The organism is Cupriavidus sp. DL-D2 (genome assembly GCF_039710735.1).
In the GTDB taxonomy this organism is placed as follows: domain Bacteria; phylum Pseudomonadota; class Gammaproteobacteria; order Burkholderiales; family Burkholderiaceae; genus Cupriavidus.
Genome location: NZ_JBDKXK010000008.1, coordinates 1 through 57,083, shown reverse-complemented (window position 1 = coordinate 57,083; position 57,083 = coordinate 1). Strand labels below are relative to the sequence as shown.

Genomic DNA, 57,083 nt, shown 5'->3' with positions numbered 1-57,083 from the left:
TGGCGTGGCACCGCCTGCGCTGGCAGACCGGCAGCCTGTTTTTTCCCGACGCCACGTCGCGCGCGCTCGAGAGACTGTGGTTTTCGCCTCCACGCGAACGCATCCCTGCGGAAGGTTTGCGATTGCTCGATGCTGCACGCACAGAGTGGGCACTTGTAACGGGGCAAGGCGGCAGCCGCCGCGTGCGGGTATATCGCTGGGGAAGCAAAGGACCGGTCGTGGTACTCGCCCATGGATGGGGCGGCAATGCGGGACAGTGGCACGCCATGGTTGGAAAGCTGCTGTCGGCGGGCATGCGTGTCGTGGCTTTCGATGCGTTATCACATGGCGCGTCGGACGCAGGCGCCCGTGGCCAGCGGCAAACCTCGATACTTGAAATGACGCGCTCGCTGTTGGCGGTCGCGTGGCATGTTGGACCGGTGCACGCGGTCATTGCGCATTCGCTGGGCGGTGCCGCCGCAGCGCAGGCAATCCGCGAAGGTCTTCCAGCCCGTGGCGTGGTCATGATCGGCTCGCCTGCCGACATGCACGATGCCTGCTCGGCGTTGGCCTGGCAGCTCGGCATTGCGCCCAGGGTTCTGGCGCGGATGCAGCGAAACAGCGAACAATGGCTCGGCACGAGTTGGTCGACGTTCAATGTGCCAGATATCGGACGCGCGCGGCCGGTGCCTCCCGCCCTTGTCATTCACGACCGCCATGACAAAACCGTGCGTTGGCAGGATGGCGCAGCCATTGCCGGCGCTTGGCCGGGCGCCCGACTCCTGACAACCGAAGGGCTGGGCCATCGTCGCATCCTGGCCGACGATGCTGTGCTCGGGCATGTCGTCGATTTCGTCGGCAATCTCACTACCAGATCTGCCTTGCCCCTGGGCCGTTAGCGCCACAGCGACCCCTGCTCGTTGGAGACTATGAATCCGGGGAGAGGGACTTGCCGAAAGGCAGGCCCTCTCCCCGGATTGTTTAGGTCCTTCGTTGGCGGTTAATTGCACGAAGTCTACGAAGCCAGTCGGGTGCGTGCCTCGGAACAAGCGCAAAAAAGCCCGCACGCGGCGGGCCTGGGACAAACGCCTCTCGCGAGGCGACTACTATTTGTTCACGTCAGATTCTCACGCATCGCGCGGCATGCCAATCGGCGCGCTGTCTTGCACGGTTTTTCGTGCATGCGCTTCGCGCATCGGCTTGAGGACAAACACCGCCAGGAGCGCCGAGAGCGCGGCCATGCCCGAAGCCAGCATGAACACGGCGTGCCAGTCGCCCGTGGCGGCCGTGATGACGCTGGAGAAAGGCACCAGCAAGGCTGCCGTTCCCTTGGCGGTGTAGAGCATGCCAGCATTGGTGGCAGCAAACTTCGGGCCGAAGGTATCGCCGCAGGTGGCAGGAAAAAGGCTGTAGATCTCGCCCCAGGCAAAGAACACGATGCCAGTCAGCACCACGAACGCCACCGGATCATGACCGTACTTCGACAGTAGCAGGATACCGACAGCTTCCACGGCGAACGCGATGAACATCGTGTTCTCACGTCCGATGTGGTCGGAGATCCAGCCGAAGAAGGGGCGCGTGACCCCATTGAGCACACGGTCGATGGTCAGGGCGAAGGTCAGCGCCGGCAGAGTCAGGCCGAGGATCGACACCGGCGAATCGTGCAGGCCAAAGTCCTTGGCGATCGGACCGAGTTGCGCCGTCGCCATCAGACCGCCTGCGGCCATCATGACGAACATCGCATACATGACCCAGAAGATGGGCGAGGACAGAACCTGCCGGGGCGACGCGTTATACGTCGCAGCCGACTTCAGCGTCGCCTTGACGTCCGCCATCATCTTCGCGGGCGGCGGCAGCAGCGCCAGGCCAAGCAGCACCACGATGATGCCCTGCCCCAGACCGAAGTACAGGAACGTTGCCTCATAGCCGCTGGTCTTGATCATGTTGGCGATCGGCACCACGGTAGCCGCAGAACCCGCTCCAAACCCGGCCGCTGTAATACCCGCCGCCAAGCCACGACGATTGGGGAACCACTTCAGCGCATTGCCCACGCAGGTGCCATATACGGCGCCGGCACCCACGCCACCAATTGCAGCGGCAACGTAGAGCATCGGCAGAGATCCAGCTACCGAATTGAGGACCCATGCGATCGCACATAGCACCCCCCCGCCCACCACAACCGGGCGCGGACCGTACTTGTCGACCAGATAGCCTTCGATAGGGACCAGCCAGGTTTCGGTCACCACAAAGATGGTGAATGCCACCTGAATGGCAGTGCGGCCCCATTGGTGTTTCTCGTCAATGGGGTTGACGAACAACGTCCAGCCATACTGCATGTTGGCGATCATCGCCATACAGATCACGCCGAATACAAGCTGCATCCACGGCGAACCATACCAGGACGCTTGCGCGCCTGCGCGTTGCTGACTTTCCATGGTGGTGTCTCCTTCTGGCGGTGTGTCCCGCCGTTGCGGAATGGCATCTACGTTGGATACCGGTGGTGTTTTGATAGGTCTTCTGGTGTTTCTTTTAATCCTGCTTTTACTGCTTTGCTTTTGTTTTTGGACTGCCCTTCTGTCCTGCTGCCTCGAACAGCTGAGCCGTTCTAGTGCTATACAGTATGTGGTATATCACCGAAGTTCAAGGGCCTTGGAGCGTGTGCCTGACTGGTACAGCGGACATTCGAAAGCACGCATGATCATCGCAACGCAGACTGGTGCGTCGGGTGCATCAAATTCCTTGGGCGGCTTGTATCGCTCCCCTTTCAGATCAATTACTTAGGGATCTTTTTCGCATGAATGCATCATGCCGAAGCTGGAGTGGAAATTGGTGCGGCGCATGTTACGGAATACCCGCGATAGGGTAAGTCCCGAGCAATGCGAGAACAAAAAAAGCAGGGAAACGAACGAGTGGAGCGATATACCGCGCTGCGTCGGGACCTGAGATCCGCAGGCGCAGGGGCATAAGAAGCTGAAGAAACGGCCGCGAGGAAAACTGACAAACCACTACAGTTCAGGTGTTGCCGGCCGCTACAGTGGACCCGAACTTGATACTTGGTACAGCGATGAAACCGAGCGATCAGGCGTGCAGGAAACGCGGTTGCAGGACGGTGTCCGAAACCGAGCTGCCGATACCGGTATCGCTCTCTTCGGAACCCAGGCCAGCGAAGCGACCGTGCTCCTGAGCAGTGGTCAGCAGGCCCATCGGCACGAGCGTGGCGAGGACATACGTGACGGTAACGCCAAGGGAAACCACACCAAGGGCCAAGATAGTAAGCAGCGTAGCGTTCATGAAAACTCCTAAGTGATGAAGATCAAGGTGGATTCATTATATGCTGCACTGCGAGGTCTGTAAATATTTGGTATGTGGTATATCAGTAGAGGTCTGCGCCTAAAAAAGACAACGCACCCCGAGAGGTGCGTTGGTCATCACAACAATATGAATAAAATCCGCTTTATCAGTCGCTTTCGTGATGAATTCAGCCTATTAAGGCACTAAAAATAATGCGGCGGCGCATCACATGAATCCGTTTCACGATCTCACCCTACTTTCTTCAACAGCCCGGTGTCGTATTCCTGTGCACGAAGGTTGTCCCAGATGGCGGCAGCGTTAGGTTTTAGCGATCGGGACTTGCGCCGCACGAGCATGACGTTGGACGTCACCTGCGGACGCAAAGGGCGAAGCACGGCGGCGGGCGCCATACCGCTGGCCTGGGCACGCGACGGCACGACGCCAATGCCGAGTCCCATCGCAACCATCCCGAAAATAGCGGCGAAGTGTCCGAGCAATTGCAGCGAGCCTGGCCTGACGTGATAGGTGGACAACGCGCGGTCCACCGCCGGCTGTACGCCCGAATTCTGATCGAGGGTCAGCACCGAGGCGTCGGCCAGTTCGCCCCAGCCCACGGACTCCCCCGCTGCCAGCGGATGATCCGCGGGCAATACCGCCTGCAGTGAATCGATGCACAGCGGTTCGCAGTACAGGTCATCGCACGGCGCCGGGTTGCTGGCGATACCGAAATCCACCTCGCCGCTACGCACGCTCTGCAGGACCGAGTCATGCGATTTGTCGCGCAGCGTAATGCCGATGCCGGGCCAGGCCTGCCGGCAACCCGCCACCCACATTGGCACCGACATCGAGGACGTCACCGGATCGGTCGCAATCTGCACGGTGCCCTGGCTCGGCTTTCCCGTTCCATGACTCTCCCGCAGGGTTTGCTCCACCTCTTCTATCAGGTGGCAAATCCGCTGGGAGAGCGTCTCGCCGGCATCGGTCAGCTCCACCTGGCGAGTCGTACGATCGAACAAGCGCTGGTCGATTTCTTCTTCGAGTTCGCGCACGCTACGGCTGATGGCCGATTGCGTCAGCCCCAACTCCGCCGCGGCGCGCGTGAAACTCTTCTGGCGCGCCACAGCGGCAAATGCCTTCAACTGCGGAAGCGAAACATTCATGGTGCCGCTCCTTGCTGGCTGTCGCCGTGATAGTGCGGTGGTACGGCTACAAAGTTGTAGGTGGGTAATACCTGCTTAGTCGCCCTTGCCTGCCGACCAGCCCGTTGCGTACCCGCCCGCATCGCTGACAGGTTTCGCAGCGGCATGTCCCGTGATGAAGCGCTGGCGCATGGGCTGCAATACGAATTTCGCCGATAGCCCCGCAGCCACAGTCATCGCGGCTGCTACGGCGAAGACGAGGTTCCATCCGCCCGTATGCGACAGCACCGATGCCAGCGGCACCAGTATCGCGGCTGTCCCCTTGGCCGTGTAAAGCGTGCCGGCATTGGACGCGGCGAAGCGGCTGCCGAACGTATCTGCACACAACGCCGGGAAGATCGAGAAGATCTCGCCCCAGAACAGGAACACCAGCGCGGCGAAGAACATGAACCAGTACGGGTTATGTCCCATCTCCAGCAGGCCGATCAGCGACAGGCCCTCGCCAATGAAAATCACGAACATCGTATTCTCACGACCGATGCGATCCGAGATGAGGCCGCACAACGGCCGCGTCAATCCATTGCAAAGGTTGTCGATGGACAGTGTCATCGTCAGCAGCGGCAACGTCATGCCCAGCATCGTGATGGGCATCGTCGCGAAGCCAAAATCCCGGGCAATCGGTCCAAGTTGCGCGGTGGCCATGATGCCACCGGCTGCCACGGCCACGAACGATGCATAGATCACCCAGAACACCGGTGTACGCACCATCTGGCCCGGCGTGAACTCCACGGGGTTGGTCAGGATGGCCTTGTTGGCCTTCAGCCCCTTGGGCGGGCGTGGCTTGACCAGTAACAACGCCATCGCAAAGATCAGCACGCCCTGGATGATGCCGAACGTGCGGAACGCATGCTCGTATCCGGACTTCTCGATCATATTTGCAATGGGAATCACCGTGAGGGCTGCGCCGGCGCCAAACCCTGCAGCGGTGAGCCCGGCTGCCAGCCCGCGCTTGTCCGGGAACCACTTCAGCGCGTTGCCCACGCACGTGCCATAGACACCGCCTGCGCCGATCCCGGCGAGCACGGCGCCGGCATACAGCATCGGCAGCGACGTGGCATAGGAATTGAGCACCCAGGCAAGACCTGCGCAGATGGCGCCGCCGGCCACTACCGGCCGGGGTCCGAACTGGTCTACGAGCCAGCCTTCCAGCGGCACGAGCCAGGTTTCGGTCACGATAAAAATGGAAAAGGCGACCTGGATCGCAGAGTCGCCCCAATGGTGCTTGGCGTTCATGGGATTGACGAACAGTGTCCAGCCGTACTGGAGGTTCGCCACAAGCCCCATGCAGAGGATGCCGATGAAAAGCTGGAACCAGCGATTGCCCAGCAGGCCGCCTGAGCGGCCGCCGTCTTGATTAGCCGTGACGGCGTCTGCCGCATCGAAGTGCGCCATGTCGTGTCTCCTTGCATTAGTGTCTTCGCGCTCTGCGGCGCGAGTGCTGGGCTGGCCTGTTTGGGGAACCGCCCGTTTTTTTCACTACTGAATGAGCGCGCCTGACATTGCGGCACGAATTCGTGCATTGATGCTACTTCAAACTTAGATCAGCACGTCATAAAGTTTTTTATTATGATCATTGACGATCCTTTATAGATTGCAGGAATCCAGTGCAATGAAAAATGCAACGCTGCGGCAATTGAAAGTGTTCGAGACGGTAGCCCGTCACCTGAGCTTTTCGCGGGCCGCAGAGGAGCTGCATCTCACGCAGCCTGCCGTGTCCACGCAGGTTCGGCAGCTGGAGCACCATGTGGGCCTGCCCTTGTTCGAGCAGCTCGGCAAGCGGATTTACCTCACTCCGGCAGGCACGGAGATGCTCCACTACAGCCGCAGCATCATCCAGCAATTCCGGGAGGCGGAGGATGCCATGGCGCAACTCAAGGGTATTTCCGGAGGCCGTCTGAACGTCGCCGTGATCAGCGCCGGCGATTATTTCTTTCCTCGCCTGCTTGCCGAATTCATGAATCGGCATGATGGCGTGACACTGAATCTCGCAGTGCACAATCGCGAGGAATTGCTGCATCAACTGGGCGGAAACCTGACGGACCTGGCTGTCATGGTGCGCCCACCAGAAGGTATTGACACCATTGCGGAATCATTCGCTCCTCATCCCTACGTGATTGTGGCCGCGCCGAATCATCCACTTGTTGGGCAACGCAACATACCTCTGGCCGGCTTGGCGGAGGAGGCGTTTGTTTCACGCGAAAAAGGATCTGACACCTGGAACTCGATGCAGGAAGGTTTTGCGGGAAGGCTGTCCAACCTGCGCATCGCCATGGAGATCAAGAGCACCGAGACCATCAAACAGGCGGTGATCGCCAACATGGGGATCGCTTTTCTCTCGGCGCATACCGTCGGACTGGAACTGCAGACCGGCAAACTGGCCGTGCTCGATATCCAGGGCTTCCCGGTGATGCTGAACTGGTATGTCGTGCACCGGAAAAACAAGCGTCTCCCGCCGGTAGCGCTGGCATTCAAGCATTTTCTGATGGAGGAAGGTCATACGCTGATCCAGCAGATCACCGGTGTCGAGGGGTTGATCCGGCCCGCGCAACGACATCGCGTCAATGTATAAGCATTTACTTATGGTTTTTCGATGTAACTTTAATTATCGTAAATCGTTCGTCCTGCCTAAGCTGCACACATACCAAGATTCACCGCAGTGCACTTTCAGGAGACGAACATGCAACAACTTCATACCGGCGAATCCGCCTCCTCCCTTTCCACGTCAGCCGGTAACGACACGCGCCATCATGACCGCGACGTCCAGCTGGCCGCCTACAACGCCGCATTCGACGAACTGGAGCTGACGTTCCGCTGGGACGCACCCATGTTCGAATGGCTGTGCGGCATCGAGTGCGAAAAAGCCCGCGTGGCGCGCTACATCGAGCAGTACCATGCGCACCTGCTCACCGCGTACGATGCACCGTTCCTCAGCCAACTCATCTTCGACAAGAAGAACGAGTACCTGCGCGCCGTGGCGGGAGCAGGGACGAATTGAATCGCTGAGTTCTTCAGTCTTGAAGTCAAAGGCGCGCCAATGGCGCGCTTTTTATTTTCCTGGCCGGCGACGACAAGTTCAGATCGCTTCCCTTATAGATCCCGGCCAAGGTCCCGACCGCTATCGAGGCAGGAGAAGGGCTTCCTACCTACTCGTTTTCGCGGATTTCCTTACGCTCCTCTCCTTGATATATTACATACCGTATTTTTGTAAGGAAATCGACGCTTCCAAGACCGGCATCCGGCATATAACAGCGAGAGGAGACACGTGGACATCCACGAACATCAGGCCAAGGAATTGCTCAGGCGCTATGACGTGCCCGTGCCACCCGGCTGCGTGGCCTTTACGCCGGACGACGCCGCCCATGCCGCCCGCAAGCTTGGGGGCTCTGCCTGGGTGGTGAAGTCGCAGATACACGGGGGCGGCCACGGCGCCGGCAGTTTCGCGGGCAATCATTCGGAAAAGGGTGGCGTGCGTGTCGCGATGTCCATTGACGAGGTGCACGCCAACGCTGCGCAGATGCTGGGCAGGACCTTGATCACCAGGCACACCGGCCCGGCCGGCCGGGTCGTGCGGCGTCTTTATATCGAGAAAGACTGCGTTATCTCGCGCGAGCTTTACCTTGCCATCCTGATCGACCCCGCCACGGCGCGCGTCACGATCATGGTGTCGACCGAAGGCGGCACCGACATCGACGAGGTTGCCGCACACACACCAGAGAAGATCCTGAAGGTGGCGATCGACCCGGCTTGCGGTATCCAACCGTTCCATGCACGCCGGCTGGCGTTCGGCCTCGGGCTGTCAGGCAAGCTGGCGGATGCCGCCACGCCACTCATTCTCTCGGCCTATCGCGCCTTCACCGAGCTCGACGCGTCGCTCCTGGAAATTCATCCGCTTGCAGTCACGGACAACGGCGAGGTCATGGCGCTCGACGCCAGGTTCCGCTTCGACGACAACGCCCTCTTCCGCCATCCCGAGATCGAGGCAATGCGCGACGAGGGCGAGGAGGACCCGGCCGAGACCGAGGCTGCCAGGCACGCGCTGAACTATGTCCAATTGGACGGCACTATCGGCTGCATGGCCAATGGCGCGGGACTCGGGATGGCCACCATGGACATCGTCAGGCTCCATGGCGCCGAGCCAGCCAACTTGCTGGATATAGGCGCCAGTACCACCACGGAGCGCATCACGACGGCCTTTCGCCTGATCCTGGCCGATCCGAAAGTCAAAGGCGTTCTGGTGAATATCTTCGGCGGGGTCGTGCGCTGCAACGACATTGCCGAAGGCGTCATCGCGGCCGCGCGCGAAGTGGACCTGACCGTGCCGCTGGTAGTGCGGCTGGCTGGCACCAACGTCGATCAGGGCAGGCATATCCTGCGCAATTCAGGTCTGCCGATCGTGTCTGCCGGGGATCTTGCCGATGCGGCCGAAAAGATTGTGACCGCCGTGCGCGCCACGCAGACAAAAGGAGGCAGGTGAAATGGGTGTCCTGATCAACCAGAACACGCGCGTGATCTGCCAGGGCTTTACCAGCGCGCAAGGCACGTTCCATGCGGAACAGGCCCTGGCCTACGGCACGAAGATGGTCGGCGGCGTTGCGCCCGGCAGAGGCGGAGCGACGCACCTCGGCCTGCCGGTTTTCGACTCCGTGGCGGCAGCGGCCGACGCCACCGGCGCGGATGCATCGGTCATCCACGTACCACCACCGTTCGCCGCCGATGCCATCCTGGAAGCGGTCGATGCGGGCATTGCCCTGATCGTCTGCATGACCGAAGGCGTCCCCGTGATGGACATGGTGCGCGTCAAGCGTGCGCTGTCAGGTTCCGGCAGCCGCCTGATCGGCCCGGGCTGCACGGGCGTGATCACGCCCGGCCAATGCAAGATCGGCGTCATGCCCGGGCACATCCACGCGTCGGGCAAGATCGGCGTAGTGTCACGTTCGGGTACGTTGATGTACGAGGCCGTAGCGCAAACCACGGCTGCCGGGCTGGGTCAGTCGACCTGCATCGACATTGGCAGCGATCCGGTCAACGGCACCAGCTTTATCGACTGCCTGGAGATGTTCCTGGCCGACGACCAGACCGAAGGCATCCTCATGCTGGGCGAGATCGATGGGTCTGCGGAAGAAGACGCCGCACGCTTCCTGCGCGAAGCCCGGTGTCGCAAACCCGTGGTGGGCTACATCGCCGGCAACACTGCGCCAGCGGGACGCAGCATGGGTCATGCAGGGGCCGTTGTCTTGAGGGGGACAGGGACGGCGGAAGCCAAGATCGACGCCATGCGGCAAGCCGGACTCCATGTGCCCGCTTCGCCAGCGGTTCTGGGAGCAACCATGGCAGCCGCGATGAAATAGGCATCGGGGGCGCGCAGGCATCCGCGCGCCCCCGAAAAAGAGAGAAGAAGTTCAGGCTGCGGCGCCCGCCTTGGCTTCCAGTTCCGTGATGCGCTTGCGCAGCGCCCGTTCTTCCTGAAAGCGCGCGGTCTCGTCGCGGATCACCGCCACGATGCCCGTAACCTCCCCACCCTCTCCGTGCAGCAACGCCACGGTAAAGGCGATCGACATCGCCTCGCCTTTCTTGTTGATCGCCGGGACTTTCAGCAAGTCATGGCCGTAGCGGGTCTGGCCCGTTGCCATGGTCTTGTCGTACCCCTCCCAGTGGCGCGCACGCAGGCGCTCGGGAATGATCAGGTCCAGCGACTTGCCCAGGGCTTCCTCCTGGGTGAAACCGAACATGTATTCTGCCGCGGGGTTCCACAACGTGATGGCGCCATCGGCGCCGGAGATGATGATGGCGTCGCCGATGGCGGACACCAATTGTTCGTAGTCGATTGCAGTCTGCATGGTCATTCCTGAGGAATGGGAAGGGGCGTGGATCGTCGCCCCGGGTTCCAGGCTGTCATTCTGGCACTTGCCCGAGCCGCCGGGGAATGCGCGGAAGGTTTCGTCCGCGCGTTCCCCGGCACACCGCGCTCAGATTACCTGCGACTCGCGCAGGCTGACGATTTCCTCGGCGCTGTAGCCAAGGCCGGCCAGCACTTCGTCGCTGTGCTCGCCCAGCAGCGGCGAACCCGTGATTTCCGGCTTCAGGTCCGAGAACTTGATCGGGCTGCCCACGGTCAGGTACGTGCCACGAACCTTGTGCGGAACTTCCACGATCGAGCCGCTCTTGCGCAGCGATTCATCTGCGGCAATTTCCTTCATCGACAGCACCGGCGAGCAAGGAATATCGTACTTGCGCAGGATATCCACCGCTTCGTACTTGGTCTTGTCGGCCAGCCAGGCTTCGATGGTATTGAAGATGTCGAAGATGTGCGGCTGACGCGCCTTCGCCGTGCTGTAGTTCGGGTCGGTAATCCACTCTTCCTTGCCCAGCGCCTTGCAGATCGGCTCCCAGGCATGGCCCTGGATGGTGAAGTAGATGTAAGCGTTGGGATCGGTCTCCCAGCCCTTGCACTTCAGCACCCAACCCGGCTGGCCGCCACCGCCGGCGTTGCCGCCGCGGGGCACCACGTCGCTGAACGTACCGTGCGGGTACTGCGGATACTCTTCCAGGTAGCCCAGGGCATCCAGGCGCTGCTGGTCGCGCAGCTTCACGCGGCACAGGTTCAGCACGGCATCCTGCATCGACACGGCCACCTTCTGGCCCTTGCCGGTCTGCTGGCGGCCGATGATTGCGGTCAGGATACCGATGGCCAGGTGCATGCCGGTGTTCGAATCACCCAGGGCAGCTGCCGACACCGTGGGCGGACCGTCCCAGAAACCGGTGGTCGATGCAGCGCCGCCCGCGCATTGCGCCACGTTTTCGTAGACCTTCAGGTCTTCATAGTGGTGGCCGTCGCTGAAGCCCTTGACCGATGCCACGATCATCAGCGGATTCAGTTCCTTGATGCGGTCCCACGAGAAGCCCATGCGATCCAGTGCGCCCGGACCGAAGTTTTCCACCAGCACGTCAGATTCGCGAATCAGTTGTTCGAGAATCTTCTTGCCTTCGGGCTTCTTGGTGTCCAGCGTCAACGAGCGCTTGTTGCTGTTGAGCATCGTGAAGTACAGCGCGTCCGCGTCAGGAACGTCGCGGAGCTGCGTACGGGTGACGTCACCGGAGCCGGGGCGCTCCACCTTGATCACGTCTGCGCCAAACCACGCGAGAAGCTGGGTGCAGGCGGGGCCGGCCTGGACGTGCGTGAAGTCGATGATCTTGATGCCGTGCAGTGGAAGGTTCACGTTCGCTCTCCTATTGGATTGAGGAATGGGGGTGAAATTCGAGTGGATTCAAGTGAATTACTTGCTGGCCGAGCTTTGCGGATTCAGGTTGGTCAGGCGACCGCTTTCCGTGCCGGCAGCCGGATCGATGACGGCGTTGACCAGCGTGGGCTTACCCGAGCGCAATGCTTCATTGACTGCCGCTTCCAGTTCCTGCGGCGTGGTGACGTTGTGACCGACACCACCGAACGCTTCCATCATCTTGTCGTAGCGGGCGCCCGGCACGAACATCGTGACGGCCGGGTCCGAACCGCCCGTCGGGTTCTTGTCGATACCTTTGTAGACGCCGTTGTTGTTGAACACCACGACGCAGATCGGCAGGTTGTAGCGGCAGATCGTCTCCACTTCCATGCCCGAGAAGCCGAATGCACTGTCACCGCACACCGCCAGCACCGGCTTGCCGGTTTCCACCGCCGCAGCCACCGCATAGCCCATGCCTACACCCATCACGCCCCACGTACCTACGTCCAGGCGCTTGCGCGGCTCGTACATGTCGATGACGGCGCGGGCATAGTCCAGCGTGTTGGCGCCTTCGTTGACAAACGGGATGCTCGGGTTGGCCTTGACGACATCCTTCAGCACGCGCAGCGCGCTGTGGAAGTTCATCGGCGACGTGTCCTTGGCCAGCGTCTCGGCCATCTTCGCCAGGTTCTTGTCCTTGCGCTCGTCCACGGCGTTGATCCACTCCGCGCCCGGCTTGGCAAAGTTGTTGCCGATCTTGTCGAGCAGTGCCGATACGCACGATCCGATATCACCCACTACCGGCGCGGCGATGGCCACGTTGCTGTCCATCTCGGTCGGCGAGATATCTACCTGGATGAATTGCTTGGGCTTGCCCCAGGTCTTGCCCTTGCCGTGCGACAGCAGCCAGTTCAGGCGGGCGCCCACCAGCAGCACCACGTCCGCTTCGGCCAATACGTAAGAGCGCGCGGCCGATGCCGATTGCGGATGCGTATCGGGCAGCAGGCCCTTGGCCATGGACATCGGCAGATACGGAATGCCGGTCTTCTCCACCAGCGCGCGGATATCCTCATCGGCACGGGCGTAGGCGGCACCCTTGCCCAGCAGGATCAGCGGACGCTTGGCGCCCTTCAGCAGTTCCACGGCGCGATCGATCGAATCCGGTGCCGGGAGTTGGCGCGGAGCGGGGTCCACCACCTTGATCAGGGACTTGCGACCCTTCTCTGCTTCCATCGACTGGCCCAGCAGCTTGGCCGGCAGGTCCAGGTACACACCGCCCGGACGGCCGGACACGGCAGCACGAATGGCACGCGCGATCCCCACACCGATGTCTTCGGCGTGCAGCACGCGGAAGGCAGCCTTGGCGTGCGGACGGGCGATGGCCAGTTGATCCATCTCTTCGTAGTCACCCTGCTGCAGATCGACGATCTCGCGCTCGCTGGAGCCGCTGATCAGAATCATCGGGAAGCAGTTGGTGGTGGCATTCGCCAGCGCAGTCAGACCGTTAAGGAACCCGGGTGCGGACACCGTCAGGCAAACCCCCGGTTTTTGCGTGAGATAACCAGCGATGGCTGCGGCGTTGCCTGCGTTCTGCTCGTGACGGAAGCTGATGACGCGCATGCCGTTGGCCTGTGCCAGACGGGCCAGATCGGTGACCGGAATGCCGGGCAGGCCGTAGATATTCTCGATGCCGTTCAGCTTGAGCGCGTCGATGACCAGGTGAAAACCATCGGTTTGTGCCTGATGTTCTTCCGCAGCGTGACGCTGCAGCTCGTTTCCGACTTCTGCCATGGTTGCTTCCTTCTATGCAAATTTGACGGGATTGGACTGTCTTTTTTGGTGTCAGCGGTCGGATGGAACGGTGTCTCCTCCCTTTCGATTCGCTGTACTTCTCTAACGCTGAAATACCGTATGTGATATATCAAAGATCAGCAAGTTATTTCCCCCTATTCCGACGAACTTTCGTCGATGCACCGCAGCATTTCGTGACAAATAGACGCAAATTAAGGGGAATTACCGATTCCCCTGAGTTCTGCCTGGTTAGCCGCGCACGTGGTTGACCAGCGAGCCAATTCCGCGAATCGATACCTCCACCACCGAACCGTCCTTCATCGACCCGACTCCGATCGACGTGCCAACTGCGATCACGTCGCCCGGCATCAACGTCATGTCCTGTGACAGACGGCTGACTTGCTCTTCCGGAGAAAACACAATGTCGGACAACGGGTAGTTCTGGCGCTCGACCCCATCCAGGCGCGTCACCACGCTGGCACTGCGCCAGTCGAATCCGGTGACGATGGCCGGACCGATGCAACCGAAGGTGTCGGAACCCTTGGCGCGCGTCCACTGCGGGAAATTCGGGTCGGCATTGAGCAGCTCGCCCGCCGTCACGTCATTGACGATGGTGTAGCCGAAGATATGCGCGGCCGCTTCGTTCAATGGCACGTTGCGGCATTCACGGCCGATGACGATGCCGAGTTCGCCTTCATAGGCGATCTTGCCGGCGTAGCCGCTCGGACGAACGATCGCGTCGCCGGGACCAGCCAGTGAACTGGCCGGCTTCAGCAGGAACAACGGATGCACGGGCACCGACTTCTCCAGCCGCGCAGCAAGGGCGTGAAAGTTGTTCCATAGCGCCACGATCTTGCCGGGCAGGCACGGCGCGAGCAGTTCCAGCGAGGCGTAGCTATAGACGCTACCGGTGGGACGGGAATCGGCATAGCCAGGGCCATCGTATTCGATGACGCGGTCGGCATCGCCATCGTCGAGCCGGCCATAAGCAGTGTCGCCGTCGGGGCGGCGGAAGCGAATCCAGGTTTGCACGGCAGAGCTCCTCAGGCAGACGCGTGCGTGTCGCGCCTGCGCTCTCAGCAGGGATTGGGACCCCCAGTCGGGGGCCAGTGACGGGTGACGGGTGACGGGTGACGGGCGACGGCCAGTGAGCCGCGCGCCTCGCGTCAGACGGCTCCCGCTACGCGTAGCGCCGCAATCTGTGCCGGCGAGCGTCCCAGCCATTCCAGAATCTCCTCGGTGTGCTCACCCAGCAGCGGCGAGCGCTCGACGCTCACCGGCGAGTCGGACAACGTGATCGGCGAACCCAACTGCACGTATTTACCGCGCGTCGGATGATCCAGTTCCACCAGGTAGCCCCGCTCGTACATCGACTTGTCTTCGATGAGATCCTTCATGGACAGGATCGGGCCGCACGGCACATCTGCGTCGTTGAGCGCGGTCATGACTTCGAACTTGGTGCGGCCCAGGGTCCATTGCTCGATGATGCCGAAACAGGCCGCGAGCTTTTTCAGGCGCACTTCCGGCGTGGCGAAATCCGGATCGGTGATCAGGTCCTCGCGACGGCACAGGCGCATCAGCGGCTCCCAGCCCTGCGGCTGGATGATGACGTAGACATAGTCGTTCGGGCCGCCGGGTGCACAGCGCAGCGCAGCGCCCGGCTGACCACCGCCCGACGAATTGCCGGCGCGCGGCACGTGGTCATCGAACTCGGTATTGGGGTACTCACGCAGCGGGCCGGCCTCGAGGCGCTGCTGGTCACGCAGCTTCACGCGGCACAGGTTCAGCACGGCGTCCTGCATGGCCACTTCCACGCGCTGACCGCGACCCGAATGTTCGCGCTGCAGCAGTGCGGCCAGGATGCCAACCACGCAGTGCACGCCCGTGCCCGAATCGCCGATCTGTGCACCCGTCACCGTCGGCACACCATGCGATTCGCCAGTCGTGGACGCGGAACCGCCCATGCACTGCGCCACATTTTCATAGGCCTTGCAGTCCTGGTACGGCCCGGGACCAAAACCCTTGATCGACGCGTAGATCATGCGCGGATTCAGGGTCTGGATGTTCTCCCAGTCGAATCCGGCGCGGGCCAGCACACCTGGGCCAAAATTCTCGATCAGCACATCGCTTTGCTGGATCAGGTCCTCAAGCAGCGCCTTGCCTTCCGGCGTCTTCATATTGAGCGTCAGGCTACGCTTGTTGCTGTTCAGCATGGTGAAGTACAGGCTGTCGGCATTCGGCACGTCGCGGAGTTGGCTACGCGTGATGTCGCCGCGCCCAGGCATTTCAACCTTGATCACGTCGGCGCCCATCCAGGCCATCAACTGCGTGGCCGAAGGCCCGGCCTGCACGTGCGTCATGTCCAGGATGCGAATACCGTCCAGCGCTTTCCGTTCGGTGTGAGTGTCACCCATGCTGCGTCTCCTGATGATGTGTGTTTGTGCTTTTGACATACAGTATGTGGTATATCACCAAGATGCAAGGGGGTTTAAACCCGAATTCATCAGCTTTCGATACTGCGCCGCAGCAAGCTGCGTGGACACGCTCTGCGCCCAGACCGCGCAACGAAAAAACCCCAACGAGCCGCAAGGCTGTCGGGGTTCAAATGATGCGGTGAAATCGGTTGTGGCTAGCTATCCCTGACACCTGCCAGGCAGCGTGCAAGACGTCACTCCGACATCAGTCCAGGAAGTCGCAGTTCTTCTCCACGTACTCTGCCAGGTCCAGCGAATGCTGGCGAACCAGCCGCTCGGCCAGCTCCGTGTCGCGTCTTTCCAGCGCCTCGATGATCCGCAGGTGATCAACGATAGAACGCGCGGCGCGGTCGCTCTGCGAGATCGTCATTTTTCGAATGGCTCGCACATGAACGAAGATGTTCTTGATCTGGTCCATGATGACCTGCGACTTCGACAACTGCACAATCGCCTGGTGAAAGACGATATTCGCGTCCGAGTATTCCTCGATATGCTCGGCGGGCGTGGAGTCGCGGAAGCTGTCGAACATATGGCGCAGCTTGCCGATTTCCGCGTCGGTGGCATTCTGCGTGGCCAGACGCGCGGCCATGCTTTCGAGCGCCGCCCAGACCTGAATCATCTCGACGATCTCGCGCTTGGTCTTGCGCGTAATGTAGATACCGCGTCGTGGCACCGTACGCAGGAAACCTTCCTGCTCGAGTAGCGTCATGGCCTCGCGAATCGGCGTGCGGCTCACGCCTAGCCTTTCGGACAACACGCGCTCGTCAAGGCGTACTTCGTCACGCGACTGATAGATATCGGCGTCGGCAATCGCCTGGCGCAGCATCGCATACGCCTGGTCGCGCAGGCTTGCCCCCGCATTGATAGGTTGCAAGGACAGCGCCAGCCCGGCGGGCGGTTGACCATGCGATTGGACTTCGGATTCGCTTTGGGCAGACATGAATACACTCGTCAATGGCCGGCGCCCTGCCCGCCAGTCTGGCGAGCAGCGGCGACCCGCCTCTTCCTGAACGTCAACGCGCTCAGTTTGGCATGACCCCATGCGTTCTGCTCATGAATCTGGCAGGCAACCGAATGGAATCACAGGCGAAGAGGCGGGACCGGCCCTTTTGTATATGGTATATCACAAAGACGGCACTTCCGAAGGACGTTTAACGCCGCGCGTGTTACGCCGCCCTCGCCACTTTCTCGATTTGAGGCGCGGCCACAGCGACAGGCGCAGACGCGGTAGCCTGCGCCATGCGATCCCGCTGCTTGATCAAGCCGAGCACCGCGTCGATCATCGGGGTCGGCTGACCGATCATGCGGCCCATCTCCTGCACCACCGTCAGCAACGGATCGATCTCCATCGCCCTGCCCGCCTCCAGGTCCTGCAGCATCGAGGTCTTGTGCGCGCCCACCGCACCGGCCCCATCGATTCGCCGCTCCACATCGACACGAAAATGCACGCCGAACCGTTCCGCGATGTCCTTGGCCTCGAGCATCATCTGCTTCGACAGCCCGCGGGTGGCAGGGTCCGAGGTGATGATATCCAGCGTCCCATGCGTCAGGGCGCTGATCGGGTTGAAGCAGAGGTTGCCCCACAGCTTGAGCCAGATTTCGTCTCGGATGTTGTCGCGAACCGGCGCATCGAGATCCGCCTTGGCCATCATCTCCGCAAGGCGCGTCACGCGGTCCGAGCGGGTACCATCGGGCTCACCAATTGGAAATTTCTTGCCGTACACATGCTTGATCACGCCCGGTGCCACGATTTCGGCGGCGGGATACAGCACACAGCCAATCGCGCGTTCGGGTCCGAGACCATTCCACTGCTTGGCACCCGGGTCAACGCTCTCCAGCGTGCGTCCGGCGAACTCGCCCCCGTGGCCGTGGAAGTACCAGTACGGAATGCCGTTCACACCAGTGACCACCGCCGTCTCCGGCCCGAGCAACGGCTGCATTAGATCGACCACGCCCGGCACCTGGTGCGCCTTCAGCGTAATGAACACGTAGTCCTGAGGGCCGAGTTCGCGCGGATCGCTGGTACAACGGACTTTCGCGACGCGCTCTTCGCCTTCGATCTGGAGCCGAACGCCGTTGGCCTGCATGGCGGCCAGGTGCGGCCCGCGCGCGATGAAGCTCACGTCTGCGCCGGCCAGCGCAAGCTGCGCGCCCATATAGCCGCCGATGGCGCCCGCGCCGTAGATACAAATCTTCATGGGGTTGTCTCCTCGATGGTGGTTTATTTAGATATGTGATGCCGAAAGCTGCACGCGGAGCCACTCAAATCCGCATTGGTATATCACATACTATATTTCACAATCGCCATTCGACAACCTCGTTCTTCATCTGATCCCTTCTAATTGCGCTGTGCCCGCTTCGCGGGCGTCTGGCTGTGCGCTACCATGTATCCCGTTGTCCGCTTGCGGGCCAGCCGCCCCCGGCCTGTGTTACCTCTGAACTGGAGTTCGCATGGAAACGCTGCTTGCCCTTACCCGCGACCCTTCCGCATGGGCTGCTCTCGCCACTTTGGTGGCCATGGAGATCGTCCTCGGCATCGACAACCTGATCTTTATCTCGATTCTCACCAACAAGCTGCCGGAAGAAACCCGCGAGAAAGCGCGCCGTATCGGTATCAGCCTGGCGCTGATCCTGCGCCTGGGATTGCTGGCGACGATCGCCATCATCGTCGCGCTGACGGAGCCGGTCTTCACCATCTTCGGCAAGGGCATTTCCTGGCGGGACATGATCCTGATTGCCGGGGGGGCCTTCCTGGTCTGGAAGGCCACGCGTGAAATCCACCAGCACGTGTCACCGGATGCGGAGCACGAAGAATCCTCCACCCTCGCCCGCGCCGTACCAAGCTTCGCCGCGGCCATCGGCCAGATCCTGGTGCTAGACCTCGTGTTTTCGATCGACAGCATCATCACCGCCGTGGGCATGACCGATCATGTGCCGATCATGTTCGTTGCTGTCATCGCTGCCGTCACGGTCATGCTTGTCGCCGCCACGCCGCTGGCCAACTTCATCAACCACAACCCGACCATCGTCATGCTGGCACTGGCCTTCCTGATCATGATCGGCATGACACTGATCGCCGATGGCCTGGGACATCATGTGCCGAAGGGCTATATCTATACGGCGATGGCCTTCTCGACCGCCGTGGAAGCGTTGAACATGGTGGCGCGGCGGCGCCGCGAGAAAGCGAGGGGGCAGACCCCGGCACACTAGTGAGGACAAGGCCTGACCGGGTATGATGGCTGCCTTGCTGTCATCCCCACATCAGTCCTTACATGCTTCCTACGGATCTCGCCGGCACCGACGGCGATCAGAGCGCTTCGCTGCCCCGCTCCGAGCGCGCTTACCAGCAACTGCGCTCCGCCATCCAGGCCGGTCAGCTCCCGCCGGGCACGCGCCTGCGCGAGGTGGAGCTGGCCGAATCGCTCGGCCTGTCCCGCACCCCCGTGCGCGAAGCACTCTCGCGGCTGGAGTCCGAAGGGCTGGTAGTCAATGAGCCTAATCGCGGCATGATGGTTACGCGCCTTGACGCGAGCATGGTCAGCGAACTGTATGTGATGCGCGAGGTCCTGGAATCCACCGCTGCGGCGCTCGCCGCGCGACACGCCACCGACGTGGAAATCTCGTTGCTGCGCGATATCGTCGAACGCGACCTGTCATTCGCTACAGACCCGGACAAGCTGGCGATGAACAATCGTCTCTTCCACGAAACCCTGCATCGCTGCGCCCACAATCGCTATCTGCTCAAGACGCTGCGGTCGCTGCACGAGTCGATGGCCTTGCTGGGCCGCTCCACACTGGCCGTCCCCGGACGTGCGCGCGGCTCGTACGAAGAACATATGGCGCTGGTGGAAGCCCTGGAAGCACGCAACCCCGAACAAGCCGAACAGATCACGCGCCGCCATATCCAGCAGGCGTACAAGGCCCGCTTGACGCTCTGGATAGAGGAGCAATCGGGCAGCTAGCTCCGCAGCCCGCCTCAATACAAACAAAAGCCGGTCCTGGCCCGCCTCTTTCGAAGCGGGCCAGGACCGGCTTTTTAGTGCTGGCGGCGCCTTGAGCACCGCCCATTCATTCAGCTGTGTCGATCAGCCGTTCGCGTAGACCACCTTGGCCTTGCGCGCTTCCGCCTGCAGGCGGGCGAAAACGTTTTGCACCGTAGCAATCACGCGCTTTGCGTCGTTCACAAAGCCCAGACGCTGGGTACCGAGCTCGCGCTCGATGAGGTCTCGTTCCAGTTGATCGGTCAGCTTGATATCGGATTGGGTGTTCATGGCGTCCTTCCTTACAGGGATTACCCTTATGGGGTTTTCCCGGATTGTAGCAGAAGGTTTGTCGCATTGCAGCATTAGGTAATAGTGCGTAGCGATTGGCGCAACAGTCAGCGCGACTCAACCAGCACATTGCGGTGCGGCCCCTCACAGGATGCCGGCCTGCCACCAGCCCGTATGGCCGCGAGGCTCCAGTGCTCGCGTCGGAACATGGGTACGCGCGCCGGCCCCCTCGAATTCGACAATGACTGCGGTGGGGCTCGCAATGCGGGTGATGATTACGGGCGCGCCTCGAAAGATCCACTTCGTTTCGATCTGATAGGGGCTTTGTCGGTATGCTTTGCGGCGTTGCTTGCTGTTCATATCAATCGTGCTTCATCTGCAGACTGCCTGCGGTGTGGACGCAAAAATAAAAGTTACGGGACGAGCGCCTCCGTTCGCGCCTCCGAGATGGCTTGCGCCAGTTCCTCGGTCACACGGATCTCTGCCCCGATCGGGGTCATCTGCGCGGTTGCCGCAAATGGCGCGGCCGATGTCGGGGATGGATGGCTATTGCGTCGCCACAGGAAGAAGGACGCCAGGCCAGCGTGCAGGACGAGAAATGCCCAGAAAAGCCCGCTGGGCCCCAACCGATTCATGAGCGGAGAAATGATCAAGGGACTGATCGCCGAACCGACCGAGTTGATCAGGAGCATGCCTTGAATGACGCGTACCAGCTCGCTGGCCTCTGCACGATCCGCCGAGTGGCTCACCGCCACCGGGTAGATAGCGAAAATGCTGCCCCCGATCAGGAACATCAGCACCATTAACAAGGGCGGATAACTCGGAAGGATCAGGACAGCCAACGAGACCGCTGCGCAGCCCACGCTCAATGCAAGCAGGACGCTCTGCCTGTCTTTCCTGTCGGACCATCGTCCTACCGGGTATTGCAACGCCATCGCGCCGCAGATGGCACTGGCCATCAACTGGCCAACCTGGGCAACGCTCATGCCCTCTCGTTGCAGGTAGATCGGCAGTAGCGTATAGACCGCCGCAATGCCCACACCGGAACCAAAGCTGCCGATTGCGCCTGCGGGCGTCATGCGAACGAGATCCTGTGGCATCAGGGGTTCGGCATGACTTACGTCCGGTGCAGTCTTCGGCAAAACGGCCATGGGCAACACCGCCATGGACGCGAGTACGCCGGCTACCATGAATGGCGCGCTCTCAGCCGCAGATCCAATGGCGCCCAGACTCATCTGCGCGAGCATGATGGAACCGTAGAGCGCGATCATATAGATCGCCAGCAATCGCCCCCGGGACTTCGTATCTCCGACGAGCAGCAACCAGCTTTCCACGACGAGGTAGATCCCTACCATCGCCCAGCCATTCACAAGGCGCAGCAGCAGCCAGATCCAGGGATCGAAAACCAGACCCTGGAGCAGATAGGTGATGGCGACAAGGGAGGCAAAGCTGCTGTATGAGCGGATATGACCGATTCGGGAAATCAGCCGGTCGCTGGTTACCGCACCGAGAGTCAGCCCGACAAAATACGCAGACGAAATGGCGCCGATCATCGTTGCCGAAACGCTTGCGGCGTCAAGCCGCAGAGACGTGAGGGAAGACATGAAGCCGCTTCCCAAGCTGACAATGAACAACCCTAAAAGTGGCCCAACCGCCACGACCCAACTGCTGCGCGACACAACTTCCTCTCAAAGCAATACGAAATGCACCGCGGAGGATACCCGATGTCGGACGCCCCCTACGCAAGCGCACTCCAAGTCCAGTGCCGATAGGAAAGTCGATGCGCCCGGGTGTTCAATGCCGGCCAGCGATTTGACCGGAACATCGAACACCCGTCGCAAGCGCATGCAGTATCGTGGTGCGTTATCCCAGCCAGGCTTTGATGGTTCCTCCCATCACCGAACTGGAAATGCCGTAGCGATCGTGCAGGGTGGGCAGTGCGCCGGCATCGAGAAACGCATCGGGCAATCCGATCTGTCGGAACGGCACGTTCACGCCGGCGCGCAGCAATGTTCCCGCCACCGCCTCGCCCAGTCCGCCGATCACCGTGTGGTTCTCCGCCACGACCACAAGGCGTCCGGGCTTGCGCGCTTCGCGCAGGATGGTCTCCGTGTCCAGCGGCTTGATCGTCGGTACGTGCAGCACCGCAACGCCCACACGATCCGCTTCCAGCGTCGTGGCCACTTCCAGCGCGCGCATTGTCATGATTCCCGACGAGATGATGAGCACCTCCGCGCCATCTCGGAGGAGCTTGGCCTTGCCGAGTTCGAACTGGTAGTCGTACTCATCGAGCACGACGGGCACGTTCCCGCGCAGCAGACGCGCATAGACAGGCCCATCGTGCGCGGCAATGGCAGGCACCATCTGTTCGATATCGATGGCATCGCACGGATCGATGACAGTCATGTTCGGCATCGCGCGCATCAGGGCCAGATCCTCGGCAGCCTGGTGGCTGGGTCCGTATCCGGTGGTCAGGCCAGGCAATGCGCAGACAATCTTGACGTTGAGGTTGTCCTCGGCAATTGTCTGGTGCATGAAGTCGTATGCACGTCGCGTGGCGAATACCGCGTACGTGGTCACGAACGGCACCGCGCCTTCGTGCGCAAGACCCGCTGCCGCGCCCATCAGCAACTGCTCGGCCATCCCCATCTGGTAGTACCGTTCGGGATATGCCTTTGCAAAGAGATGCAGGTCCGTGTATTTGCCCAGGTCTGCCGTCATGCCGACGATGTCGGGACGTTGCGCGGCCAGCGCGGTCAATGCATGGCCGAAGGGTGCAGCGCGCGTGGCCTGTCCTTCTGCGGCGATCGACGCAATCATTGCGGACGTCTTGAGGCGGGTCTTGCCCGTATCGGCGGTGCGGCTCATGCTTGTCTCCCGGCTTCCAGCGCCTGCAGCGCGAGTTGCCATTCGTGGGCTTCCACCCGGATGAAGTGATTCTTCTCGCGTTCTTCGAGGAACGGTACCCCGCAGCCCATGCGGGTATCGCATACGATAATGCGCGGCTGCTCGCCCTTGTGATGGCGGGCGTTGTCGAAAGCGGCGGCTACCGCGTCGATATCGTTGCCATCCACTCGCTGCACATACCAGCCGAACGCTTCGAGCTTGGGCACGAGCGGTTCGAACGCCATGATCTGTGTCGAGGGGCCGTCAGCCTGTTGATTGTTGACGTCGACCATCGCGATCAGGTTGTCGAGCTTCCAGTGGCTTGCGGACATCAGGCCCTCCCAGATGGCACCTTCGTCAAGCTCGCCATCGGAGAAGAGCGTGTAGACGAACGCGTCCGACTGCTTGCGCTTCAGGCCCAGGCAACGACCCACGGCGATGGTCAGGCCCTGGCCCAGCGAGCCGCCCGACATCTCCATGCCAGGGGTATAGCTCGCCATACCCGACATCGGCAGGCGGCTGTCGTCGCTTCCGTACGTTTCAAGCTCTTCTGCGGGCAGGATGCCGGCTTCGAGCAGCGCTGCATACAACGCAATCGCATAGTGGCCGTTCGACAGCAGGAAGCGGTCGCGCCCTTCCCACTCGGGGTCTTCGGGGCGATAGCGCATGGCGCCGAAGTAGGACACCGCCAGCACGTCGGCGATATCGAGCGCCTGGCCGACATAGCCCTGCCCTTGCACTTCTCCCATCAGAATGGCGTTGCGGCGGATACGGTAGGCGCGCTCGGCCAACGAGACGGGCACCTCCACATCGAGATTGGTAAGACTCATGATGACTCCAGACAGAAAATGGGATCAGCGGTTGACGGCCTTGGCCGGCACCAAGAACACCAGCAGCGCGCCGAATACGACCGTTGCCGAGATGAAGAGCAGCCCCGCGGTGGATTTGCCGGTCAGATCGTTGAGATAGCCGACGATGGCCGGGGAGAAGAAGCCCGCGAGGTTTGCCACACAGTTCACAGCGGCAATGCCAGCCGCCGCCGACATGCCACCCAGCATGGCGGTGGGCAGCGCCCAGAACTGGGACGACGAAGCCATGATTCCGGCTGCAGCGATACACAGGCAGACGATGGCTGCGGTCACGCTGCCGAGCAACGGGAGCGCCGCGAATCCCACGGCAGCTACCAGCATGGGAATGGCGAGGTGAAACCTGCGTTCGCGGCGGCGGTCTGCGGACAGGCCGATCAGCGGCAACGCAACGATGGCGCACAGATACGGCACCGCCGTCAGCATGCCCACCCAGACCGGATCGGCCACACCGGTCTTGCGGATGATGGTAGGCAGCCAGAACGTCAGGCCATACTGTCCCAACACCACGCAGAAGTAGATCGCGGACATCAGCCAGAGACGACGGTCGGCCATGAAGGCGCGGATCGACACGTGCTGCACCTTCTGCGCGTTGTCGCCTTCAACGTTGCGTTGCAGCAGCGCCTTCTCCTGGTCGGTCAGCCACTTTGCGCCCTGGATACCGTTGTCGAGGTAGAACAGGATCGCCACGCCCAGCATCAGCGACGGCAATGCCTCGATCAGGAACAGCCATTTCCAGCCGGCCAGGTCGTGCGCGCCATGGAAGGCATGCATGATCCAGCCCGACAGCGGCCCGCCGACGATCCCTGCGAGCGGGATGGCCATGAAGAAGAGCGACAGCGCCTTGGCACGGCGCTCCGACGGAAACCAGTACGTGAGGTAAAGGATCACGCCTGGCGCGAAGCCAGCTTCGGCCACGCCGAGCAGGAAGCGCAACACGTAAAACTGCGTAGGGGTACTGACGAACGCAAAGCCCGCCGAAATAACCGCCCAAGTCAGCATGATGCGCGCCAGCCAGTTACGTGCACCGACCTTGTGGAGGATCACGTTGCTCGGGACTTCGAAGATGAAGTAGCCAAGGAAGAAGATGCCCGCGCCCAGGCCGTAGATGGTTTCGCTGAACTGGAGGTCATTGAGCATCTGCAGCTTGGCAAAACCCACATTCACGCGATCCAGGTATGCGCCGAGATAGCACAGCATCAGGAATGGAATCAGGCGCCGCATCACCTTGCCATAGGTGCGCGATTCGAACGACGCCTGAGCGGCGTGCGGCATCACTGCGTCCGCCCCAACGGGCGACGCTGCGTATTTGGTCTTCATGGAATGTCTCCTGCCGGTGCCCCGGGTGGTCCCGGGTGCCTTGACATGTTAGGCGCGGCCCGCGGCCGCGTGGCTTCAATGGATCAGCATGCCGCCATTGACATCGAGCGTGATGCCCGTCAGGTAGGAAGAGAGATCGCTGACCAGGAACAGGCAAGCGTTGGCGACATCACCTGCGTCACCAAGACGGCCGAGAGGAATGCCCTTGATGATGTCCGCGCGCATCTCCGGCGTCAGCTTGTCGCCGGTGATGTCTGTCTGAATCAGGCCAGGCGTGATGGCATTCACGCGGATGTGATCGCCGCCAAACTCGCGGGCCATCGCCTTGGCCAACCCCAGCACGCCGGCCTTGGCCGCACTGTAGTGCGGACCGCCGAAGATGCCCCCGCCTCGCTGGGCGGACACCGACGACATGCACACGATGCTGCCGCGCTTCTGTTCCTTCATCTGCGGCAGCACTGCCTGCGACATGTAGAGCGTGCCACGCAGGTTGACATCGACCACGGCGTCGAAATTGACGGCGCCGATGTCGAGCGTGCGGATCGGCTGAGTAATACCGGCATTGTTGATCAGGCCGTCGATCTGCCCGTATCGGGCAATCGTGGCGTGGACAGCAGCGTCGCATGACGCCTTGTCCGTCACATCACAGCGCAGGCCAAGGTGGCCTTCGCCCAGATCCGCCGCGGCATCTTGTGCGGCGCCAAGCTGCAGGTCGACGATCGCAACCTTGGCACCCTGTTCGGCCAACGCGCGGGCCGTGGCCTTGCCAATACCGCGCGGCGAAGCCGCACCCGTGACGATCACCACCTTGTTCTGGACCAGCATCTCGTGTCTCCTTTGTTTCGACTTGACGATGGATCCAGTGTTGTCTGGCGCAGGGCGCCGATCAACGCATTCGGGCTCAACTATCGTTGAGAAATTTTCAGATATCGAGGGTTGCGGAGCAGAGCGAAAACCCTAAGTACTCCGCTAGATCGCCACGCCTTCCTGTGGCCGGCCGACTTCGCGGTCCAGCCACGACAGGAAGCGCGCTACCCGAGGCAGGTCGGCGTTCTGAGCGGGGTACACCACGTGATGGCTGGCGACTTCCACCGCGTATTGGGCTTCGAACACTGGCACCAATGCTCCCTTGCGCAACAGCACGGACGCCAGCAAGGAGCTTTCGAGTGCGACGCCAAGACCGAGCGCGGCGGTTTCCAACGACATGTAGGAACGGTCGAACGAGAAATCGAAAGTCTTCTGCGCACCCGCCACACCATGGCGCGCGAACCACTGGTGCCAGCGCACCAGCGGCGTCTCCGAATGGATGAGCCGATGTCCGATCAGCGCCGATGGATCTTTCACCGGATGCTTGCGCAGATAGTCCGGTGAGGCCAGCGGCAGTATGCGTTCGTTGCGCAACGTCCTGACTTCCGTATCACGCCAGTGCGCGTGGCCGTGCCGCACATCCACATCGTAAAAGCCGGCCGTGAACGAGACATCCTCGTACGAGCACGACAGGTTCAACTGGATGTCACCGTTGTCCGCCTGGAACGATGCAAGCCTGGGCAGCAGCCACATCAGCCCGAAACTCGGGCTGGTATGCACGCGCAGGATTTCAATGGCAGACGGCGTGGCGGCACGTTCCGTGGCGCGGTTCAGTTCCGCGATGACGCCCGTCACATCCCGTAGATACTGTTCACCGACTGGCGTGAGAACCAGACCACGCCCCTGCCGGAAGAACAGCGGCTGACCGATGACATCCTCCAGGTTTCCAAGCTGGTGGCTCACCGCGGAGGCAGTCAGCCCCAGTTCCTCCGCGGCCTTGCCCACGCTCTTGTTGCGGGCAACGCTTTCGAAGGCCATGATCGACTTCATGGGTGGGATGCGCATGGGAGGCCGGGACAAAGTTGCGATCGCTCATTATGCCGCCCGCTGCGTGGCGCCGTGGTGCCGCATCCCGTCAGTGTGTCAGTTCGATGTCCGGCAACGCCGCTGCACCGGTTTCACGGATCAATGCCACGAACTCCGCGATATAGGGACGGGTGTCGCTGGCCGGCAGGGTAGCCGCCCAGATCTCTGACATCAATCCGTCGCGAGTCAGTGGTTTGGCTGTGACGTACTGCCTCTGCAGGTAGTTCTGCACGGCCCATCGTGGCAACACCGCGATGCCACGCCGGGTAGCCACCAGCATCAGGACGTTCCTCGTCGGGGCTTACCAGGCGTTCGCCCAGTTCTACCGGTTTGCAGCCAGCGAAGTGGCGACCGAGGCGTTCCGTCCACGGGCCATCGCACTGGTGATGGCGGGCGGGGTAGTCGCCGCCCTGCTCGGCCCTGCGCTGGCGAGGTTCGGCGGCACGATGCTGCCCGTCATGTACGCTGGATCGTTCGTGCTGCTCTCAGCGGTTTCCGCCGTGGCAATCGGCGTGCTGGGTTTCCTGCATATGCCGCCGGACATCGCAACGCGTGAGGTGGGCGCCACCGCCGCGCGTACGTGGCGCCAGATCGTTTGCCAACCGACCTATCTGGTGGCGCTGTTCGGCGCCGCAACGGGCTACGGGATCATGATCCTGGCCATGACGGCGACGCCGCTCGCCATGATCCGCCATCATCACGCGATCAGCGATGCGGCACCTGTCATTCAGTTCCATGTGCTGGGCATGTTCCTGCCCTCTTTCATCACCGGCACGTTGATCGCGCGGTTTGGCGCCATCCGCGTGATGCTGGCCGGCGTCTGTTTGCTTTCGACTCATGTGTTTGCCACCTGGACCGGCACGGGATTCGCATCGTTCGCAGGTGCGCTCGTACTACTCGGCGTAGGCTGGAACTTCCTGTTCATCGGCGGCACCAGCCTGTTGACCGAGACCTACTCGGCCGCCGAAAAGAGCAGAGCCCAATCAACTAACGACATGACGATTTTTGCCATCGGACTGTCGTGCTCGTTCGGCGCGGGAGGCTTGCTGAGGGAACTCGGCTGGCAGACAATGAATCTTCTGCTGTTGCCGTGGCTTGGCGCAGCGGCACTTGCACTGCTCTGGTTGGCCGCGCAGCGGCGCAAGGGCTGGCACGGGCGCCCGTCGGGTGACCGGCTCAGGATTGAACAGGCTGACGAGGGCGTTGCGCTCCGCCAGGACCCACTCAAAACGCCATGACCGAACGATCGCACTGGGAAGATGTCTACGAGCACAAGGCGGCCGACCAAGTGAGCTGGTATGCGCCGCACCTGTACACCTCGCTGGATTACATTCGCGCCGCAAGCCCGTCGACTGCTGCCCGCGTGCTGGACATTGGCGGTGGCGAATCGACACTCGTGGATGACCTGCTCGACAACGGCTACAGCGATGTTTCGGTCAACGACATTTCCGGAAAAGCGCTCGATGTCTGCCGCATGCGTCTGGGCCCCCGCGCCGGCCAGGTTCATTGGCTGGCAGGCGACGTGCTCAAGCTCAACCTTCCTGCCAACCACTTCGATGTCTGGCATGATCGCGCCGTATTCCATTTCCTGACGGACCCTGCACAGCGCATCGAGTATGTGGAACAAGTGATGCGCGCACTTCGACAAGACGGGTGGGCCATCGTCGGATCGTTTGGCGAAAACGGCCCTGCGCAATGCAGCGGCCTGCCAGTCCAACGGTACTCCGCCGAAGCGCTGCACAGCCAGTTTGGCGATTCGTTCGAACTCGTGGAACACAAAACCGAGTACCACCGTACCCCATGGGGTAGTTCCCAGGAGTTCGTCTATTGCCTGTGTCGCAAGTCGGCTTCCTAGCGAATCCCACCTGCTCGCCAAGCCGTATCAACACCATTACTTGGCAGCAACCTTGTACGTTGACGCGGATTCGACGGCTTGCGTGACGAATGGCAGGGTCATGGGATTGCCGATTTCCTTGTGGAATGCCACCCATAACTCCAGCGCAGGCACATCCCGATCCGCCAGCCGGCGATAGATCACGCCCTTGATCGGCTGCGCTGCTGCCGATGCCGGCACCAGCGACACAGCAATGCCGGCTGCCACCATGGACATCATGGCGTGGTGGCGGGCGGCGTCGTGCATGCGCGCTGGCACCACGTTGTGTTCGGCGAGCCAGGTCATCATGAGATCGTGGGCGTACTGGCCGAAGCGCCGCTCCAGCGTGGCCAGGCTCTGACCATCCAGATCGCGCGCGTAAACCTTGCGCTGCGTCGCCAGCGGATGATCGACGGGAACGGCCAGCACGTACGGTTCCGACATCAGGCGCCGTGCCTGCAAGCGAGGGTCCGTGACGGGTGGCCGCAGGATGGCGACATCGAGTTCGTTGCGCAGCAGTGCCTCGATCATCGCTTCGGAACTGATTTCGCGTAGCGAGTAGAGGACGCCGGGGACACGCGCCGAGAACCGTCGCAGGATGTCCGGTACGAGTTCGATGGCCGAGATCGCCGTCAGACCAATGCCGAGGTGGCCTACGTCCTCGCCGCGGTTGGCCTGCATCACCATCTGACGTGCGCGATGCTCGATGTCGAACAGCTTCTCCGCCTCGGCGCGCAATACCTGCCCGGCTGGCGTCAGCCGCACGCTGCGCTTGGTCCGCTCGAACAGCTGCGCTCCGAGCTGCGCCTCGAGCTGCTTGATCTGCAGGCTCAACGGAGGCTGCGTCATGTTGAGCCTGCGCGCGGCCCGCGTGAAATTGAGTTCGTCGGCCAGCACCAGGAACGAGGTCAGGACGCGGAGTTCGATGGGGTTGTACATATACAGGAACTGTATAAATCAGATACAGAAGTAATATTGGAAATATAACTCGCCTCGTCGCAGAATGCCTTCACCCGGCCACCCACGAGCCGCGGCAATCCGACAAGGCGCGAGACATGACCATCCAGCATCCCATTGACGACCGCTTTCCGGCGCTCCTCCGCAGTGGTCAGCCTCTGCGCGGCATCTTCACCGCATTGCCCAGTCCCGCCATCGTTGAAATGTGCGCCTATGCCGGCTTCACATTCGTCATCATCGACAACGAACACGGCGCAGCCGACTTCGAGACCACCGAGCACATGCTCCGCGCAGCGCGGGGCAGTGGCATCATTCCCGTCGTGCGCTGCTTCCTGGAAGACATCCCGCGTGTGCTGGACATGGGCGCCAGTGGCGTGCAAATACCCATGATCGAGACAGCCGACGATGCGCGCGAACTGGTGCAACGCGTGCGCTATCCCTCCATCGGCCGGCGCGGCAGTGCGTTCAGTGGACGGGCGGCAGGCTACGGCGCCTTTCCCGGCGCGGCACACACGACGCGCAGCAACGCGGGCGTGGCCATCATCGCCATGATCGAAACCCCAACAGGCATCGAGAATGCCGAAGCCATCGCAGCCGTGGATGGTATCGACGCCGTGTTCGTCGGCCCCAACGATCTCGCGCATGCAATGGGCTACGGCAACGATTGGAAAGCCCCTGCGGTGGCGGCCGCCATCGAACAAGCACTGCGTGCCATCCAGGCGCAGAACAAATGCGCGGGAATCATTGCGCTCACCCCCGAGGACGAACGGCACTACGGCGCATTCGGCGCCCGCTACTTCGCCACGGTCGCCACCAGCCTGATCACGCAGGCGTTCCGCCAGGCCGCGCAAGGCGGGGACGCCGGACGGCCACAGTATTGACGGGCAAACCCCTTCAACACCTTCCTATAACAAGATGGAGACTGATCATGAAAACCCTGGGCCGTCGTGCCGTATGCATTGTCCTGGCAATGGCCGGAATGTCGCTGGCGACAGTTGCAACAGGCGTCCGGGCCGATACGTGGCCTAGCAAGCCCATCAAGCTCGTCGTGCCGTTCTCGCCGGGCGGCGTGACGGATGCCACGGCGCGTATCGTGGCCGAAGGTTTGTCGAAGCGGCTGGGGCAGCCGGTGGTTATCGACAACAAGCCGGGGGTGTCCGGCATCCTGGGCACGCAGTTGGCTGCACGGGCCGAGCCGGACGGGTACACGATCATCGAAGGCACGATCACCACGCATGCGGTGAATCCATTCTTCTACAAGAAGCTCAACTATGACCCGTTGAAAGACTTCATCGCGGTGAACCTGGTCGGCACGGTCAGCAACGTGCTGGTCGTAGCCAACGAGAGTCCCTACAAGTCAGTCGAGCAAATTGTTGCTGCACTCAAGGCCAAGCCCGGTTCGCTGACATTTGGCACGGCAGGACCGGGAAGCTCGCAGCAGTTGTCGGGGCAGCTATTCCAGAGCATCACCGGCACGCAGCTGCAGCAGATCTCCTACAAAGGTGGCGCCGCAGCGATGACCGACTTGATCGGCGGCCAGATCGATCTGGTATTCGAGACAGTGGCCGCAGCCAAGCCGATGCTCGACGGCAAACGCGTGCGAGCCATTGGCGTGTCATCCAAACATCCGCTGCCGGGCTTGCCGGGCATCCAGCCGCTGGCCGACCAGGGTCTCAAGGGTTTCGAGATGCAGTCGTGGCAGGGAATCTTCGTGCCGGCTGGCACGCCGAAGCCAATCGTCGAGCGGTTGTCCGCCGAGATTTCCGCGGTCGTCAACACGCCTGCTGTGCTGCAGCGGCTGCGCGCGCTCGGCGTGGAACCTGACGCGATGACCCCTTCCACCTTTTCCGCTTTTCAGAAGGCGGAGATAGCAAAGTGGGGCAAGGTCACGCGAGAAGCAGGTGTGCACCCGGAGTGACGCGTGAAAGGCCGGCCGGATAGCGCTACCATCCTCGAATATTTCAGGAGAGGAAATGACCGCTTCAAAGGTTGCCTTGATTACCGCCGGTGGTTCCGGCCAGGGTGCAGCAGCCGCGCGCCGGCTCGCACAGGACGGATACCACGTTGCCGTGCTGTCCTCATCCGGCAAGGGCGAAGCCCTTGGCAAAGAGCTGGGCGGTATCGGTGTCACCGGATCAAACCAGTCCAATGACGATGTTCGGCGCCTGGTCGATCTCGCCATGGAAAGGTGGGGACGGATCGACGCGCTGGTGAATTCTGCCGGACACGGCCCGCGTGGCCCGGTACTCGACATCACCGACGAGGATTGGCACATCGGCATGGATGTGTACTTTCTCAGCGCGGTCCGTGCCATCCGTCTGGTCACGCCTTTCATGGAGGCGCAAGGCAGCGGCGCAATCGTCAATATCACCAGCGCGTGGACCTTCGAGCCGGCATCCATGTTTCCGACATCCGCCGTGTTCCGCGCCGGTCTGGCCAGCTTTACGAAGCTGTTCGCCGACACCTATGCGCCGAAGAACATCCGCATCAACAACGTGCTGCCCGGATGGATCGACAGCCTTCCCGAGGTCGATGCGCGCAGGGAGTCCGTACCGATGGGACGATATGGCACCGCCGAGGAAGTGGCCGCGACCATATCGTTCCTGTTGTCCGAGGGCGCGGGGTACATCACGGGCCAGAACATCCGCATCGACGGTGGACTCATGCGTTCGGTCTGAGCCGGCCACTCGGTCAGGCTCTCAGTCGGCCTCTCAGTCGGCCCGGATGTTCGACTCCCGGATGACCTTGGCCCACCGCCCCACCTCCTCGTCAATCTGCGTGCGGGCCTGGTCCGGTGTCGTGTAGACCGGCACGACACCCTGGCCAATCAGCGCGGCCTTGACCTCCGGCAGGGCCATGATGTCTTTCAGCGAGGCGCTCAGCTTGCCGATGACCGGCGGCGGCGTGCCTGCAGGCGCCAGCAGGCCGAACATCGAACTGACTTCGAACCCTGATAGCCCCGCCTCACCTGCCGTGGGGACATCGGGCAGCACGCGCTGGGGCGTGGCCGAAGCCAGCGCACGCAACCGGCCACCCTTGATGAACGACTGGGTGGCGGGCAGCGTATCGAAGACCACGTCCACCTGCCCACCCATCAAGTCGTTCAGCGCGGGACTGCTGCCCTTGTATGGCACGTGGGTGAGGTCGACACCGGCCTGGCGCTTGAACAGTTCCGCCGCAAGATGCTGCGGTGAACCATTGCCCGACGACCCATAGTTCAAACCGCCAGGCTTCGCCTTTGCCGTACCGATGAAGTCGGCCAGCGTCTTGCCCTTGAACGAAGGCCCGACCGCCACGACCAACGGCACACGCCCCACCACCGCAACGGGCGCAAAGCTCTTGTCCATCGTGAAACCTGCGGACGCCGGCAACAACACGCTGTTGATGGCGTGACTGGTCAGCGCGCCCAACATCAGCGTGTAGCCATCGGGCTTCTCTCGCGCCACATAGGCAGCACCCAGGTTGCCTGCGGCGCCAGCCTTGTTCTCCACCACGACCGGCTGCCCGAGCGAAACCGTCAGTCTTTGCGCCACCACGCGAGCGATGACATCCGTCGCACCTCCTGGGGTGTAGGGCACCACCAGTTTGATGGGCTTCTCCGGATAGTCGGCCCTTGCCAGCGCAGGAAACGCGATGGTGCTGGCCAGGGCAACGGCCGCTGCCAGCAGTTGTCGACGGTGAATACCGCCTGATTTAGATGGTCGATGCATAGGATCTCCTTCCATGTCGTTATGTATAGAAGCGCACTCGGCCAGGCGCCGAGGCTAGGCCGAATCCTAGTCATCCATATTATTAATAATATAGGTGATATCACTGACGACAATCTGAGGGGACATGGGCTATGCTTCAGTCCAACGAAACATCAGGTGCGAGCCTGTCCCCAGTACCAGCAGGAAACCCCATGCCCAACGAAGACCAAGACCCCAAAGGCGCCGCCTCGCGCCATGACATCGCTCCCGAAGCCGCAGCCACCGGCATATCGAAGGGCCTCACCAACTACGGCGACCGCGGTTTTTCGCTGTTTCTGCGCAAGGCGTTCATCAAAGGCGCGGGCTACACCGATGCCGCGCTGGATCGTCCTGTCATCGGCATCGTCAACACCGGCAGCGCTTACAACCCCTGCCATGGCAACGCGCCGCAACTGATCGAGGCCGTGAAGCGCGGCGTGATGCTGGCGGGCGGCCTGCCGATGGACTTCCCGACGATTTCCATTCACGAGAGTTTCTCGGCGCCCACGAGCATGTATCTGCGCAACCTGATGTCGATGGACACCGAGGAGATGATTCGCGCGCAGCCGATGGATGCCGTGGTGCTGATCGGCGGTTGCGACAAGACCGTGCCTGCCCAGTTGATGGGCGCGGCCTCCGCCGGTATCCCCGCCATTCAACTGATCACAGGATCGATGCTGACCGGCTCGCACCGCAGCGAACGTGTAGGCGCCTGCACGGATTGCCGACGCTACTGGGGCAAGTTCCGCGCGGAGGAAATCGATGCGGAAGAGATCTCGGACGTGAACAATCAGTTGGTGGCCAGCGTTGGGACCTGCTCGGTCATGGGCACGGCCAGCACGATGGCTTGCATTGCCGAGGCGCTTGGGATGACCGTGCCGGGTGGTGCGTCCCCGCCAGCCGTGACAGCCGACCGCATCCGCGTGGCAGAGCAGACGGGAACCGAAGCGGTCCGCATTGCGAAGGAGCGGCTGACCATCGACAAGATCCTCACCCCCGCTGCCTTCGAAAACGCGATGCGGGTGCTTCTGGCGATTGGCGGCTCGACGAATGGCATCGTGCACCTGGCGGCTATCGCAGGGCGCATGGGTTATGACATCGATCTGGCCGCCCTGGACCGGATGGGGCGCGATACGCCGGTGCTGCTGGACCTGAAGCCTTCCGGCGATCACTACATGGAGGACTTCCACCATGCCGGGGGCATGGCAACGCTGCTGCGCGAGTTGAAGCCGCTGCTCAAGCTCGATGCGTTAACGGTGACGGGCCGTACGCTGGGCGAAGAAATCGAACGAGCCGGCCCGGGGTTCCAGCAGGACGTTGTGCGTTCGCGCGACAACCCCATCTATCCGCAAGGTGGCATCGCCGTGCTGCAAGGAAATCTTGCGCCCGGTGGCGCGATCATCAAGCAGTCGGCCGCGCATCCGAAGCTCATGGAGCATGAGGGTCGTGCGGTGGTTTTCGAGAACGCCGAGGATCTGGCAAACCGCATCGACAGCGATGATCTCGATGTCACCGCCGACGACATCCTCGTATTGAAGAACATCGGCCCGAAGGGTGCGCCCGGAATGCCCGAGGCAGGCTACATCCCCATTCCGCGCAAACTGGCGCGGGCCGGCGTCAAGGATATCGTGCGGATTTCGGATGGCCGCATGAGCGGCACGGCCTTCGGCACCATCGTGCTGCACGTCACACCGGAAGCCGCGATTGGCGGTCCGCTGGCTCAGGTCCGCAACGGCGACCGCATTCGCCTGTCCGTGGCGCGACGGGAGTTGACGCTGGATGTCAGCGACGAAGAACTGGCCCGGCGGCAGCAGGAAAACCCGGTGACCGTACCCACTGCGGATCGTGGTTATCGCAAGCTGTTCCTCACCAGCGTGAACCAGGCGGATCAGGGCGTGGACTTTGATTTCCTGCGAGCGGTGGAAGCACGAGGGAAAGTACCGGGCAAGGCAGAGTAACCTCGCGACGCTTGGGGCATCGAAAAATAGGTCAAAATGACGGCTTACTTTCCGCCACGTCATCCTGCGCCGCGCCCCTTGGCCGGCGCAACCCACCCGATGTCCATCTCCGACACGCTGAACACCGCCATGGAAACTGGCGATGAGTCCTCTTCTACAACGCCCGACGCGCTGAGCGCCATGGTTGCCGCGCTTGAGGAAGACATCGTCTTCGGCCGGCTTCATCCGCGCGAGCGGCTGGTCGAAGACGACTTGATGGTGAGGTTCAACGTGAAACGTCACGTCGTCCGCGATGCGTTGGCCGCCATGGACCGGATGGGGCTGATCGAACGGCGCAAGAACGTGGGGGCGCTCGTTCGATCGTTTTCGGCTCAGGAGGTCAAGGAACTGTACGAAGTGCGGACCATGCTCGAGACCGAGGCGGCAAGGCGCATCGACATGGAGCGCGTGCCTTCACGCATCGAGCATCTGATCGCCATCCAAAAGCAACACGATGCCGCCGTTGCGGCAGGCGATGCGCGCACCGTGTTCCGCGTCAACCTGGCCTTCCATCGCGAACTCTTCAGCCTTTGCAGCAACCAGACGCTGCAAAAGGCGATTGCCGAGTTTGCGCGACAGACCCACCCGATCCGCTTTGCCTCGCTCGTGTCTGCCGAGTATCGCGAGCGCGCGCAGAAGGAACACTGGCAAATGATCGCGGCGCTGCAGAAGGGAGATATCGATGCCTTGGTGTCCCTCTGCGCCTCGCATCTCTTGCCGTCGCGCGACGCCTATCTGCACGCGCAGCAATATCGGCTGTAACGCGCCGCAGGCAGTCAATCGAGGCTGATGTTGGCCTCTTTCGCCACACCCTTCCACCGCGGCGCCAGACCCGATGTCCATCCGGCCACATTGATGACGTCGCCCATCATCGCGTTCATGCCAGGCTGCGCGCTCTGGGGCTCCTCTGACCATCGTCAATCATCATGCGGACGGCGCATACGCCAGCCGCTTGAACGCCCCTATGCTTCGCTCCAGGAAGCGCGCACCCAAGTGCGCTTCGTCACTGGAGAAAGCAAATGGCAAAGCTCATCGCGCTATACAAGACGCCTGCCGACACGGCCGAGTTCGATTCCCACTACTTCACCCGACACATCCCCATCGCCAAGACGATGCCCGGCCTGCGCAGCTACGAGGTCAACGACGGGCCCATCGGAGGGGATGGTCCGTTCCATTTGGCAGCGATACTGAGCTTCGATTCGATGGCAGACCTTCAGGCATCGCTTGCTTCGCCAGAAGGTGCTGCCGCAGTGGCTGACCTGGCAAACTTCGCACAGGCCGGGATGGAGTTGCTGATTTTCGAGACGAAGGAGGTGTAGATACTCCTTCGCCAAGAATCTCAGCCCCCTCCCCGCGCCATGCGCGCCAGATCCACCAGCGCGTCGTACTCGTCGCCACTCAGGATTTCGAGTGCGATGGCCGCCTCGCGCGCGGCCATGCCATGCGCCTTGGCGTAGGCTACGATGCGCGCCGCCTTGTCATAGCCGATGTGTGGATTCAGCGCTGTAGCGGCCAGTAGCGGGCTGTCGAGTTGGCGTGCGAGCCGCTCGCGGTTCGGTTCCAGTCCTGGAATCACGCGTTCCGCCACGGTACGCGCGCTGTCGGCCAGTACACGGATCGACTGCAGCACGTTGTGGATCAGCACTGGTTTCGCCACATTCAGTTCGAAGCTGCCCGATGCCCCCGCCATCGTGACCGTGACGTGATTGCCAGCGACTTGCATGCCGGCCTGCACCATCACCTCCAGGATGGTGGGATTCCGCTTTCCCGGCATGATCGATGAGGTCAGGCCGTCATCGGGCATCAGCAGTTCGCCGATTCCGCAGTGTGGCCCGGAACTCATCCATCGCAGGTCGTTCGCAATCTTGATGAACGAGACGGCGATGACGTTCAGCACGCCGGACAGCTCCAGCAACGCATCGTGCGCGGCCATGCCCTCCACCTTGCACGGGCTCGGGCGGAATGGCAGTCCAGTCAGGCGGCTCGCCTCCGCGCAGAAGGCTTCCGCGAATCCTGCCGGCGCGTTGAGTCCTGTGCCTGCCGCCGTACCGCCTTGCGGCAGCGACAGCAGGCGCGGCATCGTGGCTTCCACGCGCTCGATGCCATATCCAACCTGCGCCGCAAACCCCTCGAAGCTGCGTCCCAGGGTGGTGGGCACCGCATCCATCAGATGCGTTCGCGCCAGTTTGAGGATGTCCGCGAAGGCCACCGAGCGTGCCTGCAAGCTATCGCGCAGTGCGGCCAATGCAGGGAGCAACCGGTCTTCGACTTCCAGCACGGCGCTCAAATGCATCACCGTCGGAAAGCTGTCATTGGACGACTGCGAACGATTGACGTGATCGTTGGGATGGATCGGACGCTTGGTGCCGAGCGGTTCGCCCAGACGCTCGTTAGCGCGATTGGCGATGACCTCGTTGGCATTCATGTTGGTCTGTGTGCCGGACCCGGTCTGCCAGATCGTCAGCGGAAAGTGCGCGTCGAATGCACCGCTGCGCACCTCGGCCGCTGCCGCAACAATCGCCTGCGCCATATCGGCGTCGAGTTGGCCGCACTGCAAATTGGCAACTGCCGCCGACATCTTGTGCAGGCCGAATGCATGGATCAGGCACTCGGGAAGCCGCTCGGTGCCGATATCGAACACGGCGAGCGCGCGCTGGGTCTGGGCACCCCAGTACCGGACAGCAGGAATATCCACTGGCCCAAAGGCGTCGTGCTCTGTGCGCGTCATCGTCATCGTTCAATCCAGCGAGATGTTCGCCTTGGCTGCCAGCACCTTCCAGCGCGCCACTTCGGTTTCCGTGTGCTTTCCCAGCGCACTGGCCGTGTACTTGTCAGCCGGCAGCATCTGGATAGCCTGGGCGGATAGTCGATCCGTGAACGCCTTGTCGTTCATGACTTTCAGGTAGGCCGCCTGCACCTTGTCGATCACCGGCTGCGGCGTGCCCTTCGGTGCATAGATGCCGTACCACGTAGCGGCCTCGAAGCCAGGGACCACGGTTTCAGCCAGGGTCGGCACATCCTTGAGTTGGGCCACGCGCGTGGCGGATGTCACCGCCAGCGGGCGCACCTTCGCTTCCGTGATCTGCGGCAACGCGGTGTTAGTCTGGTCGAACATGCCATCGACCTGACCGCCAATCACATCGATCAGCGCCGGTCCTGCGCCCTTGTACGGCACCAGCGATACCTTGATGCCCGCCGCCGACGCGAACATCGCCGCGATGAGATGGGACGTCGAGCCCATGCCCGCATTGCTGATGAACAGCTTGCCGGGATTCTGCTTGCCGTACTCGACCAGCGCCTTCACGTCCTTGGCAGGATGGTCCTTGCGCACCATCAGCACCATCGGCGTGTCCGGGAAGCGAAACACCGGCGCGAAATCCTTCACCGGGTCGTAGGGCAGCTTCTTGTACAGCGCGGGTGCAGCGCCCATGTAACCCATATGGCCCACCAGCATCGTGTAGCCATCTGCCTGTGCGCGCGCAGCCTTGGTCGCGCCAACGGTGCCGCCCGCTCCAGGCGAGTTGTCGATGATGATCGACTGCCCCACCTCGCGTGACACGCGCTCGGCGATATTGCGCGCCAGTGCATCGGTGGGACCACCCGCCGCGAACGGCACGATCCATGTGATCGGCTTGTTGGGCCACGCCTGTGCGTGGGCCGACGTAGCGGCAGCAAGCGTAACGACGGCAAGTGTGGCGCGCACAAAGGGAGTGAAGGGTTGCATGGGTTGTCTCCTGCCTGAATTTTTTATGAAATGGGATTAGCGGGCCGTGGCGCGCGCCAGCGGTATGCCGCTGGAATGCGGGCCGACCTGATCGGCGTCCTCGCCCAGCAGGTTGCCGTCGTCGAGTGCGGCATCGGCCTGCGCGGTATTCGGATACAGCTCCGGGTATAGATGACGTTTCGCAGTGTCGGCATCGAACGTGCCGGACCACTTGGCTACCACCACCGTCGCCACGCTGTTGCCGATGGTGTTGCAGGTGGAGATCGCCATCGACAGGAAACGGTAGACGCCAAAGATCACCGCAAGCCCTTCCACCGGCAACACGCCCGTCGATGTCACCGTGGCGGCGAATACGACGAAGGAACCACCGGAGACCGTTGCAGCCCCCTTCGACGTCAGCAGCATCAGCACCAGAATGCCAAGCTGATGATCGAGCGACAACGGCACACCGTAGGCGTGGGAGATGAACATCACCCCCATCGCCATGAAGATGGAAGTGCCATCGAGGTTGAAGGCATAACCCGTGGGCAGCACCAGTCCAACCGTTTGCTTGGCGCAGCCCAGGCGTTGCAGCTTGATCAGCAGGCGAGGCAGCGCACTCTCCGACGATGCCGTGCCCAGCACGATCAGGATTTCATCCTTGATGTATCGCAGGAATCGCCACAGGCTGAACCCTGCCAGTCGCGCCACAAGGCCGAGCACCACGGCAATGAACACGATCACCACGGCATAGAAGCTCAGCACGAACTCGGCCAGCGCCAGCAGCACGGCGGAGCCGTTGCTGCCCACGGAGTAGGCCACTGCGCCAAACGTGCCGATCGGCGCGAGCTTCATCACGAGATTGATGAACGAGAACAGCACCTCGGAGATGTTGTCGAGCCCTTCATTGATCTTGACGCGACGGGTCTCCGGAATGGCCAGGATGCCGATGCCAACCATCACGGCCAGCACCACCACCTGCAGCAGTTCGCCCTTGGCGAAGGCGCCCACGAAGTTGTCCGGCACGATATGCGCCATGAACTCCAGGAAGCCCTGCGGTGCAGCCGCCTTGACCACTGGCGCCGCACTGGCCGCGCCAACGCTGCTCATGCCCTTGCCGATCTCCAGCAGGTTGCCAGCCACCATGCCGATGATCAGCGCGATGGTGGAGATCACCTCGAAGTAGAGAATGGATCGCCAGCCCACGCGCCCCGCACTCTTGACGTCGCCCGCCGAAGCAATGCCATGGACGATGGTCAGGAATACCAGCGGCGCGACGCCGGCCTTGATGAGCGACAGGAACATGTCGCCCAGCAGCTTGAGCTTTGCCGCGAATGCCGGAAACGCGAAGCCCACCGCGATGCCGAGTATCAGCGACACCAGCACCTGCATGCCAAGGCGGCGATACCAGGGCAGGCGCCTGGGTGTTGGAACGTCTGGAATCTGTGTGGATGCGGTATTCATGTCTGTCTCCTCTGGACGGGTAGCCGAATGCCGGCGCTCAGGCCACTTCGCCAGACAGCGCGATGGCGCGATCCACCATTTGCGGTGCCAGGCCCAGATAGTTCACCGGGTCCACCATGTGTTCGATGGCCGCACGGTCGAAGTGCTGCGTGACAGCGGGCAATGCGAGCAGTGCTTCGGCCAGCGTGCCGCCCTTCTCGTTCACGGTGCGGCAAGCGTCGTAGACCACGTCGTGCGCCTGCTGGCGGCCGATATGGGGCGCCATGCGCATCATCACGGCCTCGGCCACGATCAAACCCTTGGAAATGCCGAGGTTCTGCGCCATGCGCGGCACATCGACGATCAGGCCGCCCAGCGCGAATTTCGCTTGATGCAGTGCGCCGGCAGTCAGGATGAAACTCTCGGGAATGGCGATCCACTCGGCATGCCACGGGCCGGTGGCACGCTCGAAGTCCTGCACCATGGCATCCACCATCAGGCCGGCGTGCTGGCGCACGGCCTTCGATGCGGCAAGCATCAGTTCGCTCGAAATCGGGTTGCGCTTCTGCGGCATGGTGCTGCTGGCGCCCCGCCCCTTCACGAAAGGCTCGTAGACCTCCGCGAATTCCGTGGAGGCCATGATCATGATGTCGAGCGCAATCTTGCCGAGCGATCCGGTGATCAGCGCCAGCAGGTTCACGGCTTCGGCAAACCCGTCACGTGCTACGTGCCAGGTGGTTGCCGGCACCCCAAGATCCAGTTCCTGAGCCAGCGCACGCTGCACGTCGAAGCCCTTGTCACCCAGCGACGCCAACGTGCCGGCAGCACCGGCAAACTCCACCACGGCCACGCGCGGGCGCAGTTCGGCCAGTCGCTGTTGATGGCGATCGAACATCGCCAGCCAGATCGCCACCTTGTAGCCGAACGTCACCGGCAACGCTTGCTGCAAGTGGGTACGGCCAGCCATCGGGGTATCGCGATGCTTCACGGCGAGGTCGGCCAGGATGCGGCGCAGCTCGCGGATATCGGCATCGATGCTGTCCAGTGCATCGCGCACCTGCAGCGCCACGGCGGTGTCCATGATGTCCTGCGTGGTGGCACCCCAGTGGACGTAGCGACCGGCTTCACCGCACATTTCCACCAGTTGATGCACCAGCGGCAGGATCGGATAGCCGACAATGTCGGTTTCCTCGCGCATGTGGTCGAAGTCGATCCGCTCGATGCGCGATTCCCGGGCGATGGCTTCGGCGGCATCCGCGGGAATGACGCCGACGCGGGCCTCGGCCTTGGCCAGGGCGACTTCGACGTCGATGTATCGCTGGACCAGCGCGCCGTCCGAGAAAATCTCGCGCATGGCCTTGGTGCCGAAGGCATCTCGGAACAACGCGGAATCGACAACGGTGCTGGCGGCGGGAATCGTGTAGTTGGGCATGGTGCGACCTTGTGGCAATCGTGCAGAAATTCGTATATGTTCGAACATATGCACCATTAAATATGTTCGAACATATTTGAGAAATCAGTGTTAACCCTGAAATGGTGCACGTGCAGTGAAAGGGCCAATGAGCAAGACAAATTCCGCAGAGATCAGCCGCGCGCTGCTGGACGGCATCACCACGGGCCGTTTCCCGGTAGGCGCCCTGCTGCCTACAGAGTTCGAGCTATGCGAGCAATTCCAGGCCAGCCGCTACACGATTCGGGCGGTGTTGCAGGAGTTGCAGGACATGGGGCTGGTGTCGCGCCGCAAGAACGTGGGCACGCGCGTGGAGGCCACCCGGCCGAAAGCCGTGTTCAAGCCGACATTGGCGTCGGTGGAAGACCTGATGCAGTTTGGTGAAGCGCACCGCCGCGTGGTGCAGTCGGTGGAGACTGTGACCGCGCCAGCCGAAGTGGCAGCCGACCTGGGCGGCGCACCCGATACGCAGTGGCTGCGCATTTCCAGCGTCCGGCTGGACGATGGTGACAGTGCTGCGCCGATGGCGTGGACCGACATCTATGTCGATGCCAGCTATGCCGATATCGGAGCCACTGTGCGTGATACACCCGACGTGCTGGTCAGCTCATTGATCGAATCACGTCATGGCCGCCCGATTGCGGAGATCGAACAGGAGGTGCGCGCCTCGACGCTGCAGGATGCGCGCATTGGCGATGCGCTTGGGCTCGAACTGGGCGCGCCGGTCCTGAAGATCGTGCGTCGCTATTTCGATGAGGCCGGTGAAACGTTCGAGGTATCGGTAACGATCCATCCGGCAGAGACGTTCTCGGTCACCACGCGCATGAAGCGCACCGCGGGGTAACCCGCGCCGATGGCCTCGGCGCGGACTCGGGCCAACGTCAGAACGCCGAGCGCACCACCCCGCCATCGGCACGCAATGCCGCGCCATTGGTGGCCGCCGATGCGGGCGAGCAGACATAGACGACCAGGTTCGCCACTTCCTCCGGTGTGATAAAGCGCTTCAGCAGCGACGAGGGACGAGCCTGTTCGAAAAACTGCTTCTGGAAGGCTTCGAACGACTGGCCACCGGACAGCTTCTCCACAAAATCGCTGACGCCTTCCGAGCTTGTCGGTCCTGGCAGCACGGCATTCACCGTGACACCCGTGCCCGCGCACGATTCCGCCAAGCCGCGCGAGATGGCGAGCTGTGCAGTCTTGGTCATGCCGTAGTGGATCATTTCGACGGGAATCTGGACGCCGCTCTCGCTGCTGATGAATACGATGCGCCCCCAGTTTTTCTTCTTCATCGCCGGCAGGTAGGCGCGGGACAACCGCACGCCAGACATGACATTGACGTCGAAGAACATCTGCCAGTCAGCGTCGGGGATGTCCTCGAACGGCTTGGGGTCGAACATCCCGAGATTGTTGACGAGGATGTCGACCGTGGGAAACTTTGCGACCAGACCTTCCACGCCTGCAACGGTCGACAGGTCGCCTGCATAGCCGTGCACGCGCGCGTTGGGCACCGTGGCCGCCAGTTTATCGAGCGCCTCGGCCACGGAACGGTCCGATCTCCCGTTCAGGATGACTTCTGCCCCTTCGCGCGCCAGTCCCGCCGCAATGGCAAACCCGATGCCCTTGCTCGATCCACTGACCAGCGCCAACTTGCCTTGAAGTTGATAGTCCATATCCATCCTTTCTGTGCGGCGATGGGACAGGACACATGGCCTTTCCGCGTTCGATCCGCTTGATTTGCCTGATGCGTCAGGCCGCCAAATGCGTCACTACTGAAGCACAACCATCGATCACGCTAGCCACCATGCGGCGACGCGGACTCCAGTCCGCCCAGGCAGAGCGTGAACAATCCCAGCCTGCCTCTGACACCGAGCGTGCGATAGATGCTGGCAACACACGTCAGCACCTCGCGCTGGTTCATGCCTGTCCGATCCGCAATCTGCGCTTCGGATGCCGACGTCAATAATAGAAAAAGCACATCGCGTTCGGAAGACGCCAATGCGTCCACCACGGTATCGGGCAGTAGCAAGCCGCAGCGATTGTGGTGCAGGTCCGTGACATCCTGGGCGATGCCGAGTCGTAGCTGGTTGGCTTCCAGCCATCGCGCGGACCATCGGAAATGAACATCGGCACCACTGCGGTGCTGATAGCGGTTTTCGAATCCCTCGCGACGCTTGCCGGCCAGGACTTGTTGGGCCTCGTTCAGCGTCTTTGTACGATCGCCCGGGACCACGAGATCAAGGATGGGAAGACCAATGAGGTCGGACGCCGCAAAACCCAGCGTGGCCGAGCAGTTCCGGTTGACGTACTGAATCTTCCCGGAAGCATCTACCAGGAAGACATTCTGGATCGAACGATCCGCGATCTCGAGCAGCGACGATTCGCCTGAAAGATCCGCCATACCCCGGTCAGGTCAGAAATTGAGTAATGGCGATATTACACAGAATGATTCGGTATCAGAACCGCCGCACGATATTTGATGCGCCGTTCACCGCACAGCAACACCCCGACAGATATCTATCGTTGAAACGTCTTGCAGATCAGATGGAAGCGAAGTGCATTTGCATTTCGAACGCGCGTTTCTAGGCTGGAGCCATTGCCCGGACCCGCATCCACATGTCCCGCGTGCAAGAACAAGAAACAACAAATGGGGGGCCTGCGATGACAACGCGCACGGCAGCAGACACCACCTCGCCAAACCAGATTGCGATCGTTTCGATGATCCTTCTGGTCTGGCTCACGGCCTTCCACTCCATTCCCGCCCTCGCCGCCAAGGAATATGCGCCGGTGGGCGGAGGCGGCGACTCCAGTGCCCGGGATGTATGCCCTGCCGGCCAGTTCCTGATTGGCATGCGCGTGCGTTCGGGTGCGTGGATAGATCAGATGTCGATTACCTGCGGCGCCATCAACCCTGACGGTTCGATCGGCACGCAGTCGAATGGGCCAACGCGCGGCGGAAATGGGGGCGGCCCCTCTCAAGGTACGTGCGGCGCCGGCAAAATCGTGTCGGGCCTCGGCATGTTATTCACTGAGGGGAATCGTCAGGTCCTGACCATCGATCTGAATTGCCGCTCCACCACTGGCCCGGATCGCAGCAATTTCAGGCTCGGTCAGGAGCCTCCGGGATTTTCCCGTTTCCCCACCGAGATTCAGCCGTGCCCGAACGGCGAGGCGGCCGTCGGTGTGCAAGGTCGATATGGCCGGCACGTCAATGCGTTGGGATTGATTTGCGGCGCGTTTGCGCAGGTGGTTCCCGGTACAGGACCTGGGACCGGATCAACCGGGTCAACCGGAACAGGATGCGCGGGCCTGTCCGGCGACGACCTGGAAATGTGCACCGAGCACAATACCTATCGCGCCAGACACGGCGTGGCGCCATTGACATGGTCGACCGAACTGGCCAATAACGCGAAGGCATGGGTGGCCGGCTGCCACAAGGCCAAGAACGCCAATAACGACGAGTATTTCTGCCACCAGAGTCCGCGCGGATGTGGGACCGATCCCAATTATCGTTATGGCGAGAATCTCTCGTTCGGCTGGCCCAGCCGCACCGCGAAGGAAGCTGCCCGGCAGTGGTATTGCGAGAGCAATGTTTACAACTTCGACAACCCCTCCCCGAAACTGGCGGGGGAAGACGATTCGGGATCGGTATTCGGAGACGCCTGCAACCCTGCGAACAACCCCAAGAAAGTGACCGGCCATTTTACTCAGGTGATATGGCGCGCGACCACGAAGCTGGGCTGCGCCAAGAACACCTGCTCGCAGGGTCAGACGCAAGGCACGCTCTGGGCCTGCGAATATGACCCGACCGGAAATTTCAATGCCGCAGAACCTGGCGTGCTGGCTCAGAACGTGCCGAAACCCATCCAGGGACTGGCCCCGATGATGGCGTTGGGTCGAAGCGCCTCGCCGCAGACGAACACGTTCATCATCTCGGACGTCGATCTCTATGACATCCCAGGCGGCGTCGGTCGGGTAATCGGCATCCTCAGACAAGGCCAGATCCTGCGCCTCTACGAATGCAAGGCCGACGACTGGTGCCGCGTCGAGGGAGGCTGGGTCTGGGGTTCGTTCCTCGTGCGCAGCCACATTCACTAGCCGCGCAGCCGTTCACTCTGGCTGCGGATTCGCCCCGATCCTCTCGAATTGCGCAAACTGGCCGACCAGCTCGCCCTTACCGACGGACCTTCCTGCGAGGTGACCGAACGCATGGCCGCCTGACTTCCGCGCTTCGACACCTGAAAGCACGTTTCACATTGCGGGATTTGCGCCGGATTTCTCCGGCGCGCTGTTTTCGTGGCCTGAAAAATCGTTCCACATCACGAAATACAAGAGCTATCTCGTTGAAATATAAAGATAAATTAAGTCTTATGTCTTATATAAGACCTTGTTGCGACGCATCAAGCGAGGACTACAATTTTGTCCATGCGGTTCGCTTCGACAAACCGTGAAGCACCCCCCAAAAACTTTTTGCGGAAGCGCTCAAGCCCTTAGGAGAGACACATGGCCCAATATCAAGACGACATCAAGGCAGTTGCTGGTTTGAAGGAAATGCAGGGCAGCGCTTGGGATGCCATCAATCCCGAATACGCCGCACGCATGCGCGCCCAGAACAAGTTCAAGACGGGTCTGGACATTGCCAAGTACACGGCCAAGATCATGCGCGCCGATATGGCCGCCTACGATGCCGACTCGTCCAAGTACACGCAGTCGCTGGGTTGCTGGCACGGCTTCATCGGCCAGCAGAAGATGATCTCCATCAAGAAGCACTTCAAGAGCACCGAACGCCGTTACCTGTACCTGTCGGGCTGGATGGTCGCTGCGCTGCGCTCGGAGTTCGGTCCGCTGCCGGACCAGTCGATGCACGAAAAGACGTCGGTGACCGCGCTGATCCGCGAACTGTACACATTCCTGCGCCAGGCCGATGCCCGTGAACTGGGCGGCCTGTTCCGCGAACTGGACGCTGCCACCGGCGCTGCCAAGGCCGCGATCCAGGAAAAGATCGACAACCACGTGACGCACGTGGTGCCCATCATCGCCGACATCGACGCTGGTTTCGGCAATGCCGAGGCAACGTACCTGCTGGCCAAGCAGTTCATCGAAGCCGGTGCCTGCTGCATCCAGATCGAAAACCAGGTGTCCGACGAGAAGCAGTGCGGCCACCAGGACGGCAAGGTCACCGTGCCGCACGAGGACTTCCTGGCCAAGATCCGCGCCATTCGCTACGCGTTCCTGGAACTGGGCGTGGACGACGGCATCATCGTGTCGCGTACCGATTCGCTGGGTGCCGGCCTGACCAAGCAAATCGCCGTGACCCACACGCCGGGCGACCTGGGCGACCAGTACAACTCGTTCCTCGATTGCGAAGAACTGACCCCGGACCAACTGGGCAACGGTGACGTGATCATCAAGCGCGATGGCAAGCTGCTGCGTCCGAAGCGCCTGCCGAGCAACCTGTTCCAGTTCCGCGCCGGTACGGGCGAAGCACGTTGCGTGCTGGACAGCATCACCGCGCTGCAGAACGGCGCCGACCTGCTGTGGATCGAAACCGAAAAGCCGCACATCGCGCAGATCGGCAACATGGTCAAGGAAATCCGCAAGGTGATCCCGAACGCCAAGCTGGTGTACAACAACAGCCCGTCGTTCAACTGGACCCTGAACTTCCGCCAGCAAGCCTATGACGCGATGCAAGCCGCAGGCAAGGATGTGTCGGCCTACGAACGCAGCCAACTGATGAGCGTGGAGTACGACAACACGGAACTGGCGAAGCAAGCCGACGAGAAGATCCGTACGTTCCAGGCCGATGCCGCACGCGAAGCCGGTATCTTCCACCACCTGATCACGCTGCCGACGTACCACACCGCCGCACTGTCCACGGACAACCTGGCCAAGGAATACTTCGGCGACCAGGGCATGCTGGGCTACGTGGCTGGCGTGCAGCGCAAGGAAATCCGCCAGGGCATCGCCTGCGTGAAGCACCAGAACATGTCCGGCTCGGACATCGGTGACGACCACAAGGAATACTTCAGCGGCGACGCCGCCCTGAAGGCAGCGGGCAAGGACAACACGATGAACCAGTTCTGATCGCGTCTGTTCCGGTAGTACGTTCCAAGAAAAACGCCAACCTTCGCGGGTTGGCGTTTTTTTGTTGCATCGATCGCATCGACATGTGGCACGACCTACAGCGCCGTGATGACCTTCGACCGATCGATGGCATCGAGCGTCGCGCAACCCATCAGGGCCATGGCGATTTCGAATTCGGTTTGCAGCAACGTCAGCATGTGGGCTACGCCCGGCATGCCACCCACGGCCAGTGCATGCAACACGGGCTGACCGATCATAACGGCGGAGGCGCCGAGCGCGATGGCCTTGAACACATCGGTCCCGCGTCGGACACCGCCATCGAGCAGTACAGGCACTGCGCCGTTGACCGCCGCCACCACACCCGGCAGGCAATCCAGCGTCGCCGGTACGGTATCGAGCGTGCGGCCTCCATGATTCGACACGATGATGCCTGCCGCACCAGCCTCGATGGCGCGCGGCACATCCAGCGGATTGAGCAGGCCCTTCACCACCACGGGCAAGCGGGTTTCACGGCACAGCGCCTGCAGGGTGGCCCACGTGGGCGCGTTGTCGAGCAACCCCTTGAAGACCGGACTGCCGTTGCGCGCATCGAATGTCGGCATCGGCGCCATGCCATCGAGATTGACGGGGCGGACATCGGGCGGCAACCGGAAGCCCGCGCGTTGTTCGATATTGCGCACGCCGCTGATCGTGGCGTCGATGGTCAGGACCAGCGCCTTGTATCCCGCGTTTTCCGCCCGTCTCACCAGTGTCAGCGTGTCTTCCCATCGCGGTTGGAAATAGAGCTGGAACCAGACTGGCGCACTGCCGATGCGCGCCACTTCCTCAAGCGGCGTGCTGGCCTGCGTACTGACCGTCATCCACGTGCGCGTCAGCGATGCGGCCTGCGCGGTTGCCAGCTCGCCCGCCGGGTACACCAGCTTGTGATACGCGGTGGGTGCAATCAGGATGGGCGATTCGAGGACTTCACCCAGCAGAATCGATCGTGCGGAAGCATTGGAGAAATCGGCCAACGCACACGGCATCAGCTTGACCCGGTCGAACGCGGTGCGGTTGTCGCGCTGCGTCACGCCATCGGCGGCGGCGCCCGAGATGTAGGCCCGTATCGGCGCGTCCACGCGTTCGTGGAAGCGACGTTCGTAGTCGTCCAGCGAAACGGTGTCAGGGGGAATGTGCATGCTGCTCACAGTTCGGCCCAGCGACGCAGCAGGTTGTGATAGTGGTTGACCAATGCCAGCACGGATGCCTGGTCATCGCCGAGCCGCTGGCGAATATCGATGATCGCGAGATCCAGTTCGTAGAGCATGCTGCGCTGCCCATCGTCCTTGACCATGGACTGCGCCCAGAAGAACGATGCCCATCGCGCGCCCTTGGTCACGGGCGTGACCTCATGCAGCGAGGACGAAGGATAGACCACCATGTGCCCCGCCGGCAGCTTGACGGTGTGCGAGCCATAGAGATCCTTGATGACCAGTTCGCCACCCTCGTATTCATCGGGATCGGAGAGAAACAGCGTGCTCGATACATCGGCACGGATACGCATGCCGCCCGAGCCCGGCACGGTGCGGATCGCGTTGTCCACGTGACTGCCGAACGTCATGGCCGTGTCGTAGCGATTGAACATCGGCGGCAACACGCGCAGCGGCAATGCCGCAGAGTGATACGTGGCGTTCCCACCGAGCACGGTAAGGATCAGTTCCCCGAGTTCACGGGCCTCGGCGCTGTCCACCGGCAACTGGAGATTGTGTTTGGATTTGGCAGCGAGATCGCCCGCCGTGACGCGCCCGTCCACCCATGGCGAGCTTTCGAGCCGTTCCCTGCAATAGCGGATCTGTTCGGGCGTCAGGACATCTGGAATCTGTACGAGCATGATGCGTTCGGAGGTAAGCAGGTGGAGGGGCGCGGACTCCGTATGGTAGCGGCTCCGCCCCCCCGGGCCTTGCGTCTGCGCAAAGCCCGGCAATCGCCACGCAGTTGCCCGTGATCAGAACGTCATGCCAACGTTCAGCAGCACCGTCCGACGTGAAGTCGGAACCGCACGCACGGCACCAAACGACGACTGATAGTTCAGATGGTTCGTCAGGTTGTAGCCATTGAGCGAGATACGGTACTTGCCCTGCCTGTACGCGATCATTGCGTCGAGCGAGAAGTTGTCCGGCATCTTGGCGGTGTTCGCCGAATCCGCCCAGTGGCCCGTGGCGTACTGCAGTCCACCGCCGATCGTCAGTTGGCCAGGCACCGGCAGCAGCGAGTGCGGAATGTCATAAGCCGTCCACAGCGTGATGTTGTGCTTTGACACGCCCGGCGCCGTGTTGCCGACGGTTGTCGCCGTGGAGGCCGACGTGACTTCGCCGTTCAGATAGGCATACGCCACGCTAGCCGTCCAGCCACCGACGATACGACCACTCAGGCCAAGCTCGACGCCACGAATACGCCGGCCTTCGCCAGAATCGGAGAAGCCATTGGTGATGTCGCCGGTCGCAGGGTCCACCGTGTACGCATTGCTCTTCTTGGTCTGGAACAGCGCACCGGTCAGGCCGAGCCGCTTGTCGAGGAAGTCCAGCTTGGCGCCAACCTCGATGGTGTCAGCACGCTCGGGCTCGTTGCTGAAGCCATTCTGCGGCACTTCGGAACCCACGCCGCCCACTGCCACGGCGATGTCGGTGCCCACCGGACGATACGTGCGCGAGAACGACGTGTAGAACATGTAGTCCTTGGTCGGCTCCCAGATGGCGCTGATGGCCGGGCTCAGCTTCTTCGAGTCTGCGCTGCCGCCCAGCGTCGATGCGCTGGTGGCGTATTCGCTGCGGAAGTAGTCCCAGCGCAAGCTGCCCAGCAGCGAGATCTGGTCGTTGAAGTAAACGCGGTCGCTCATGAACACGCCCACGTTCGTGGCGTTGGCGTCGCGCGTGTTGTTGTAGGCAACCGTCGCATTCGGGCTGTTGTAGAACACCGGGTTGACCACGGTCTGGTTGTTGTTGCGGCCCGTCCAGCTACCCTGGTCGCGATGATCTCGCTGGTAGATCGTGTCGAGACCGACCATCGCCTTGTGGCGGATGCTGCCGGTCATGAACTCGCCCTTGGCGCTCAACACGTTCTGCACACCCCAGCCGCGCTGCAGGTAGGTGGTGCCTCCGCCCGCGCCATACGGCAGCGCGACATTGCGCCCCGACAGCAGCGTCTGCAGGTTGGCGTACGTCAGCGAGGCCGGATTGGTCGACGAGAAATCGCGCTCGTAGAAGCTGAAGCGCGTGTCGTTGCTGATGGTGATGCCGTTGTCGAGCCTGGTCGAGAAGTTCGACGAGACGATGTGCGCATCGGTGGTATCGCGGTCGGTGTTGCGCACGTACGAGGTGGACGACGAGATACCCGGCACGCCGTATTGCGTGAGCGGACGCAGGATGCCATCGGACCCCGCGGCCAGCGGCACGCCGAAATCAGGCGCGCCACTGCGATGCAGGTACGAATAGTTCAGGTGCCATTCCGTGCTGGTGCCCAGGCCCGTACCGAAGTCGATGGCGACGCCGCGGCGGTCATCGTCCACGTTGTTGCGATCGGCCACGCGTCCGTTCTGGAACATGCCGTTGATGCGCAGGGCCGAGGTGTCGTTCAGCTTGAAGTTGCTGTCCAGCGTCGTGCGATAGGAGGCATCGGAGCCGATGCCCTGATCGATGCTGGTACTGGTGTTGAGGTTGGCTTTCTTGGTGGTCTGGTTGATCAGGCCACCCACGTTACCCACGCCGAAGCTCTCGCCCGACGGCCCCTTGATGACTTCGACGCTTTCCGTATTGAACGCATCGCGCTTGTACGCGCCAAAATCGCGCAGGCCATCCACGTAGATATCGCCCTTGGCCGAGAGGCCGCGAATCCGGAACTGGTCGCCGTTCTGGCCGCCGTTGCCTTCGCCTGTGGAGATCGTGATGCCCGGCACGTTCTTGAGGATCTGCTCCAGCGACGTGGCGTGCTGCTGCTCGATGACTTCCCTCGGCACCACGTTGATGGTCTTGGGCGTTTCCTTGACCGTTTCCGGCAGCCGCGAAATGCCGAGCGATGCATCGTTCGTGTTTTCAATGCCACGACCGGTGACCGTGACCTGCGGCAGCACGTTGCCGCTGGCCGCGCCGGATACCGATTCGGTGGCGGACTGGGCATGGACGGCGAGCGGGAACAGGACGAGACCGGCGGACGCGCCCGAGACCAACAGGCGGATGGCATTGGCTATTTTTCTTTGCTGCACGGAAAACTCCAGAGGAAGGACATTCGGTCTTGACGTGCAGCCGAGCCTTCGCTGGAGCAATCACCCTCCCCGTCAAAAGAGGTCATCACTGCAAATCGACGCCGCCAGACAGCGGGCATACCCGTCAAAATGCGAATGATTACTATTTGGTGTTGCTGGGATTTGTTGAATTGTGGCGAAGTGTGGCAACGCCGGATCGGCTACCACGTTTCGCCACAATCGCCGCTTAGACAGGCAGTTCGATGACGGCACGCAGCCCGCCCGTCTCCCTGTTATGCAACGTGACATCGCCGCCATGCGCGCGAATGCACGATCGTGCAATCGCCAGGCCCAGGCCAAGACCGCCGGTCTCGGTGCTGCGGGCCGCATCGAGCCGCGCAAAGGGCTCGAAGACCTGTTCCAGATGTTCGGGATCGATACCCGGCCCGCTGTCATCCACCTCGATGCGCAACGCTCCCGGTACAGCATCGGACCGGACCTTGACGCGAACTTCGCCAAAGCGCGTCGCATTGTCGATGATGTTGCCCAGTCCACGCTTCAGATGCACAGGGCGGCAGCGATACAACACGTCAGAGGCCAGTTCGCTCTTGAAGCTCACTGATCGTCCCTGAATGGTCTGCTGATCGACTACCTCTCGGACCAGTTCCTCGAAGCACACGTCTTGCGTCGGCTCGCGCAGGGCATCGTCACGCGCAAAGCCCAGGATTTCCTCGACCATGATGCTCATCTCGTCCAGCGTCTGCACCATGGCATCGCGCAGCGGTTCATCATCGATGAATTCCGCGCGAATGCGCAAAGACGTCAGCGGTGTGCGCAGATCGTGGCCGATGGCCGCCACCATCTGCGTGCGGCCGTTCACGAAGCGCGTGAGACTGGCCTGCATGTCGTTGAATGCCTGCGTAATCTCGCGGATGCCGCTGAGTCCGTCAGGCGCGGGCAGGATGACCTGTTCGCCACGACTCACGCGCTTCGATGCTTCCGTCAGATTCCTGAGCGGACGCATGATGCGACGCCCAAACAGCAGCGCGATCAGCGCGGTGGGCAACATGCCCACGAGCAACGAGAAACTCAATACGCGCGACCAGTGCGCAGGCAACATCGTCGGCAGACTGCGGCTCAACAGCCATTGACCATTCGGCAGCCTGACGTCGATGTCGAGTCCCCATGCGTGATCGCTCCGGAACGCATGGTCGAGCCCGTTCCGGTGCGCGGGACGCCCGCCTTCCAGCGCGCCCGGCCCCACCCGCTCCAGCCGCACATACACCGGCACATCGTTCGATATCCCCAGCAACGTGCGCAGTCGCTTGGCTATCGCCGCTTCCTGTTCGCCAGTCTCCGGAAAGCCGGCCAAGGGATGGATGGCCAGCGTGAACGTGGTATCGGGCAGGCTGATGTCCTTGAGCACGGCCTCGGCGTCGGCAGAGCGCTCGGCTACCCGATAGGCCGACAGCACGCGTGTTTCGATGGTGCGAATCGATAGCGGATGGATAGTCGCGTTGTCCGCGCGCCACCACGTCAGCGCCACCACGGCAATCACGTGCGCGGCAACGAGCGCGAGGAGCCACAGGGCAATCAGTTGCCCCGACAAACTGCGCGGCAACCACTTCATACCGGCTCGGCCAGCACCCGGCTCGTCAGCAGGTAGCCGTCGCCGCGCACCGTCTTCAGCATTTCCGGACGCCGGGGGTCCGGCTCCAATTTCTTGCGCAGGCGGCTGACCTGACTGTCGATGCTGCGATCGAATGTGGCGGTATCGGACCGCTGCGTGAGATTCAGCAACTGGCTGCGACTCAGCACACGATTGGCGTTCTCCACCAGCGCGCGGAGCAGGTGGAATTCGGCGGTGCTGATCGGCACATCGGTGTCGGAGGGGTTCCGGAGTTCGCGGGATCGCGTATCAAACGTCCATCCGCCAAAGCTGAATCGATACTCGGGCTGCGCAGGAGGAAGCGCCATATCGCGATGTTCCGCGGGTCGATTGCGCCGGAGCACACTGCGAATCCGGGCCACCAGCTCGCGCGGATCAAAAGGCTTCACCACATAGTCGGACGCGCCGATTTCCAGGCCTGCGATGCGATCGGCCTGTTCGGCCACCGCCGTCAGCAGAATGACTGGCGTGCCCACACGCTCGGACACAAAGCGGCACAACGACAGGCCGTCTTCGCCGGGAAGCATGATGTCCAGCACGATCAGGCTGAAAGAACGTTCCTCCAGCCGTTGCCGCATGGCCTTGCCGTCGCCCACGGTCTCGACTTCGAACTCGAAGCGGCGGAAGTATGTGGCCAATGGGTCACGAATATTGATGTGATCGTCGACGATCAGAATGCTGGGACGCGCGTCCATACCCCTCGAACTTACAAATAAGAATCATTTCCCGCGATTCTAGCTTAACTACTATGCCGCGCCGACGCGCCTGGCGCCGTACAGGGAGCACGCAAGCGCGCCGTTCCTGTCACGGTCTGATGCTTTGGTGTTGGAAACCACACAGCTTAATGTTCGATTAAGGTCCATTCGATAGTCTCGGGAAAAACGTGCCGGCCTGTGTTCTCACGGGTCCGTCGCGATCGACATCACCGTTTCCTGACACTCATCGATGCTGCAACGAGAGGCCCAGCGCCCCCCGCTTATTTCGCATGACGTACCGTTGCCCCGTTATCGGCCGCTCGCAACGGGCAACGCCTATCTGATGTGGATTGCGGTGTTTGTCGGCGTGGCGCTCGTATTCTGGTTTGGCACGCTGGGGTTGCGCCATCTGGTGGGTCCGGACGAAGGCCGCTACGCAGAGATTTCGCGCGAGATGCTCACCACCGGCGACTGGGTGACCATCCGCTACAACGCACTCAAGTACTTCGAGAAGCCGCCCTTCCATATGTGGGCAACGGCGGTCGCCTACGCGCTGTTCGGCATCGGCGAATGGCAGGCGCGTCTGACCGTGGCACTGGCCGGGCTGCTGGGCATTGTCATGACGATGCTTGCCACCTGGCGCTGGTTCGGCGTGCGTGCCGCAGCGTTTGCGGGACTGGCACTGCTGGCCGCGCCCATGTGGAGCGTGGCGGCGCACTTCAATACACTCGACATGACCCTGGCCGGCGTCATGTCATGCATCCTGGCCTGCATGCTGATCGCCCAGCACCCCGATAACACCGCGTCCCAACGCAGGACATGGATGCTGGCGAGCTGGGCGGCGATGGGGGTGGCGATCCTGACCAAGGGTCTTGTCGGTATCGCACTGCCGGGCCTGGTCCTTGTGGTCTATACCTGCATCACGCGCGACTGGAACCTGTGGCGACGCCTGTACCTGCTGCCCGGTGCCGCGCTCATGGTGGCGATCAGTGCGCCGTGGTTCTATCTGGTTTCCACCCGCAATCCCGAGTTCCTGCACTTCTTTTTCATCCACGAGCACTGGCAGCGCTACACCTCCAACCTGCATGCGCGGGGCGGACCGATCGTGTACTTCGTGCCCCTGATTCTTGGTGGATTCCTGCCATGGGTCGGCCTGTTTCCGCGCATCTGGGCCGCCATCCGCCTGCCCGCCGCGCATCGCCGGACAACGTTCCGCCCGGCCCTGATGGCCGGGGTCTGGGCCATCGCGATCTTCACGTTCTTCAGCCTGTCGCATTCCAAACTGCCCGGCTATATCGTGCCCGTGTTTCCGGCACTGGGCATCCTGGCGGGCGTGGCGCTCGACAAGATCGACGCCCGCGCATGGCGCAAGCAGTTGATGGGCATGGCCGTGCTGACCAGTTGTGGCCTGCTGGCCAGCCCCGTGGTGGCCACGCTCAACGCCAACCACACGCCCAACATGTTCTGGCGCGCCTATGCGATCTGGGCCGCGCTGGCATTTGTGCTGATGCTGTTGTCCATCGCCGTCTCGTTCCTCTTGCTCCATCGTGGCGTGCTGCGCAGCGTGGCGATGTATGCGCTCGGCATGTACGTCGGCTTCACCGTGGCGCTGCTGGGTCATGAGACCGTAGGCGGGCCGGCCTCCGGCGCCAGCCTTGCGCCCCAGGTCAAGCAGATCCTGACACCCGGCATGAAGCTCTATGCCCTGGAAATGCTGGACCATACATTGCCGTTCTACGTCGGGCATCCGCTCACCATGGTGGGCTCGGCGGACGAGCTGACTTTCGGCACCGAGATGGAACCGCAACGTGCAGTGCCTGACATTGCCACGTTTGCGAAGGACTGGGCCGGCAAGGCTCCGGCGCTCGCCGTGATGTCGCCCCAGACCTACCTGGAACTCTCGCCAGCCTTGCGCTTCTACGTCGTGGACCGCGACTGGCGCCGGGTGGTCGTGAGCAACAGGCCCGTACCGCTCCCCTCCCGCTGAATTCTTTTTTGTTCACTCCATTTTTTTGAATTTCTTATGCAGCAAAAGCGAGTCCTGATCCTCGGCGTCAATGGCTTCATCGGCCACCATCTGACGC

The 57,083-nt window shown here is 61.9% G+C and carries 52 protein-coding genes (1 of these 52 running past the window's edge); 19 read left to right on the top strand and 33 right to left on the bottom strand.

From position 1 onward, the window contains the following. On the top strand, positions 1-878 hold the 3' portion of the coding sequence (locus ABDB81_RS06890; protein ID WP_237380754.1) for an alpha/beta fold hydrolase. 1 nt of this gene lie to the left of the window's left edge; only the last 878 of its 879 coding nucleotides appear in the window; its start codon straddles the left edge of the window (only 2 of its three bases are visible, at positions 1-2); it ends in the stop codon at positions 876-878. Between the two features lie 228 nt (positions 879-1,106). Here the strand turns inward: ABDB81_RS06890 and oxlT (ABDB81_RS06885) are convergent, their stop codons facing one another. The 4 genes from oxlT (ABDB81_RS06885) to oxlT (ABDB81_RS06870) form a co-directional block, all read right to left on the bottom strand. Further along, positions 1,107-2,414, bottom strand: coding sequence for an oxalate/formate MFS antiporter (gene oxlT / locus ABDB81_RS06885; RefSeq protein WP_346810467.1), 1,308 nt, complete (start codon positions 2,412-2,414; stop codon positions 1,107-1,109). A 643-nt stretch (positions 2,415-3,057) separates the two neighbouring features. Continuing rightward, positions 3,058-3,270, bottom strand: a complete 213-nt coding sequence (locus ABDB81_RS06880) for a hypothetical protein (RefSeq protein WP_137923430.1) — start codon at positions 3,268-3,270, stop codon at positions 3,058-3,060. 248 nt (positions 3,271-3,518) lie between these two features. Continuing rightward, entirely contained in the window at positions 3,519-4,430 is a 912-nt protein-coding gene (locus tag ABDB81_RS06875; protein ID WP_137923431.1) for a LysR family transcriptional regulator, read from the bottom strand. 75 nt (positions 4,431-4,505) lie between these two features. Next, on the bottom strand, positions 4,506-5,861 hold the full coding sequence (gene oxlT / locus ABDB81_RS06870) for an oxalate/formate MFS antiporter (protein ID WP_137923432.1): 1,356 nt from the start codon (positions 5,859-5,861) through the stop codon (positions 4,506-4,508). Between the two features lie 217 nt (positions 5,862-6,078). Between oxlT (ABDB81_RS06870) and ABDB81_RS06865 the strand changes: the two genes are divergently transcribed. The 4 genes from ABDB81_RS06865 (at position 6,079) to sucD (ending at position 9,817) form a co-directional block, all read left to right on the top strand. Further along, entirely contained in the window at positions 6,079-7,038 is a 960-nt protein-coding gene (locus ABDB81_RS06865) for a LysR family transcriptional regulator (RefSeq protein WP_160473649.1), read from the top strand. A gap of 108 nt (positions 7,039-7,146) precedes the next feature. Then, positions 7,147-7,464 carry a LysR family transcriptional regulator gene (locus ABDB81_RS06860; RefSeq protein WP_137923434.1) on the top strand — a complete coding sequence of 106 codons (318 nt, stop codon included), beginning with the start codon at positions 7,147-7,149 and terminating at the stop codon, positions 7,462-7,464. A 267-nt stretch (positions 7,465-7,731) separates the two neighbouring features. Continuing rightward, entirely contained in the window at positions 7,732-8,943 is a 1,212-nt protein-coding gene (sucC, locus tag ABDB81_RS06855) for an ADP-forming succinate--CoA ligase subunit beta (protein ID WP_346810466.1), read from the top strand. Between the two features lies 1 nt (position 8,944). Then, positions 8,945-9,817, top strand: coding sequence for a succinate--CoA ligase subunit alpha (gene sucD, locus ABDB81_RS06850; RefSeq protein WP_137923436.1), 873 nt, complete (start codon positions 8,945-8,947; stop codon positions 9,815-9,817). A 51-nt stretch (positions 9,818-9,868) separates the two neighbouring features. Here the strand turns inward: sucD and ABDB81_RS06845 are convergent, their stop codons facing one another. From ABDB81_RS06845 to ABDB81_RS06815, 7 genes are all read right to left on the bottom strand, one after another. Then, positions 9,869-10,306: a PAS domain-containing protein gene (locus ABDB81_RS06845; RefSeq protein ID WP_160473647.1), complete on the bottom strand. Its 438-nt coding sequence runs from the start codon at positions 10,304-10,306 to the stop codon at positions 9,869-9,871. Between the two features lie 129 nt (positions 10,307-10,435). Continuing rightward, positions 10,436-11,686, bottom strand: a complete 1,251-nt coding sequence (gene frc, locus ABDB81_RS06840; protein ID WP_137923438.1) for a formyl-CoA transferase — start codon at positions 11,684-11,686, stop codon at positions 10,436-10,438. Positions 11,687-11,743: 57 nt separating this feature from the next. After that, positions 11,744-13,477: an oxalyl-CoA decarboxylase gene (gene oxc, locus ABDB81_RS06835; protein ID WP_137923439.1), complete on the bottom strand. Its 1,734-nt coding sequence runs from the start codon at positions 13,475-13,477 to the stop codon at positions 11,744-11,746. A 249-nt stretch (positions 13,478-13,726) separates the two neighbouring features. Further along, positions 13,727-14,509, bottom strand: coding sequence for a fumarylacetoacetate hydrolase family protein (locus ABDB81_RS06830; RefSeq protein WP_137923440.1), 783 nt, complete (start codon positions 14,507-14,509; stop codon positions 13,727-13,729). Between the two features lie 134 nt (positions 14,510-14,643). Next, on the bottom strand, positions 14,644-15,891 hold the full coding sequence (gene frc / locus ABDB81_RS06825) for a formyl-CoA transferase (protein ID WP_160473646.1): 1,248 nt from the start codon (positions 15,889-15,891) through the stop codon (positions 14,644-14,646). Positions 15,892-16,156: 265 nt separating this feature from the next. Further along, positions 16,157-16,891 carry a GntR family transcriptional regulator gene (locus ABDB81_RS06820; RefSeq protein ID WP_137923442.1) on the bottom strand — a complete coding sequence of 245 codons (735 nt, stop codon included), beginning with the start codon at positions 16,889-16,891 and terminating at the stop codon, positions 16,157-16,159. A gap of 226 nt (positions 16,892-17,117) precedes the next feature. Next, complete coding sequence (locus ABDB81_RS06815) at positions 17,118-18,149, bottom strand: 2-dehydropantoate 2-reductase (protein WP_137923443.1); 1,032 nt, start codon at positions 18,147-18,149, stop codon at positions 17,118-17,120. A gap of 253 nt (positions 18,150-18,402) precedes the next feature. Between ABDB81_RS06815 and ABDB81_RS06810 the strand changes: the two genes are divergently transcribed. Together ABDB81_RS06810 and ABDB81_RS06805 are read left to right on the top strand one after the other, a co-directional pair. After that, positions 18,403-19,161 carry a TerC family protein gene (locus ABDB81_RS06810; RefSeq protein ID WP_137923444.1) on the top strand — a complete coding sequence of 253 codons (759 nt, stop codon included), beginning with the start codon at positions 18,403-18,405 and terminating at the stop codon, positions 19,159-19,161. 62 nt (positions 19,162-19,223) lie between these two features. Further along, a complete protein-coding gene (locus ABDB81_RS06805; RefSeq protein ID WP_137923445.1) occupies positions 19,224-19,913 on the top strand; it encodes a GntR family transcriptional regulator in 690 nt (229 codons plus the stop codon). Positions 19,914-20,036: 123 nt separating this feature from the next. Here the strand turns inward: ABDB81_RS06805 and ABDB81_RS06800 are convergent, their stop codons facing one another. The 9 genes from ABDB81_RS06800 to ABDB81_RS06760 form a co-directional block, all read right to left on the bottom strand. Continuing rightward, entirely contained in the window at positions 20,037-20,222 is a 186-nt protein-coding gene (locus ABDB81_RS06800; protein WP_137923446.1) for a hypothetical protein, read from the bottom strand. Positions 20,223-20,366: 144 nt separating this feature from the next. After that, the gene (locus tag ABDB81_RS06795; RefSeq protein WP_137923447.1) at positions 20,367-20,582 is read right to left on the bottom strand and encodes a hypothetical protein; all 216 of its coding nucleotides are present in this window, start codon (positions 20,580-20,582) and stop codon (positions 20,367-20,369) included. A 53-nt stretch (positions 20,583-20,635) separates the two neighbouring features. Beyond that, entirely contained in the window at positions 20,636-21,880 is a 1,245-nt protein-coding gene (locus tag ABDB81_RS06790) for an MFS transporter (RefSeq protein WP_346810517.1), read from the bottom strand. Between the two features lie 205 nt (positions 21,881-22,085). Then, positions 22,086-23,090 (bottom strand): transketolase family protein, encoded by a 1,005-nt coding sequence (locus ABDB81_RS06785; protein ID WP_346810465.1) that lies wholly within the window; start codon positions 23,088-23,090, stop codon positions 22,086-22,088. Next, on the bottom strand, positions 23,087-23,938 hold the full coding sequence (locus ABDB81_RS06780; RefSeq protein ID WP_160473645.1) for a transketolase: 852 nt from the start codon (positions 23,936-23,938) through the stop codon (positions 23,087-23,089). The genes ABDB81_RS06785 and ABDB81_RS06780 overlap by 4 nt, the downstream gene beginning before the upstream one ends. Positions 23,939-23,962: 24 nt before the next feature. Then, positions 23,963-25,294 (bottom strand): MFS transporter, encoded by a 1,332-nt coding sequence (locus ABDB81_RS06775; RefSeq protein WP_137923451.1) that lies wholly within the window; start codon positions 25,292-25,294, stop codon positions 23,963-23,965. Positions 25,295-25,369: 75 nt separating this feature from the next. Next, positions 25,370-26,119, bottom strand: coding sequence for an SDR family NAD(P)-dependent oxidoreductase (locus ABDB81_RS06770; RefSeq protein WP_346810464.1), 750 nt, complete (start codon positions 26,117-26,119; stop codon positions 25,370-25,372). Between the two features lie 144 nt (positions 26,120-26,263). Next, positions 26,264-27,166 (bottom strand): LysR substrate-binding domain-containing protein, encoded by a 903-nt coding sequence (locus tag ABDB81_RS06765; RefSeq protein WP_160473643.1) that lies wholly within the window; start codon positions 27,164-27,166, stop codon positions 26,264-26,266. A gap of 70 nt (positions 27,167-27,236) precedes the next feature. Then, the gene (locus ABDB81_RS06760) at positions 27,237-27,467 is read right to left on the bottom strand and encodes a LysR substrate-binding domain-containing protein (protein WP_160473642.1); all 231 of its coding nucleotides are present in this window, start codon (positions 27,465-27,467) and stop codon (positions 27,237-27,239) included. Here ABDB81_RS06760 and ABDB81_RS06755 point away from each other — a divergent pair. Both ABDB81_RS06755 and ABDB81_RS06750 read left to right on the top strand, forming a co-directional pair. Continuing rightward, the gene (locus ABDB81_RS06755) at positions 27,442-28,425 is read left to right on the top strand and encodes an MFS transporter (RefSeq protein ID WP_346810463.1); all 984 of its coding nucleotides are present in this window, start codon (positions 27,442-27,444) and stop codon (positions 28,423-28,425) included. The two genes, ABDB81_RS06760 and ABDB81_RS06755, sit on opposite strands and share 26 nt — an antisense overlap. Continuing rightward, positions 28,422-29,042: a class I SAM-dependent methyltransferase gene (locus tag ABDB81_RS06750; protein ID WP_346810462.1), complete on the top strand. Its 621-nt coding sequence runs from the start codon at positions 28,422-28,424 to the stop codon at positions 29,040-29,042. The genes ABDB81_RS06755 and ABDB81_RS06750 overlap by 4 nt, the downstream gene beginning before the upstream one ends. Before the next feature lie 36 nt (positions 29,043-29,078). On the opposite strand, the gene ABDB81_RS06745 is transcribed toward ABDB81_RS06750, so the two are convergent. Beyond that, positions 29,079-29,999 carry a LysR substrate-binding domain-containing protein gene (locus ABDB81_RS06745; protein ID WP_346810461.1) on the bottom strand — a complete coding sequence of 307 codons (921 nt, stop codon included), beginning with the start codon at positions 29,997-29,999 and terminating at the stop codon, positions 29,079-29,081. 116 nt (positions 30,000-30,115) lie between these two features. On the opposite strand from ABDB81_RS06745, the gene ABDB81_RS06740 reads away from it, so the two are divergent. The 3 genes from ABDB81_RS06740 to ABDB81_RS06730 are packed head-to-tail and all read left to right on the top strand — an operon-like array spanning position 30,116 to position 32,695. Beyond that, positions 30,116-30,898: an aldolase/citrate lyase family protein gene (locus tag ABDB81_RS06740; protein WP_346810460.1), complete on the top strand. Its 783-nt coding sequence runs from the start codon at positions 30,116-30,118 to the stop codon at positions 30,896-30,898. A gap of 47 nt (positions 30,899-30,945) precedes the next feature. Then, positions 30,946-31,935 carry a tripartite tricarboxylate transporter substrate binding protein gene (locus tag ABDB81_RS06735; RefSeq protein ID WP_137923458.1) on the top strand — a complete coding sequence of 330 codons (990 nt, stop codon included), beginning with the start codon at positions 30,946-30,948 and terminating at the stop codon, positions 31,933-31,935. Positions 31,936-31,990: 55 nt separating this feature from the next. Beyond that, positions 31,991-32,695 carry an SDR family oxidoreductase gene (locus ABDB81_RS06730; protein ID WP_346810459.1) on the top strand — a complete coding sequence of 235 codons (705 nt, stop codon included), beginning with the start codon at positions 31,991-31,993 and terminating at the stop codon, positions 32,693-32,695. A 33-nt stretch (positions 32,696-32,728) separates the two neighbouring features. On the opposite strand, the gene ABDB81_RS06725 is transcribed toward ABDB81_RS06730, so the two are convergent. Continuing rightward, entirely contained in the window at positions 32,729-33,727 is a 999-nt protein-coding gene (locus tag ABDB81_RS06725; protein WP_346810458.1) for a tripartite tricarboxylate transporter substrate binding protein, read from the bottom strand. 191 nt (positions 33,728-33,918) lie between these two features. On the opposite strand from ABDB81_RS06725, the gene ABDB81_RS06720 reads away from it, so the two are divergent. The 3 genes from ABDB81_RS06720 (at position 33,919) to ABDB81_RS06710 (ending at position 37,061) form a co-directional block, all read left to right on the top strand. Next, a complete protein-coding gene (locus ABDB81_RS06720; RefSeq protein ID WP_160473638.1) occupies positions 33,919-35,703 on the top strand; it encodes an IlvD/Edd family dehydratase in 1,785 nt (594 codons plus the stop codon). A 129-nt stretch (positions 35,704-35,832) separates the two neighbouring features. Beyond that, positions 35,833-36,504 (top strand): GntR family transcriptional regulator, encoded by a 672-nt coding sequence (locus tag ABDB81_RS06715; protein WP_346810516.1) that lies wholly within the window; start codon positions 35,833-35,835, stop codon positions 36,502-36,504. A 257-nt stretch (positions 36,505-36,761) separates the two neighbouring features. Then, complete coding sequence (locus tag ABDB81_RS06710; protein ID WP_137923462.1) at positions 36,762-37,061, top strand: EthD family reductase; 300 nt, start codon at positions 36,762-36,764, stop codon at positions 37,059-37,061. 20 nt (positions 37,062-37,081) lie between these two features. Here the strand turns inward: ABDB81_RS06710 and ABDB81_RS06705 are convergent, their stop codons facing one another. Genes ABDB81_RS06705 through pcaB form a run of 4 tightly spaced genes read right to left on the bottom strand, consistent with a single transcriptional unit; the run spans position 37,082 to position 42,320 of the window. Beyond that, positions 37,082-38,476 carry a class II fumarate hydratase gene (locus ABDB81_RS06705; RefSeq protein ID WP_346810457.1) on the bottom strand — a complete coding sequence of 465 codons (1,395 nt, stop codon included), beginning with the start codon at positions 38,474-38,476 and terminating at the stop codon, positions 37,082-37,084. Between the two features lie 3 nt (positions 38,477-38,479). Continuing rightward, positions 38,480-39,466, bottom strand: a complete 987-nt coding sequence (locus ABDB81_RS06700; protein ID WP_346810456.1) for a tripartite tricarboxylate transporter substrate binding protein BugD — start codon at positions 39,464-39,466, stop codon at positions 38,480-38,482. Positions 39,467-39,502: 36 nt separating this feature from the next. After that, entirely contained in the window at positions 39,503-40,909 is a 1,407-nt protein-coding gene (locus ABDB81_RS06695) for a cation:dicarboxylase symporter family transporter (protein WP_137923465.1), read from the bottom strand. Positions 40,910-40,946: 37 nt separating this feature from the next. After that, positions 40,947-42,320: a 3-carboxy-cis,cis-muconate cycloisomerase gene (gene pcaB, locus ABDB81_RS06690; RefSeq protein ID WP_137923466.1), complete on the bottom strand. Its 1,374-nt coding sequence runs from the start codon at positions 42,318-42,320 to the stop codon at positions 40,947-40,949. A 127-nt stretch (positions 42,321-42,447) separates the two neighbouring features. Between pcaB and ABDB81_RS06685 the strand changes: the two genes are divergently transcribed. Next, positions 42,448-43,182 (top strand): GntR family transcriptional regulator, encoded by a 735-nt coding sequence (locus tag ABDB81_RS06685; protein ID WP_137923467.1) that lies wholly within the window; start codon positions 42,448-42,450, stop codon positions 43,180-43,182. A gap of 37 nt (positions 43,183-43,219) precedes the next feature. Here the strand turns inward: ABDB81_RS06685 and ABDB81_RS06680 are convergent, their stop codons facing one another. Both ABDB81_RS06680 and ABDB81_RS06675 read right to left on the bottom strand, forming a co-directional pair. Next, positions 43,220-44,008 (bottom strand): SDR family oxidoreductase, encoded by a 789-nt coding sequence (locus ABDB81_RS06680; RefSeq protein WP_137923468.1) that lies wholly within the window; start codon positions 44,006-44,008, stop codon positions 43,220-43,222. Between the two features lie 122 nt (positions 44,009-44,130). Continuing rightward, positions 44,131-44,736 (bottom strand): PAS domain S-box protein, encoded by a 606-nt coding sequence (locus tag ABDB81_RS06675; protein ID WP_137923469.1) that lies wholly within the window; start codon positions 44,734-44,736, stop codon positions 44,131-44,133. Positions 44,737-44,996: 260 nt separating this feature from the next. Here ABDB81_RS06675 and ABDB81_RS06670 point away from each other — a divergent pair, with 260 nt between their 5' ends. Both ABDB81_RS06670 and ABDB81_RS06665 read left to right on the top strand, forming a co-directional pair. Continuing rightward, on the top strand, positions 44,997-46,433 hold the full coding sequence (locus ABDB81_RS06670; protein ID WP_346810455.1) for a CAP domain-containing protein: 1,437 nt from the start codon (positions 44,997-44,999) through the stop codon (positions 46,431-46,433). A 405-nt stretch (positions 46,434-46,838) separates the two neighbouring features. Next, the gene (locus tag ABDB81_RS06665) at positions 46,839-48,419 is read left to right on the top strand and encodes an isocitrate lyase (RefSeq protein WP_137923471.1); all 1,581 of its coding nucleotides are present in this window, start codon (positions 46,839-46,841) and stop codon (positions 48,417-48,419) included. Positions 48,420-48,514: 95 nt separating this feature from the next. Here the strand turns inward: ABDB81_RS06665 and ABDB81_RS06660 are convergent, their stop codons facing one another. The 5 genes from ABDB81_RS06660 to ABDB81_RS06640 form a co-directional block, all read right to left on the bottom strand. Further along, positions 48,515-49,597: an alpha-hydroxy acid oxidase gene (locus tag ABDB81_RS06660; RefSeq protein ID WP_346810454.1), complete on the bottom strand. Its 1,083-nt coding sequence runs from the start codon at positions 49,595-49,597 to the stop codon at positions 48,515-48,517. A gap of 5 nt (positions 49,598-49,602) precedes the next feature. Continuing rightward, positions 49,603-50,289, bottom strand: coding sequence for a Fe2+-dependent dioxygenase (locus ABDB81_RS06655; protein WP_346810453.1), 687 nt, complete (start codon positions 50,287-50,289; stop codon positions 49,603-49,605). A 114-nt stretch (positions 50,290-50,403) separates the two neighbouring features. Then, positions 50,404-52,656 carry a TonB-dependent siderophore receptor gene (locus ABDB81_RS06650; RefSeq protein ID WP_346810452.1) on the bottom strand — a complete coding sequence of 751 codons (2,253 nt, stop codon included), beginning with the start codon at positions 52,654-52,656 and terminating at the stop codon, positions 50,404-50,406. A 226-nt stretch (positions 52,657-52,882) separates the two neighbouring features. After that, the gene (locus ABDB81_RS06645) at positions 52,883-54,265 is read right to left on the bottom strand and encodes an ATP-binding protein (protein WP_346810451.1); all 1,383 of its coding nucleotides are present in this window, start codon (positions 54,263-54,265) and stop codon (positions 52,883-52,885) included. After that, entirely contained in the window at positions 54,262-54,999 is a 738-nt protein-coding gene (locus ABDB81_RS06640) for a response regulator (RefSeq protein ID WP_137923476.1), read from the bottom strand. Before ABDB81_RS06640 ends, ABDB81_RS06645 begins: the two co-directional genes overlap by 4 nt. A gap of 343 nt (positions 55,000-55,342) precedes the next feature. Between ABDB81_RS06640 and ABDB81_RS06635 the strand changes: the two genes are divergently transcribed. Next, positions 55,343-56,986: a glycosyltransferase family 39 protein gene (locus ABDB81_RS06635; RefSeq protein ID WP_346810515.1), complete on the top strand. Its 1,644-nt coding sequence runs from the start codon at positions 55,343-55,345 to the stop codon at positions 56,984-56,986. The last annotated feature ends 97 nt before the right edge of the window (positions 56,987-57,083 follow it).

Bases quoted from the DNA above. Each gene is read 5' to 3' on its own strand.
- oxlT (WP_346810467.1), bottom strand. From the start codon at position 2,414: ATGGAAAGTCAGCAACGCGCAGGCGCGCAAGCGTCCTGGTATGGTTCG.
- ABDB81_RS06880 (WP_137923430.1), bottom strand. From the start codon at position 3,270: ATGAACGCTACGCTGCTTACTATCTTGGCCCTTGGTGTGGTTTCCCTT.
- ABDB81_RS06875 (WP_137923431.1), bottom strand. From the start codon at position 4,430: ATGAATGTTTCGCTTCCGCAGTTGAAGGCATTTGCCGCTGTGGCGCGC.
- oxlT (WP_137923432.1), bottom strand. From the start codon at position 5,861: ATGGCGCACTTCGATGCGGCAGACGCCGTCACGGCTAATCAAGACGGC.
- ABDB81_RS06865 (WP_160473649.1), top strand. From the start codon at position 6,079: ATGAAAAATGCAACGCTGCGGCAATTGAAAGTGTTCGAGACGGTAGCC.
- ABDB81_RS06860 (WP_137923434.1), top strand. From the start codon at position 7,147: ATGCAACAACTTCATACCGGCGAATCCGCCTCCTCCCTTTCCACGTCA.
- sucD (WP_137923436.1), top strand. From the start codon at position 8,945: ATGGGTGTCCTGATCAACCAGAACACGCGCGTGATCTGCCAGGGCTTT.
- ABDB81_RS06845 (WP_160473647.1), bottom strand. From the start codon at position 10,306: ATGCAGACTGCAATCGACTACGAACAATTGGTGTCCGCCATCGGCGAC.
- oxc (WP_137923439.1), bottom strand. From the start codon at position 13,477: ATGGCAGAAGTCGGAAACGAGCTGCAGCGTCACGCTGCGGAAGAACAT.
- frc (WP_160473646.1), bottom strand. From the start codon at position 15,891: ATGGGTGACACTCACACCGAACGGAAAGCGCTGGACGGTATTCGCATC.
- ABDB81_RS06820 (WP_137923442.1), bottom strand. From the start codon at position 16,891: ATGTCTGCCCAAAGCGAATCCGAAGTCCAATCGCATGGTCAACCGCCC.
- ABDB81_RS06815 (WP_137923443.1), bottom strand. From the start codon at position 18,149: ATGAAGATTTGTATCTACGGCGCGGGCGCCATCGGCGGCTATATGGGC.
- ABDB81_RS06810 (WP_137923444.1), top strand. From the start codon at position 18,403: ATGGAAACGCTGCTTGCCCTTACCCGCGACCCTTCCGCATGGGCTGCT.
- ABDB81_RS06805 (WP_137923445.1), top strand. From the start codon at position 19,224: ATGCTTCCTACGGATCTCGCCGGCACCGACGGCGATCAGAGCGCTTCG.
- ABDB81_RS06800 (WP_137923446.1), bottom strand. From the start codon at position 20,222: ATGAACACCCAATCCGATATCAAGCTGACCGATCAACTGGAACGAGAC.
- ABDB81_RS06795 (WP_137923447.1), bottom strand. From the start codon at position 20,582: ATGAACAGCAAGCAACGCCGCAAAGCATACCGACAAAGCCCCTATCAG.
- ABDB81_RS06785 (WP_346810465.1), bottom strand. From the start codon at position 23,090: ATGAGCCGCACCGCCGATACGGGCAAGACCCGCCTCAAGACGTCCGCA.
- ABDB81_RS06780 (WP_160473645.1), bottom strand. From the start codon at position 23,938: ATGAGTCTTACCAATCTCGATGTGGAGGTGCCCGTCTCGTTGGCCGAG.
- ABDB81_RS06775 (WP_137923451.1), bottom strand. From the start codon at position 25,294: ATGAAGACCAAATACGCAGCGTCGCCCGTTGGGGCGGACGCAGTGATG.
- ABDB81_RS06770 (WP_346810464.1), bottom strand. From the start codon at position 26,119: ATGCTGGTCCAGAACAAGGTGGTGATCGTCACGGGTGCGGCTTCGCCG.
- ABDB81_RS06765 (WP_160473643.1), bottom strand. From the start codon at position 27,166: ATGCGCATCCCACCCATGAAGTCGATCATGGCCTTCGAAAGCGTTGCC.
- ABDB81_RS06755 (WP_346810463.1), top strand. From the start codon at position 27,442: ATGCCACGCCGGGTAGCCACCAGCATCAGGACGTTCCTCGTCGGGGCT.
- ABDB81_RS06760 (WP_160473642.1), bottom strand. From the start codon at position 27,467: ATGCTGGTGGCTACCCGGCGTGGCATCGCGGTGTTGCCACGATGGGCC.
- ABDB81_RS06750 (WP_346810462.1), top strand. From the start codon at position 28,422: ATGACCGAACGATCGCACTGGGAAGATGTCTACGAGCACAAGGCGGCC.
- ABDB81_RS06745 (WP_346810461.1), bottom strand. From the start codon at position 29,999: ATGTACAACCCCATCGAACTCCGCGTCCTGACCTCGTTCCTGGTGCTG.
- ABDB81_RS06740 (WP_346810460.1), top strand. From the start codon at position 30,116: ATGACCATCCAGCATCCCATTGACGACCGCTTTCCGGCGCTCCTCCGC.
- ABDB81_RS06735 (WP_137923458.1), top strand. From the start codon at position 30,946: ATGAAAACCCTGGGCCGTCGTGCCGTATGCATTGTCCTGGCAATGGCC.
- ABDB81_RS06730 (WP_346810459.1), top strand. From the start codon at position 31,991: ATGACCGCTTCAAAGGTTGCCTTGATTACCGCCGGTGGTTCCGGCCAG.
- ABDB81_RS06725 (WP_346810458.1), bottom strand. From the start codon at position 33,727: ATGCATCGACCATCTAAATCAGGCGGTATTCACCGTCGACAACTGCTG.
- ABDB81_RS06720 (WP_160473638.1), top strand. From the start codon at position 33,919: ATGCCCAACGAAGACCAAGACCCCAAAGGCGCCGCCTCGCGCCATGAC.
- ABDB81_RS06715 (WP_346810516.1), top strand. From the start codon at position 35,833: ATGGAAACTGGCGATGAGTCCTCTTCTACAACGCCCGACGCGCTGAGC.
- ABDB81_RS06710 (WP_137923462.1), top strand. From the start codon at position 36,762: ATGGCAAAGCTCATCGCGCTATACAAGACGCCTGCCGACACGGCCGAG.
- ABDB81_RS06705 (WP_346810457.1), bottom strand. From the start codon at position 38,476: ATGACGATGACGCGCACAGAGCACGACGCCTTTGGGCCAGTGGATATT.
- ABDB81_RS06700 (WP_346810456.1), bottom strand. From the start codon at position 39,466: ATGCAACCCTTCACTCCCTTTGTGCGCGCCACACTTGCCGTCGTTACG.
- ABDB81_RS06695 (WP_137923465.1), bottom strand. From the start codon at position 40,909: ATGAATACCGCATCCACACAGATTCCAGACGTTCCAACACCCAGGCGC.
- pcaB (WP_137923466.1), bottom strand. From the start codon at position 42,320: ATGCCCAACTACACGATTCCCGCCGCCAGCACCGTTGTCGATTCCGCG.
- ABDB81_RS06685 (WP_137923467.1), top strand. From the start codon at position 42,448: ATGAGCAAGACAAATTCCGCAGAGATCAGCCGCGCGCTGCTGGACGGC.
- ABDB81_RS06680 (WP_137923468.1), bottom strand. From the start codon at position 44,008: ATGGACTATCAACTTCAAGGCAAGTTGGCGCTGGTCAGTGGATCGAGC.
- ABDB81_RS06675 (WP_137923469.1), bottom strand. From the start codon at position 44,736: ATGGCGGATCTTTCAGGCGAATCGTCGCTGCTCGAGATCGCGGATCGT.
- ABDB81_RS06670 (WP_346810455.1), top strand. From the start codon at position 44,997: ATGACAACGCGCACGGCAGCAGACACCACCTCGCCAAACCAGATTGCG.
- ABDB81_RS06665 (WP_137923471.1), top strand. From the start codon at position 46,839: ATGGCCCAATATCAAGACGACATCAAGGCAGTTGCTGGTTTGAAGGAA.
- ABDB81_RS06660 (WP_346810454.1), bottom strand. From the start codon at position 49,597: ATGCACATTCCCCCTGACACCGTTTCGCTGGACGACTACGAACGTCGC.
- ABDB81_RS06655 (WP_346810453.1), bottom strand. From the start codon at position 50,289: ATGCTCGTACAGATTCCAGATGTCCTGACGCCCGAACAGATCCGCTAT.
- ABDB81_RS06645 (WP_346810451.1), bottom strand. From the start codon at position 54,265: ATGAAGTGGTTGCCGCGCAGTTTGTCGGGGCAACTGATTGCCCTGTGG.
- ABDB81_RS06640 (WP_137923476.1), bottom strand. From the start codon at position 54,999: ATGGACGCGCGTCCCAGCATTCTGATCGTCGACGATCACATCAATATT.
- ABDB81_RS06635 (WP_346810515.1), top strand. From the start codon at position 55,343: ATGTGGATTGCGGTGTTTGTCGGCGTGGCGCTCGTATTCTGGTTTGGC.